Origin of the sequence: Brevibacillus sp. BD137 (assembly GCF_041644655.1) — a bacterium.
Lineage (GTDB): Bacteria > Bacillota > Bacilli > Brevibacillales > Brevibacillaceae > Brevibacillus > Brevibacillus brevis_D.
Window position 1 is genome coordinate 288,357 of the sequence record NZ_JAOTNO010000002.1, and the last position, 57,671, is coordinate 346,027.

Consider the following 57,671-nt stretch of genomic DNA (forward strand, 5'->3'; position numbering starts at 1 on the left):
TGGTGCTGATGCCACCTGATCTGCCTTCCCTGGAAGAGCTGGGACAAGCCATTCAGACTCATAAGGTTACGACGCTTTGGCTGACGGCGGGATTGTTCACACTGATGGTGGATCATCACAAAGAGTACCTGACGGGAGTTCGCCAACTGCTCGTGGGTGGAGATGTCGTCTCGGTTCCTCACGTAAGAAAAGCGTTGGAACTCGAAGGACTCACGATTATCAACGGGTACGGTCCAACGGAGAACACGACATTCACTTGCTGCTATCCAGTCACAGAGTTACCAGAGACGATCAGTTCATTCCCGATTGGCCGTCCGATCAAAAATACGACTGTGTACGTACTGGACAGCAACATGCAGCCCGTCCCGATTGGTGTAACAGGTGAGCTGTATATCGGCGGAGATGGTCTGGCTACTGGATATTTGAATCGTCCTGATTTAACGGAAGAACGCTTTGTACCCAACCCGTTCTCAACCGATGCGCAAGCACGACTCTATCGGACGGGTGACCTGGTTCGTTACCTGCCAGATGGCCTTATCGAATTCATCGGCCGAATCGACAATCAGGTAAAAGTCCGTGGATTCCGCATCGAGCTGAGTGAGGTAGAGTCTGTTTTAGCCAAACACCCTGCTCTTGCCGCATCCGTCGTCATTGTCCGCGAAGATGAACCGGGTAAGAAACAGCTCGTCGCTTATGCGGTCAAGCAAGCTGAGCAAGAGGTTGACACAGCCGAACTGCGCCAACATTTCAAAGCACATGTTCCGGATTATATGGTGCCATCTGCTTTCGTCATGCTGGATGAATTGCCACTTACGCCAAATGGGAAAGTAGACAGAAAAGCACTTCCAGTTCCTGTCTATGATCGCAGCCACGATGTTGATTCGTTTACAGAGGCTACCAACCTCATTGAACAAAAACTGGTGGAAATATGGTGCGGCGTTCTGCGAATGGATCGCATCGGCATTCAAGATAACTTTTTTGAGCTTGGGGGCGACTCGATCCTCAGTATTCAAATCGTCGCACGTGCAAACAAAGCTGGCATTCATCTGACTCCGAAGAATCTTTTTGACCATCAAACGATTGCAGAGTTGGCAAAGGTTGCAGGCCAAAGCACGAAAGTGGATGCAGAGCAGGGCATGGTAACAGGTGAAGCTCCACTATTGCCGATCCAAAAATGGTTCTTCGAGCAAGAGCAACCAACACCACATCACTGGAACCAATCGATGCTCTTGCAAGTGAACGAACAATTGGACGAAGAGCATCTGGAGCAAGCCATTACCCACCTGCTCGCTCACCACGACGCACTCCGCCTGCGTTATACCTACACAGATGGACAGTGGAGGCAGACGCACGCAGAAGTCGAATCGGAAGTTTTGCTCGTGGTGGAGGATCTTAGCATGGTCTCGCCAGCTCAGCACATGAGAAGAATCGCAAAACTTTCACACCAAGCACAAGCGAGCCTTGATTTAGAAAACGGACCGCTCATGAAGATCGTGTACTTCGATCTCGGTTATGATCGGCCAGGCCGTTTGCTGATTGTCATCCACCATTTGGCGGTAGACGGGGTATCGTGGCGAGTTCTGATCGAAGACTTGCAAACCGCATACAGACAGGCTGCGGAGGGAACAGAGATTCACTTGCCCGCAAAAACAACCTCCTACAAAGCATGGGCAGAAAAAATGATTGAGTACGCATCTTCTGAACGTATTGTCGCTGAAAAGGAGTACTGGGTAGCTGCAGCAGACGAGATGATGTCAACTACAACGCCAATCCATGACAATGAGTCGAACACAGAAGGGAACTGCCGGACGATAACGATTGCAATGGAGGAGGAAGAGACAGAAACCCTGCTACAAAAAGTACCGTCCCGTTACCGTGCGCAAATCAATGATGTTCTATTGACCGCGTTAGCATTGGCACACGCCAAATGGACGGGAGAACAAGCCCTACTAGTCAACCTAGAAGGTCACGGTCGTGAAGAATTGTTCTCGGAGGTCGATCTCTCCCGAACGGTCGGCTGGTTTACGTCCATGTATCCACTTTTGATTCGATTGGATCAGAACATGTCTCAGGAAGATGCGCTGGTAAGAGTCAAAGAGAAGCTTCAACAAATTCCGAACAAAGGCCTTGGATACGGCATCCTGCGCTATCTGACGAAAGATAATAAGGTGTCCGAAAAGCTAGCGGCTATTCCGCACCCACCGATTAGCTTCAACTATCTGGGACAATTCAATCAGGCGGGAGAAGGAAATTCCCTGTTTGGATTTGCGGAAGGAGAAAGAGGCTCCAACATCAGTCCGGACAACAGAAGGGCTCATCTGGTTGATGTGGTAGGGGCAGTCACAGGAGGCAAGCTGAACCTAAGCTTCCTCTACAGCGAGTCATTGCATAGCGAAGCGAGTATCGAGACTTTCGCTCGTCATTTCACGGAAATCCTGCGTTCACTGATACAAGCGGAGAAACAAAGCTATAGAGCCGAAGACTTCGAGGATGCAGACTTGAGTCAGATGGCGTTAAACAAGGTACTCTCCAAGCTGAAGAAAAGAAAGGGGAATTAATCCAATGGGGGATTTTACTGATCTATACACCTTATCCCCGCTGCAAGAAGGGATGTTGTTCCATTCGCTGTACTCTGAGGGTTCAGCCTATATGGTACAGAACATTGCCATTCTTACAGGCGAGCTTGATATCGTCAACTTTGAAAAAGCCTGGAACAAAGTGGTTCAAAGACATTCCATTTTGCGTACTGGATTCCTTTGGGAGGAAGTAGAGAAGCCACTTCAGGTGGTCTTCGAAAGTGTTCCTTTTTCCATACACCAGGAAGACTGGTCACATCGCACTGATGAAGAGCAAAAAACCATGCTGACATCGTTTTTGCAAACAGAAAAAGAGGCGGGCTTCGACTTGAGCGAAGCCCCCCTCATGCGAGTGACGGTCATCAAAAAGGCCAAAGATGTGCACCAGTTCATCTGGACCTTTCATCATTTGCTCTTGGATGGATGGAGCAGCCCCATTCTTTTTCAGGAAGTCCTCGATTTCTATGAGGCGTACTGCCAAGGCAAGGACTTGAGACTTCCACAGCCAAAGCCATTCAAAGATTATATCTCTTGGCTTCGCCGTCAGGACAACGAGGAGTCTGAAAAATTCTGGCGCGAGTTCCTAGCGTCCGTCGAGAGTCCCACACCTCTTCCCTTTGAATCTTATCCCTTCGGAGGTTCAGAAGAGGAAAAAGGAATTCATGAATCGACTCGAACCTTGACTGATGAAGTCTCAAAAGCTCTCTTAAAATTAGCTCGAACGTATAAGGTAACGATCAACACCATCGTGCAGGGAGCGTGGGCCATTCTCCTTAGCCGTTTGAGCGGGGAAGAAAGCGTGGTATACGGCGTAACCGGTTCCGGGCGCCCAAGCGACCTGCCAGGTGTAGAACAGATGGTTGGAATGTTTATCAACACGTTGCCGATGAAAACGAAAGTCGAGCCTGAGCAAACGTTGGATCAGTGGTTCAAAGCGTTACAGGATCAGCAATCAAAAGTCCGACAATATGAATACTCACCATTGGTGGATATCCAAGGCTGGACGGATGTACCGCGTGGATTACCACTGTTTGAAAGTATTTTCGTTTTTGAGAACTACCCGTTGGGAGAAGGGGAAGAGAAGGAATTCGGTTTTTCCATCTCCAATGTACAGCACTTTCAAGAGGTGGATAACCCGCTCACGATTGTCGGGGTTCCGGGCGAGCAGTTTAGCATCAAAATGATATACAGGACTGACCGCTTTGAGCAGGCGGCAATCGAACGGACACTTGACCAAATGGCATCCATTTTAATGACCATCGTCGAGAATCCGAAACAACGCCTGTCCTCTATCTCTTTTCTCAGTCAAGAAGAAAGACAACATCTACTAGTCGGGCTAAACGATACGACCAGCGATTACCCTCGGGAAAAAACCGTTCCCCAACTGTTTGCCGAAACAGCGGCCCAATACCCAGATCGTATTGCCGTCGTTGCGGGAGAAGAGCAGTTGACCTACGGCGAGCTGGAGGTAAAAGCCAATCAGCTCGCCCACTACTTGCAAAAGCAAGGAGTAGAAACAGGTACTTTCGTCGGGCTTTGCGTAGAGCGTTCGTCAGATATGCTCGTGGGTATGCTCGGGATTCTCAAAGCAGGTGGAGCGTATGTGCCACTTGACCCTGCGTATCCAGAAGAACGTTTGGCTTTCATGCTGGCAGATGCCCAGATTTCCGTTCTATTGACTCAGGAGCATTTGGCTGACAAGTGGCAAGGACAAGAGCTTACCATTCTCAACCTCGACCATGCTGGGGAGAAATGGGCGGAAGAAAGCACACTTGCTCCCCAAGTAGATATGACAGCCGACAGCCTCGCCTACGTCATTTACACCTCGGGTTCGACAGGTACACCAAAAGGAGTGCTAGTCGTTCATCGCGGGATTGTTCGCCTGATCAAAAACACGAACTACGTGACCATTACGGAAGAGGACGTGTTCCTACAAGCCTCTACCGTATCGTTTGATGCTGCTACCTTTGAAATTTGGGGGGCGTTATTAAACGGAGCGAAGCTGGTGTTGATGCCGCCACATCAGCCTTCACTCGATGAACTGGGAGAGACGATTCTGAATCACAAGGTGACGACACTTTGGCTGACGGCTGGCCTGTTCACTGTCATGGTTGATCACAAGGTGGAGTACTTGCGTGGCGTGCGCCAGCTACTTGTTGGTGGGGATGTTGTCTCCGCATCCCATGTACGCAAGGTACTTTCACTGGGCGGTATCACGGTGATAAACGGCTATGGTCCGACGGAAAACACGACGTTTACTTGCTGCAATCCCGTCACGGAGCTTGCAGAAGGCGTCAACTCCTTCCCGATCGGCCGACCGATCAGCAATACCACGGTGTACGTATTGGACAAACATCAACAACCTGTCCCTCTGGGTGCAGCCGGTGAATTATATATAGGCGGAGATGGTCTCGCTCTTGGCTATTTGAACAATCCGGAGCTAACCGCAGAGCGTTTTGTGGAGAATCCGTTTGATCCACAAGGAAGTTCTCGCCTGTACCGTACTGGTGACTTGGTTCGTTATCTACCTGATGGCACGATTGCGTTTATCGGTCGTATCGACAACCAAGTAAAAATCCGTGGCTTCCGCATCGAATTAGGTGAGGTGGAAGCAGCACTCAGCTTGCATCCGTCTGTGAACGAAGTTGTGGTCATGGTCCGTGAGATGAAGCCGGGCGAGAAGCATATAACGGCGTATTTTACCGTTTCAGGAGATAACACGCTCGAAACTTCTGATTTACGTGCATGGACTAAAACGAAGTTGCCAGAATTCATGAGGCCATCATTTTATATTTTCTTGGATGCGATGCCTTTGACGGCAAATGGTAAAATCGACCGCAAACAATTACCGGAACCGGAATGGACAAATCCTGCTTCCGACAAAGGCTACATGGAGCCGCGCAATCAGGTAGAAGAGCTGATTGCCAACATTTGGTCGCAGGTGCTCGGAGTCGAAAAAGTAGGGATTCACGATAACTTTTTCGAGCTGGGTGGACATTCACTTTTGGCGACACGAGTCATTTCACGCCTGAGAGAGGCGTTTGGAATAGAGCAAACGGTACGCTCCATTTTTGAACATCCAACCATTGCAGCATGGAGTGAACAAGGAGCAGCACTTCATTTGGGAGAGAAAGAAGCGATTGGTGGATCGATTCAGCCTGTTTCAAGACAGAGCATTCTGCCGTTGTCTTTTGCCCAACAGCGATTGTGGTTCTTTGATCAATTCATGCCAGATAGTCCGATGTACAACATCCCATCTGCCCTTCGTTTGCAAGGCGAACTCGACGTAGTGGCATGGGAGAAGAGTTTACAGGCGATCATTTTGCGTCACGAAAGCTTGCGTACCACGTTCCACGAAATAGACGGACAATCCATACAAGTGATTCATCCGCAGATCGACTGGAAAATGGACATTCTGGACTTACGCGACCTACCAGATGAAAAGAAAGAACAAAAGATAGAGCAGTTGGCCCAAGCAGAAGCGGCCCGAGCATTTAACCTCGGACAAGGACCGCTGATACGTGCGACGATGATCCAAGCAGATGATCACGCATATGTCTTCTTGATCAACATGCACCATATCATTTCTGATGGTTGGTCGATGGGCATCTTCTATCGCGAATTGCTTGCCAATTATGAAGCCTTCCGTAAACAAGAAACACTAGAGCTAGCAGAGCTGCCGATTCAATATGCGGATTTTGCCTCATGGCAGCGTGAATGGCTGGAAGGCGAACGCTTAGAGCAGCAGGTTACTTATTGGAAAGAAAAACTAAGTGGAGCAGAACCGCTTCTAGCACTGCCGACTGACCGTTCGCGCCCTGCTGTGCAATCCTATAAAGGAGCCATTTACACCAAGACCTTTTCTGCGGACTTGCTTGCCAAATTGAAAGTACTTAGCCAGGAGTCCAATTCTACCTTGTTTATGACGTTGCTGGCTGCCTTCCAAACCCTTCTATACCGCTATAGTGGTCAAGAAGACATTGTGGTGGGAAGTCCGGTAGCAGGACGCAATCGGCAAGAAACCGAGAATTTGATTGGCTTCTTCGTCAACACGTTGGCACTCCGAACCACCGTAACAGGAGAAGTAACCTTTACGGAATTACTGGCACGCGTTCGCGAAACAGCGTTAGAGGCCTATGCACATCAAGATTTACCTTTTGAAAAATTAGTCGATGAGTTACAGCTAGAGCGTAGCCTCAGCTATTCACAGTTGTTCCAGGTCATGTTTGTCCTGCAAAACTTCCCGCTGGAGGATGCAGTAACGTCCGGCATTCAGCTCACACCATTGGATTCTGAGCGACATTTGACGACCTCCAAGTTTGACCTCACATTGACGATGCGAGAGCAGGCAGACGGACTCGTGGCTTCCTTTGAGTACAGCACCGATTTGTTCGACAGATTGACAATCGAGCGAATGACTGGCCATTTGCAAAATCTGCTTGAGGCAATCATCTCTCAACCAGAGGAGTCGATTGAAAAACTTGATCTTCTAAGTGAGAGCGAACGAAATAAACAGGTGGTAGAGCTTAACAACACCGCGAGCGACTACCCTCGGGAAAAAACCGTTCCACAATTGTTTGCCGAAACAGCGGCCCAATACCCAGATCGTATCGCTGTTGTTGCGGGAGAAGAGCAGTTGACCTACGCCGAGCTAGAGGAAAAAGCCAATCAGCTTGCCCACTACTTGCAAAAGCAAGGAGTAGAAACAGGTACTTTTGTCGGGCTTTGCGTAGAGCGCTCGTTAGATATGCTCGTGGGTATGCTCGGGATTCTCAAAGCAGGTGGAGCGTATGTGCCACTCGATCCTGCGTATCCAGAAGAACGTTTGGCTTTCATGCTGGCAGATGCCCAGATATCCATTTTATTGACACAGGAGCATTTGGCTGACAAGTGGCAGGGTCAAGAGCTTACCATTCTCAATCTCGACCATGCTGCGGAACAATGGGCGGAGGAAAGCACGCTTGCTCCCCAAGTAGATATGACAGCCGACAGCCTCGCTTACGTCATTTACACATCGGGTTCGACAGGTACACCAAAAGGAGTGCTAGTCGTTCATCGCGGGATTGTTCGCCTGATCAAAAACACGAACTACGTGACCATTACGGAAGAGGACGTGTTCCTGCAAGCCTCTACCGTATCGTTTGATGCTGCTACCTTTGAAATTTGGGGAGCATTGTTAAACGGAGCGAAGCTGGTGTTGATGCCGCCACATCAGCCTTCACTCGATGAACTGGGAGAGACGATTCAGAATCACAAGGTGACGACACTTTGGCTGACGGCTGGTCTGTTCACGGTCATGGTTGACCACAAGGTGGAGTACTTGAATGGCGTGCGCCAACTACTTGTTGGTGGGGATGTTGTCTCTGCATCCCATGTACGGAAGGTACTTTCACTTGGCGGGATCACGGTGATTAACGGCTATGGCCCGACGGAAAACACGACATTTACTTGCTGCAATCCCGTCACGGAGCTTCCAGAAGGCGTCAACTCCTTCCCGATCGGCCGACCGATCAGCAATACCACAGTGTACGTATTGGACAAACATCAACAGCCTGTCCCTCTGGGTGCAGCAGGAGAATTATATATAGGCGGAGATGGTCTCGCTCTAGGCTATTTGAACAATCCGGAGTTAACCGCAGAGCGTTTTGTGGAGAATCCTTTTGATCCACTAGGAGGTTCACGCCTGTACCGTACTGGTGACTTGGTTCGTTATCTACCTGATGGCACGATTGAGTTTATCGGACGTATCGACAACCAAGTAAAAATCCGCGGCTTCCGCATTGAGCTAGGCGAAATCGAGACCGTATTGCAGAGCCACCCGGCTGTAAAAGAGTCCGTACTCATGGTGAGAGAGGAAACTCCTGGGGACAAGCGCTTAGCTGCCTACCTCGTTTTTGCAGAAGAAAAAGAGGTTACTCACATCGAGATGCGATCTTATCTCAAGGATAGGTTGCCTGAGTACATGATCCCATCCGCGTTTGTGAATATGGACAACTTCCCGCTAACACCAAACGGTAAAGTGGATCGCCGGGCACTCCCGATCCCTGACTATTCCCGAAATGAGGCGGATAGCGGTTATGTAGCACCTGCAACGGATCTGGAAGTGAAATTGGCGGAAATCTGGAAAAGTGTGCTGGGTGTTGCGAACATCGGCATCTACGACAATTTTTTCGAATTGGGTGGCGACTCCATTCTCAGTATCCAGATCGTTGCGAGAGCCAATCATTCCGGAATTCGCTTCACACCTAAGCAACTTTTTGAGAATCAAACTATTGCAGAATTGCTACGTGTTGTTACTGATTTTAGCCAAGAAACGGATACAACATGGAAAAATGAACAGGGTACTGTTACTGGAAATGTACCGCTCACTCCCATCCAAAATTGGTTCTTTGACTCCAATCAACCGTCGCTGCATCACTGGAATCAGTCGGTACTTCTGACTGTTCAGCAACCAGTAGACCTTGTTGTCCTGGAGCAAACAATTGAGAGCCTGCTGGCCCATCATGATGCATTGCGTATGCGCTTTTCACACCATGACGGCATGTGGACACAAATGATGGAAGGTCTAGAAGCGAATGTTCCATTCCGTAGCGTGGATCTTTCACATCTCCCTAAACAGGAACAGGGGTCTAGGCTGGAGGAAATTTCACAAGAAGTACAAGCGAGCCTAAATATCACGGAAGGTCCCATCGTACAGGCTGTGTACTTCAACATGGGCGAAGAGCAAGCTGGCCGACTGTTACTCGTCATTCACCATTTAGTTGTTGACGGTGTATCGTGGCGAATTTTGCTGGAGGATTTGCAACATACCTATGATCAAATAGCGAGTGGTCATGACGTACAAATGCCAGCAAAGACAACTTCGTTCAAAATGTGGGCTGAGCAATTAGTCGCGTATGCCAATTCAGAAGTCATCCAGCAAGAAAACGAGTACTGGCTCAAACAAGATCAAGAGGCGAGTCCGATCCCGATTGATCACCTTTATGAACCGAGTCAGAACACGGAAGCGACAACCAAACAAGTAACGTTCTCTTTAGATGCAGGAGAAACCCGTGCCCTGTTGCAGGAGACACTTTTTCCTTACCGCTTGAAAATAAACGATGTCTTACTCGCTGCCTTAACAAAAGCAATGCACCGCTGGACAGGGAAACAGACGTTATCTTTCCATCTCGAGGGGCATGGACGCGAAGATATTTTGGAAGGAGCAGATTTATCCCGCACCGTTGGCTGGTTTACGAGTATGTATCCTGTACATCTTACACTTGACCAGACAAAAACGTGGAGTGAACTGCTGAAAGCCGTCAAAGAACAGCTTCGAGTCATTCCGCAAAATGGAGTTGGCTATGGTATCCTGCACTACTTACGTCAGGATGACGAACGGAAAGAGCAGTTGAGGTCTCGAATGAAGCCAGAGATCAGCTTCAACTACCTCGGCCAGTTTGATCAAGTCGTTTCGTCAAATGCTAAATTTGGCATGGCTGCTGAATCGAGAGGCTCGAATCTTGCACCTGATTCCATTCGCGGGCATTTAATCGATGTAAACAGCGTCATTTCCGGAGAACAACTGCATGTCACTTGGTTTTACAACGAAAACATTCACGAGAAAACTACGGTGGAAGCAGTTGCTCGTGATTATATGGACGCCTTACGTGAGATTATGGCACATTGCCGCTCTGAAGAAGCTGGGGGCTATACTCCTTCTGATTTCCCGTTATCTCGTTTGGATCAGCGTACAATCGACACGTATGTGGGTAAAGATCGTTCCATCGAGAACATCTATCCACTGACGCCGTTGCAGGAAGGCATGCTTTTCCATTCCCTGTACGAGCAAGAGGGCGGAGACTATGTGGTTCAGTTCTCCATGACGATTCATCATTTGCACGTCGATGCACTCCAGCAAGCATGGCAAAAAGTCATCGATCGTCATTCCATTCTGCGTACCTCCTTTATCTGGGATGGGGTAGTCAATCCGCATCAAATTGTTCGCAAGCACGTACGGGTGACAGTTGATGAAAGAGATCTGCGACATTTATCGACGGATAAACAGAAAGCTGCGCTAGACGCATTTTTGGAAGAGGATCGCAAGCGGAACTTCTCCACTACAGAACCACCTCTCATGCGTTTGAATTTGTTTAGGATTAGCAACGAAGCGTATCGCTTTATCTGGAGCTTCCACCACGTATTACTGGACGGCTGGAGCTTGCCGCTCGTCTTAAAAGACTGGTTTGCCGCTTATCTAGCGCTGGCAGATGGAAAAGACATTCAGCTTGGGGCTGTACAGCCATTTTCCCAGTATGTTGCGTGGATTCAGCGCCAAGACCTGCAAGTTGCGGAACATTTCTGGCGCAACCATTTGAAGGGGATATACGGGCCGACACAAATCAATCTCGGACAAGCTCACCAATCCATGGGAGAACCAAAAACCTACGACGAGCGCTTTATCCGATTCTCAGCCGAGTTTACCGAACAGCTGCAAACCTTTGCCCGCCAGCATCAGGTAACGCTGAATACCTTTATACAAAGTGCGTGGGGCATGATCCTTGGAGCTTACAGTGGGGAAGCAGATGTCGTATTCGGGGCAACTGGTTCAGGACGTCCAGCCGATTTGCCTGGCGTAGAAAATATGGTGGGTCTGTTCATTAATACGCTCCCGGTTCGAATCACAATCGATCCAAGCAAAACCGTTCGGGTATGGCTGCGCGAATTGCAGGAAATGCAATTGGAGATTCGCCAATATGAGTACACGCCGCTGGTTGACATCCAGAGCTGGAGCGAATTCGAGCGCAACACCTCTCTGTTCGAAAGTATTTTTATCTTTGAGAACTACCCGATCGACGAGTCTGTGAAAGAAGCGGACAGCAGTATTCAAATTTCTGATGTAGACTCTGCGGAGCAAACAAACTATCCACTTACCGTAGTATGTGGGCCTGGCAAAGAATTTGTCCTCAAAATCGTTTTTGATCAAAACCGATTCGATCATGTACGGATCGAGCGAGTGCTAGAGCAAATGACTCTTCTGCTCCAATCGATGATAGCAAATCCTGATCAACCTCTTGCTAATGTGCGCATGATCAGCGAAAGCGAGCAAGAGCAGGTTTTGGTCGAGTGGAACGATACGAAGGTCGATTATCCAACCGGGCTTTGCATTCATCAAGCATTTGAACAACAGGTACAAAAGACGCCAGATGCGATCGGACTCATGTACAAAGAGATGGAAATGACGTATGCCGAGCTGAATCAGCGAGCGAACCAATTGGCGCATCATCTCCTTGCCCAAGGCGTGAAACCAGATACACTCGTCGGGATTTGCATCGAGCGCTCTCCTGAGATGATCGTCGGGATTCTCGGTGTGATGAAAGCAGGTGCCGCCTATGTTCCAATTGATCCGGCACATCCGCTAGAGCGTATTGCCTACATGATCGAGGATTCGCAGGCTAACATCGTGTTGACCCAGCAATCTCTGGCAAACCAATTGCTTACAACGAAGGCTCAGGTAATTTGCCTGGATAGTAATGCGCTAGAGAATGAACCTGTTCATGATGTGATGTGCGGGGTTACCGAACAAAATCTTGCCTATGTTATTTACACATCTGGTTCCACTGGGTTGCCCAAAGGCGTGATGGTCGAACACCATAGTGCGATGAATATGGCTCATTACCTCATCGAGTTGTTCCAAGTCCAGCCGTCTAGCCGCGTCTTGCAGTTATGTTCGTTCAGCTTCGACGTATCTGTCGCTGAGATCGTCATGGCTTTGATTTCAGGTGCGACCCTAGTCATTGAGGATCGGGAAATGCTCATGCCAGGTCCTGAACTCATCACGGTTTTGCAAGAAAAACAAATCACGACTGTGATGACAGTGCCCGCTGTACTTGCGGCATTACCAGACGCCGACCTACCTGATCTGAAGACACTCGTGATCGGTGGCGAAGCACCAAGCTATGAGCTCATCACTCGCTATGCAAATCATCGTCAATTTTTCAATTGCTACGGTCCGACAGAGGCAACCGTTTGCACCACGCTGATGCTTATGGATACGAATCTGGCAAACACACCAATTGGCCGTCCTATCGCCAACGCGACCATCTACGTATTAGATGCCAATCTGAAGCCTGTCCCTATTGGCGTACCAGGTGAGCTGTACATTGGTGGAAAAGGCTTGGCACGCGGTTATTGGAATCGTCCAGAGCTTACAGCGGAACGCTTTGTCACTCATTCGTTTGGAGCGGAAGGCGAACGTCTTTATCGTACAGGCGATCAGGTGCGCTATCTGCAAGACGGTAACCTTGAATTCCTCGGTCGTATCGATAATCAGGTGAAAATTCGCGGCTTCCGCATTGAATTAGGTGAAATCGAGAACGCATTGCGAAAGCACGATGCGATTCGGGAAGCTGTCATTACCGTACGAGACAATCGTTTGGCCGCTTATCTGATTGCAATGGGTGAAGAGAAGCCAGCTACAGAGGAGATCGCTCTCTATCTGAAAGAAACATTGCCAGATTACATGATTCCAGCAGGCATGGTCTGGATGGAGGCGATTCCGCTTACGGTCAACGGAAAGGTAGACCACCGGGCACTGCCCACACCGGATTGGGGACTTTTGACCACACAACAGGAGTATGTCGCACCTCGCACACCAACAGAAGAAATAGTGGCGAACATTTGGACACAGGTGCTTTCTGTTGAGCAAGTCGGAATTCACGACGATTTCTTTGCACGAGGGGGACATTCCCTCTTAGCTACCCAAGCGATTTCCCGTATGCGTCAAGCTTTTGGCGTAAACATGCCGCTTCGTACGCTGTTTGATTATCCGACAACGGCAGCGATTAGCGAAAAAATAACGGCATTGTTACAAGGGGAAGCCGGTCTCACTGACATCCCGCTCCTGCCCGTGCCGCGTGAGGAACACTTGCCGCTCTCGTTTGCACAACAACGTTTGTGGTTCTTGGACAAGCTGTTGCCAGACAGTTCCGTCTACAACATCCCAACTGCTGTTCGACTGATGGGTGAGCTGGACGTCGAGGCGTGGGAACGCAGTCTGAAGCAGATCATCCAACGTCATGAGAGCTTGCGTACAACTTTCTCCGATAGCAATGGGGAAGCCGTTCAAGTCATTCACCCGCAGATTGAGTGGAACATGGAACAAATCGACTTACGGGACTGGAACGAAGAGGAGCGAGAAGCCGAAGTATTGCGTCTCGCCATAGAAGATGCTGAACATTCGTTTCATCTGAATCATGGGCCGTTATTGCGAGCAAAACTGATTTGCATGGATGAACAAGCGTATGTATTTTTGCTCAATTTACACCACATTATTGCGGATGGCTGGTCCATGAGTGTATTCATGGGTGAGTTAGTCTCCATCTATGAAGCGTTAACTGCTGGAGAAACCCCACAGCTTGCCGAAATGCCGCTGCAATATGCAGACTATGCCACATGGCAACGCAATTGGTTGCAAGGTGAAGTATTGGAGCAACAATTGGCGTACTGGAAAAAACAATTAGGCGATGCAGAACCCCTTCTGAGATTGCCGACAGATCGTCCACGCCCTGCCGTTCAGAGCCATAAAGGGGCGATGCATACGATAAGGCTCCCGGAAAAACTGCTTGCCGATCTAAAAGCGCTTAGTCGTGAAGAGGGATCAACCTTATTCATGACCTTGCTAGCTGCCTTTCAGACCCTGCTCTATCGCTACAGTGGTCAAAAAGACATCCTCGTCGGAAGTCCGGTCGCAGGACGAAATAGACAGGAACTGGAATCACTTATTGGTTTCTTCATTAACACCTTGGTAATGCGTACAGACATGTCTGGGGAACCAACCTTCCGAGACTTGCTAGCAAAAGTACGAGAGACTGCACTGGAGGCTTATGCGCATCAAGACCTGCCATTTGAAAAACTGGTAGATGAGCTGGAGCTGGAACGAAGTCTAAGCTACTCACCGTTGTTCCAAGTGATGTTTGTCCTGCAAAACATCCCGATGGAAGTACAAGAATTGTCCCAGATTCGCATCGAGCCTTTCCACAGAGGTCAGGAGGGCGTAAGCGCCAAGTTTGACATCACCTTGACCACCGTAGAGGCACCAGATGGACTAATCGCAACATTCGAGTACAATACCGATCTTTTTGATCCAGCAACAATCGAGCGCATGGGGAACCATTTCGCGAGATTGCTAGAGGCGATTTTGGCAAATCCGATGCAACCAGTCACAGCCATCCCTCTCCTGAGCGATAGGGAAAGGGAGCAGCTTCTCCACCAATGGAATGATACAAATGTACCTTTTGAACGTGAAACATGCGTGCATGAAATTGTTGCACGAATTGCACAAGAGTTACCAAATCAATTAGCCGTTGTTTCCGAAGAAGGGCAGATCACCTATGCAGAACTGGATGCCAAAGCGAATCAGGTAGCGAACTACCTGCAAAAACAGGGAGTATCCTCCGAAACACTTGTCGGTATCTGCGTAGAACGTTCCATCGATATGCTCATCGGCCAACTGGGAATCCTCAAAGCTGGCGGTGCTTATGTCCCAATGGACACAGCGTATCCACAAGAGCGTCTTGCTTTCATGATGAAAGATGCCAATATGCCAGTTGTAATAACTCAAGAACGACTGTTAGGGCGATTGCCAGAAGGAACAGCATCATTCATCTGCTTGGATCGTGATTGGCCTATCATTTCGGAAGAGAGCAGCGAGGAACCGATCGTGGCAATGACAACAGAGAATCTGGCGTATGTCATCTATACGTCTGGCTCTACTGGAACGCCAAAAGGGGTAGAGATCGAACATGCCGCCTTGTTAAATCTGATTTGCTGGCACCAGCGGTCGTACAGCGTAGATTCAAATGATCGAGCTTCACAAATCGCAGGGACAGCCTTTGATGCATCTGTTTGGGAAATATGGCCATACCTGACAAAGGGAGCAACACTTTATCTCCCATCAGAAGATATTCGTCTGGTGCCAGAGGAACTAAGAGATTGGCTTGTTGCATCGGGTATTACGATTAGCTTTTTGCCAACGCCTTTGGCGGAAAGGCTGCTTACCTTGGAATGGCCTATCGACACGAAGCTGCGGTATATGCTCACAGGGGGCGACAAGCTACACGATTACCCACCAGCAACGATGCCTTTTACTCTTGTAAACCAATACGGTCCAACCGAAAACGCGGTTGTTGCCACAGCAGGCGCCGTTCCACCAGAAGCTGCTCATGTTTTCGCACCATCAATCGGACGTCCAATAGACAATGTGCAGGTATACGTCCTGGATGAAAAGCGAAATCCTGTGCCGATTGGTGTACCTGGAGAGCTCTATATCGCGGGAGACAGCTTGGCACGGGGCTATCTGAAGCGCCCTGATCTAACCAAAGAGCGGTTCGTAGCCAATCCATACTCACAAAAACCGGGAGCACGCATGTACCGAACAGGAGACCTGGTTCGTTACCTGCCAGATGGAAGCATAGATTTCATTGGTCGCGCAGACGATCAGGTGAGCATTCGAGGATTCCGGGTCGAACTGGGTGAAATTGAAACCGCTCTGTACACACATCCGGCGGTAAAAGAAACCATCGTCCTCGTACGTGAGGATATTCCGGGCGTAAAACGACTCGCTGCCTACGTCGTACTCAGAGAGAGACAAGAGATTCAAGCAAGTGAATTCCGTAGCTATCTAAAGGAAAAGCTTCCTGAGTACATGGTACCAGCTGCATTTGTCGTCATGGATAACCTGCCGCTGACGCCAAACGGTAAGGTAGACCGACAGGCATTGCCTGTACCTGATTTCTTACACAATGATACAGAAGGCAGTTTTGCTGCTCCGACAACTGCTATTGAGGCTACGCTTGCAGATATATGGAAAAAAGTCCTAAGCATTGACAATGTTGGTATCTATGACAACTTTTTCGAGCTTGGTGGAGACTCCATTTTGAGTATCCAAATTGTTTCTCGAGCCAATCAGGCTGGAATTCGTTTGACACCGAAACAGCTCTTGAGAAATCAAACCATCGCGGAACTGGCAAGTGTCGTGACAACGACTGACGGCATACAAACAGGAAAAGTCCAAGCAGAACAAGGAATCTTGACGGGAGAGGTACCGCTCACGCCAATTCAATCGTGGTTCTTCACGACTGAACAGCCGTCGATCCATCATTGGAACCAATCCCTGCTTTTGACGGTGCAACAACCCGTTGACCCGACCGTTCTAGAGCGTGTCATCGAGAGCCTGCTCACGCATCATGACGCATTACGTATGCGTTATACCCATACGGAGCAAGGCTGGACCCAACATATGGAGGGACTTCCTGAGACCATTCCATTCCATAGCGTGGACCTGTCCGCTGTTCTAGAAGAAGAACAGGCCAATCGTCTGGAGCAAATCGCAAACGAGGTGCAATCAAGTTTACATGTAAGTGAGGGACCCGTTTTCCAAGCCGTATACTTCCATCTTGGAGCGGACCTACCTGGCCGTCTGCTGATTGTTGCCCACCATCTGGTGATTGACGGTGTGTCCTGGCGCATTTTGCTAGAGGATCTGCAAGCTGCTTACGAGCAACTGGTAAACAATGAGCCGGTACAATTCCCAGCGAAAACGACTTCATTCAAGTCGTGGGCAGAGCAATTGCAATCCTATGCGAATTCCGAAGTGATCGAGCCGGAAAAAGCTTTCTGGCTGGGCCAAAGTGATGAAGTGAGTCCACTTCCCATTGACCGTGCTTTCGAGTCAAGCCAAAACACAGATGCAACCTCCAAGCAAGTCAGTTTTGCGCTTACTATTGAAGAAACTCGAGCGTTGTTGCAGGATACGCTTTCGCCTTACCGTCTACAAATCAATGATGTATTGCTTACCGCTTTAACCAAAGCAATGAATCGTTGGACAGGTGAAAAGAGGGTAGCCGTTCATCTGGAAGGGCACGGACGCGAGGAAATTATCGAAGGAGCAGACTTATCCCGTACCGTCGGCTGGTTTACGAGTATGTACCCGGTACAGCTTTCAATTGATCCGTCGAAGCCGTGGGGTGACGCTTTGAAAGCGGTCAAGGAACAGCTTCGTCGCATTCCAACAAAAGGTGTCGGCTACGGCATCCTTCAATACCTCAGTCAGGATGAGGAGTTGAAAAAACGTCTAAGTGAAAAGCCGAAGCCAGAAATCAGCTTCAACTACCTTGGACAGTTTGATCAGATGGTTCAAGCCGAATCGAGATTTGGCATGGCGCAAGAATCAAGAGGCTCCAATCTGGGGAAAGAGTCAATACGCCAGCACCTGATTGATGTAAACAGTGTCATAACCGGGGAACAACTCCATGTTACGTGGATCTATAGCGAAAACATTCACGAGGAAAGCACGATTCAAGAGCTTGCTTGCAACTATCTGGAAGCTTTGCGCGAAATCATTGCACACTGCCAGTCTGAAGAAGCAGGCGGCTATACGCCATCTGACTTCCCACTTGCGCGAATGGATCAACGGGCTATCGACAAGCATCTGGGACAGGATCGCCTGATCGAAAACGTCTATCCACTCAGTCCATTGCAAGGTGGCATGCTGTTCCACTCCCTGTACGAGCAGGAGGGGGGAGACTATATTGTTCACTTCGCCATGACGATGGAGGGCTTGCACGTCGAAGCGTTTGAACAGGCGTGGCAAAAAGTAGTGGATCGCCATCCAATTCTACGTACCTACTTTGTTTGGGAAGGTTTAGAGGCTCATCAAATTGTACGCAAACAAGTAAAAGCAGCTGTAGAAAAAGTCGATCTTCGTCATTTGACAACGGAGCAGCAAAAAACGGAACTGGCTAACTATCTAGAAGCTGACCGTAGACGAAATTTCGAGATTGCGTCACCACCACTCATGCGTTGGACGCTGTTCCACTTGCGTGAGGGAATCTATCGCTTCACCTGGAGCTTCCATCACGTACTGCTTGATGGCTGGAGCGTCCCGATTGTACTAAAAGACTGGTTTAGTGCTTATTCGTCCATAGCAGAAGGCAAAGAGGTTTCGTACAGCTTCGTCCAGCCATTCTCTGCGTACATTGATTGGGTACAGCGCCAAGACTTGCGTACTGCCGAACATTTTTGGCGCGAACAGCTTAAAGGATTCCATGAGTCGACACCATTAGCGATGAGTAACCACTCAGGCGGCAGGGATCATATGCCGAAAGTGTACGAAGAGAAAGAAATTCGCTTATCGGCAGAGATGACTTCACGTTTGCAAGCCTTTGTCCGTACACATCAGTTGACCTTAAATACGCTTGTCCAAGGAGCATGGGCTCTCATCCTGAGCCGATACAGCGCAACGGATGATGTCGTCTTCGGTGCAACCGTTTCCGGTCGTCCAGCTGATCTGCCTACGGTAGAGGGCATGGTAGGTCTCTTCATCAACACCCTGCCGATTCGGGTTTGGATCGATGCGAACAAATCGGTGCGGGAATGGCTACGTGAGATTCAAGAACATCAAGTGGAGCTTCGCCAGTTTGAGTACACGCCATTGGTTGACATCCAAGGCTGGAGTGAAATGGCGCGTAATACTGCCCTGTTCGAGAGCATCTTCATTTTCGAGAACTACCCGATTGGTGAATCGGTAAAAGCTGAACAGAATCAGCTGCAATTATCTGACGTGGAGACGATGGAACAAACGAATTATCCAATCACCGTCGTCTGCGGTCCGGGTAAAGAGTTCATCCTCAAGATCAAATACGACCAGAGCCGATTCGCATCTGAAAATATTGAGCGTGTTCTGCACCAGATGTCTTACTTGCTCGAATCCATGATGGCAAAACCTGAACAGTGCCTCGCAGAGGTGTCGATGATTAGTGAAAGCGAGCTCCAGCAGGTAGTAGTCGAATGGAATGACACGCGCGTGGATTATCCGGCGCAGCTTTGCATCCATCAGGCATTTGAGAGACAAGTAGAAAAGACACCTGATGCGATTGCACTCGTCTACAAGAAGATGGAGCTGACTTATGCTGAGCTGAACAACCGTGCAAACCAGTTGGCACACAGGCTGATTGCATCGGGTGCACAACCGGATAAGCTAGTTGGTATTTGCGTCGAACGTTCTTTCGAGATGATCATCGCATTCCTCGGCGTAATGAAAGCTGGTGCTGCTTATGTACCTATTGATCCGGCGCATCCGCAAGATCGCATTGCCTACATGATCGAAGATTCGCAAGCGAACATTTTGTTGACGCAAGAATCGCTGAAAGACATGCTACCAGTTCCTTCTAAACAGGTCATTTGCCTCGATAGCAATGAACTGGCTGATGAGCCTACCACAAACGTGGTTAGCAGCGTCAATGAGCATCATCTCGCTTACGTCATCTATACGTCTGGATCAACCGGATTGCCGAAAGGGGTAATGGTCGAGCACCATTCCGTTATCAATTTGACCCATGCCCTGATTCATTCGTTCCAAATCGAACCGACGAGCCGGGTTTTGCAATTCACATCCTTTAGCTTTGATGTTTCAGTCTCCGAGATCGCTATGACCCTGCTGGCTGGTGCCACACTCGTCATGGAGGATCGTGAATTACTTTTACCTGGTCCGGAATTGATCCAAGTCCTACAGGAACAGCGCATCACGACCGTGACAATGGCTTCCTCTGTCGTATCGGCCTTGCCACAAGCGGATTTGCCAGACCTGAAGACGCTGATTGTCGGTGGAGAAGCGTTAAGTCGTGAGCTTGTTGCCCGTCATGCCACGGAACGCCAGTTCTTTAACTGCTACGGACCAACGGAAACAACCGTCACTGCTACTCTCACACGTTGTGAGAATAACGGACAAAATCCAACAATCGGCCGACCTATCGCCAATGTGGAAGTGTATGTACTGGATGCATATCTGCAACCTGTGGCAATAGGTGTACCAGGAGAGCTATACATCGGCGGAAAAGGAATAGCCAGAGGGTACTGGAATCGTCCTGAGCTTACGGAAGAACGCTTTATCCATCATCCGTTTGGCAAGGAAGGGGAACGCCTCTACCGGACTGGCGACCTGGTTCGCTATACGGAAGACGGGCAGCTCGAATTCCTCGGACGAATTGACGATCAAGTCAAAATTCGCGGTTATCGAATCGAGCTTGGCGAAATCGAGAATAGACTCAGACAGCATCCAGCCGTTCAGAATGTCGTCGTTATTGCGCGTGAGGATCGAGAAGGAGACAAGCGTTTGGCGGCTTACCTCGTTGCAGCAAACGAACAACAACCGGGTGATGCTGAGCTTATCCACTACCTGAAAGAGACCCTACCCGAATACATGGTTCCTTCAGGTTACGTATGGATGGCAGAGATTCCACTCACGGTCAACGGGAAAGTAAATCGCCGCGCTCTTCCAGTACCGGATTGGGGACAAGGGGAGACAGAGAAGGAATATGTGGCACCACGTACACCAACCGAGGAAATCGTTGCCCATATTTGGTCGCAGGTTCTTTCCGTTGAGGGAATAGGAATCCACGATGACTTCTTTCAACTGGGTGGACATTCGCTCTTGGCTACCCAAACCGTTTCCCGCTTAAAAGAAGCATTTGGTGTGGAAGTACCGCTCCGTGCCTTGTTCGAAAACCCTAGCGTGGCACAAATGAGCGAAAAGTTAACAGGTCTACTGGAAGCCAAATCGAATGTTGCCAGCATTCCACTCGCACCCGTTTCTCGCGACCAGCATCTACCGCTCTCCTTTGCACAGCAACGCTTGTGGTTCTTGGATCGCTTAATGCCAGACAGCGCCTTGTACAACATCCCGTCTGCCATGCGGATGCAAGGACACCTCAACATTCATGCATGGGAACGCAGTCTGCAGATGATTATCGAGCGACACGAGAGCTTGCGAACAACCTTCACTGACATCAACGGGGAAGCGATACAAGTCATTCATCCAGAAATCGCGTGGAGCATGGGCAAGATTGATTTGCGTGAGCTACCAGAAGAAGAGCGTGACACCCAGGTACATCGCCTGGAGAGAGAAGAGGCAGCCAAGCCATTTGACCTACGTACAGGACCGTTACTGCGGGCCACGATCATCCAGATTGGCGAAGAGAATTTTGTCTTCCTGCTAAATATGCACCATATAGTATCTGACGGCTGGTCGATGAACATTTTCATACGAGAGCTGGTTACGATCTATGAAGCGCTTTGCAAGGAAGAGACGCCACAACTCACGGACATGCCACTACAGTATGCAGACTTTGCAGCTTGGCAGCGTGAATGGTTACAAGGTGAGGCGTTGGAGCAACAACTCGCATACTGGAAAGCAAAACTGAGTGGTAGTGAGCCGCTATTGGCCCTACCGACAGACCGTCCGCGTCCACCGGTTCAGACCTATAATGGAGCCTTACACACGACGAGCTTCCCAACGGAGCTTGTGGAAAAATTACACGCACTCAGCAGACAAGAGGGCGCCACGCTCTTTATGACCTTGCTCGCTGCTTTCCAAATCCTGCTTCATCGTTACAGCGGTCAAGACGACATTATCGTCGGTAGTCCGGTTGCTGGACGCAATAGACAAGAAACGGAGTCATTAATTGGCTTCTTCATCAACACGTTGGCGATGAGAACCGATATGTCTGGCGCTCCAACCTTCCGTGAACTACTTGCAAGAGTGCGCGAGTCTGCACTGGAAGCCTATACCCATCAAGACCTGCCCTTTGAAAAGTTAATAGATGAGCTGGAGTTGGAACGTAGCCTAAGCTATTCGCCACTCTACCAAGTCATGTTCGCTCTGCAAAACTTCAACATGCAGACGCATGAACTGGAGGGCATTCAGATTGCACCGTTTGAAAGCCAAAACCAACAAGTGATGTCTAAATACGACATCAGCTTGACTATGGCAGAAACGCCAAACGGCATGATCGCTACGTTTGATTACAATACAGATTTGTTCGACCAAACAACGATGGAGCGAATGGTGAATCATTTCCATCATGTACTAGAGGGAATCGTCGCCCAACCTGATCGATCGATCATGGCGCTACCATTGCTGCGTCCGGATGAACGTGAACAGCTGATACTTGGGTGGAACAACACAGCTGCAACTTACACGTATGAAAAGACAGTACATGAGCTAGTCGCCGAAATGACAAGGAAAATGCCGAATCAGCTGGCAGTCGTTTCCAAGGAAGGCTCGCTCACCTACGCAGAGCTGGATTCGAAAGCGAATCAACTGGCGAACTACTTACAACAACAGGGGATTACGTCAGAGACTCTCGTTGGTATTTGTGTCGAACGTTCCGTCGAGATGCTGATCGGCCAATTAGGGATTCTCAAAGCAGGCGGTGCGTTTGTTCCGATGGATCCATCTTATCCAAAGGAACGCCTTGCCTTCATGATGGATGACACGAACATGCCGATCGTCTTGACCCAAGAACGCTTGCTGGAAGCATTGCCAACAGGTGATGCAACGTTTATTTGTCTCGATATCGATTGGGATTTGATTGCCAGTGAGAGCATGGAATCACCCGAAATCACGACGACAACGAACAATCTCGCTTATGTCATTTACACCTCTGGTTCTACCGGAACACCAAAAGGAGTGGAAATCGAGCAACGCGCTCTATTGAATCTCATCAATTGGCACCAGAACGCTTACAACGTCACGCCAGAAGATAGAGCATCACAAATCGCCGGAACTGCATTCGATGCCGCTGTCTGGGAAATCTGGCCTTATCTGACGGCAGGAGCCACACTGTATCTGCCACAGGAAGAGATTCGTCTGGTACCGGAAAAACTGCGTGATTGGCTCGTCGACTCAAGAATCACAATCAGCTTCCTGCCAACGCCATTAGCAGAGAGCTTGCTATCGATTGAATGGCCGTCCGATGCAGATTTGCGCTACATGCTAACAGGTGGTGACAAACTGCATCACTATCCATCGGCACAACTGCCATTTACATTGGTCAATCAGTATGGGCCAACGGAAAATGCCGTTGTAGCTACAGCCGGCATCGTTCCTGTACAAGCTGGTCAGATCGCAGCCCCAACAATCGGACGCCCAATCGACAATGTGCAAGTATACGTTCTTGATGCAAAGCTGCAACCTGTGCCGATCGGTGTTGCAGGCGAACTGTACATTGCAGGGAACAGCTTAGCTCGCGGGTATCTAAAACGTCCTGATCTGACCCAAGAACGCTTTGTCGAAAATCCGTTCGCGCACATTCGAGGGGCAAAAATGTACCGCACAGGAGATCTTGTCCGGTACCTGCCGGACGGCAACATCGAGTTTATCGGTCGTGCCGACGATCAGGTGAGTATCCGTGGGTTCCGTGTCGAGTTGGGCGAGATTGAAACCGCCCTGTACACGCACCCTTCTGTCAAAGAAACGATCGTCCTTGCCCGTGAAGACATGCCAGGTGTGAAACGACTGGCCGCGTATGTCGTGCTAGAAGAAGGGGTAGAGGACCAAGCGGGCAACTACGACAGCTACCTGAAAGAAATATTGCCGGAGTACATGGTGCCGTCCGCATTCGTAATCATGGATGCTCTGCCACTCACTCCAAATGGCAAAGTAGACCGTCGTGCATTACCTATACCGGAGTACAGAGTGAGTAATGGAGAATTCGTTGCTCCGGAGACGTTTGTTGAGCGAGTATTGGCAGAAATATGGAAAAAGGTTCTGGGAGTAGAGCAAGTCGGAATTCACGATAACTTCTTCGAACTCGGTGGTGATTCGATTCTGAGCATTCAGATCGTGGCGCGCGCAGCCCAATCTGGAATTCGCTTGTCACCGAAGCTTTTGTTCGAAAATCAGTCGATTGCCGAGTTGACACAAGCGCTCGGGGAGTCGGTTAACATTTTCGCCGAACAAGGCATTGTCACTGGGGAAGTGCCACTCCTGCCGATTCAACGCTGGTTCTTCGAGCAAAAATTGGCAGACCGCAACCACTGGAACCAATCTGTCCTTTTAACTGTCAAACCGATCGATCCAGAAATTTTGAGACAAGCTTTCTATCACTTGCTCGGACATCATGATGCCCTCCGCCTCCGTTTCTACCATCAGGATGGAAAATGGAAGCAAATCAACGAGGAATGGACAGATATCATTCCATTTACCGTAGAGGAATTGGGCCATTTGCCGTATGAAGAGCAAGTCAAGCGAATCGGGGAAATCTCTGAGGAAGCTCAGGCAAGCCTGCATCTCTCGGAAGGTCCGTTGCTCCGTGCCGTCTACTTCGATTTGGGCAGTGAACAGGAAGGCCGCTTGCTTATCGTCATTCACCACTTGGCAGTCGATGGTGTGTCTTGGCGCATCATCACGGAGGACTTGAATAAGGCCAGCACTCAACTGCTACAAGGCAAACAGGTGCAACTACCGCCAAAAACCAGCTCCTACAAGTATTGGGCTGAAAAATTGACGGAGTACGCACAATCAGACAGCCTGCGAGAGGAAGCCGATTATTGGTTAAGTAGCCTCGATACAGAAGTAAACACTCTGCCAAAAGATTATGAGAACGGAAAGAACCGAGAGCTTACTGCCAAGATGGTTTCTGTTGCCCTTACGCAGGAAGAAACCAAAGTGCTCTTACAGGAATTGCCTTCGATCTACCAAACGCAGATCAATGACGTCTTGCTCACTGCATTGGCAGAAGCGATCTTCGTTTGGACCGGAAATCAAACCTCCCTCGTCCATTTGGAAGGGCACGGACGTGAAGAGCTTTTCGATGATGTCGATCTTTCCCGTACCTTGGGGTGGTTCACGAGCATGTATACCATCCTCTTGGATACAAGGGAAACTACCTCGCTCAAAGAAGCGCTACAAACGACCAAAGAACAGCTGCGTAGCATTCCGAACAAGGGGATCGGCTATGGCGTTCTCCGTTACCTGAATGAGGAAATGACGGAAACGTTCAAGTCTTTGCCAAAAGCGGAGATTAGCTTCAACTATCTCGGTCAGCTTGATCAGTCAGTTGATGACACAGAATCCCTGTTTGGCTTTGCAAATGAAGCAAGAGGCGACAACTTCAATCGCAACTCAGAACGCCAGCACCTACTGGATTTCGGTAGCTCTGTGGTTGGGGGACAATTGATTGTAACGATCGCCTTCAGTGAAGAGATTTATCGCAAAGAAACTGTCAAAGATTTAGCGGAATACTATGTAAATGCGCTACGACAATTGATCGAGCTAGGTCAGACGGAAACGACCGCAACATCAACAACAAGTGATCTGTCCGAATTCGGTTGGGATGATGAAGAGATTGCCGACCTACTTGATCTCATCCAAGACAAGTAATGAATCAAAACTGCATAGGGGCGTCAACCACGGCGCCTCTATGGCAAATTTTTTATGGGAGTGGGCAGGAGAAGATGAATAACATTGAAACGTATTATCCCGTTACTCCTTTGCAGCAAGGTCTCATTTTCCACAGCTTGTTGGAGCCAGAGTCCGGAGCCTATATCGTACAGATGGGCTTGAAGCTGCAAGGTCCCTTGAACATTCCGTTATTCGAACAGGCATGGCAATGCCTCGTGGACAGACACGCTATTTTTCGCACCAGGTTTATTGGCGGTAAAGTAAAAGAATACGTCCAGGTTGTCTTAAAAGAGCTGAAGGTTTCCCTGGTGGAACATGACATTATTCATCTTTCCTCCTCCGAACAAGAATCGTTTCTTCATACCTTTACCAAAGATGATCGCAAACGTGGTTTCAATATCGAAGAAGCGCCGTTGATGAGATTAAATCTATTCCATTTAAGTAGGAATACCTTTCATTTTTCGTGGACATTGCACCACGTGCTGATAGACGGATGGAGTATGCCGCTAGTCTTCGGGGAAGTGTTTGCGGCGTATAACATGCTATGCAAAGGGCAGCCTGTGCAGCTTCCTCCGGTTAAATCTTACCGTGACTACATCGTCTGGCTGAAAAAGCAGGACTTGAAGCAAGCGGAGGCGTTTTGGCGCACGTATCTACAAGGCTTTACGGAAACTACACCACTTTCATTCGGTCGAGCGTATAAAAATCCGTACCTTGATCAGAAAAATTATCGGGAGCTAGATCTGACTGTTTCCGAGGAAATCTCCAAATCATTACAGACATTGGCTCGTCAACATCGCCTGACGGTCAACACGATTGTGCAAGGCGCATGGGCACTCCTGTTGAATCGCTACAGTGGGCAGGACGACATTATTTTCGGTGCCACTGTATCCGGACGTCCTGCCGATTTGCCCGGGGTCGAGACGATGATTGGTCTGTTTATTAATACACTCCCTGTCCGCGTGCAGGTAAAAGCGGAGGAGAGCGTAATCAATTGGCTCAAATCGCTGCAACAACAGCAAGCTGACTTCCGCCAGTACGAATATACCCCACTCGTGGAAATCCAAGGCTGGAGCGACTTGCCGCGTGGACAATCTCTGTTTGAGAGCATTCTCGTCTTTGAAAACACTCCTGTCGGTAATGCTAGCGGCGGCGGTGGAGAGAGTGAGCTTTCGATCGTGGATGTACATTCCGAGGAGCAAACCAATTATCCATTTACCTTGGTTGCGGCGTCAGGCAAAACCATCGACATCAAAGTCAAATTTGATGAAAGTCAGTTTGAGCAATCGTCAATTGAGCGAGTTCTGGATCAGCTTCATTCACTTCTGATCTCTATCGCCAAAAACGCCAAGCAACGGATTGCTGACCTTTCGATGATCAGCGAAAACGAACGTGAACAGGTTCTTGTTCAGTGGAACCAGACGGCGGAGGAATATCCGAGCGGACTGTGCGTCCATCAGGCGTTTGAACAACAAGTGGAGAAATCACCAGATGCGATTGCCGTTACCTATAAAAATGTAGACCTCACCTACAAGGAACTAAATGAGCGAGCAAACCAGCTGGCCCATCAGCTCGTGAGTAAAGGGGTAAAACCGGATACACTCGTCGGCATATGCGTGCATCGTTCCCCTGAGATGATCATCGGTATACTCGGCGTCTTAAAAGCGGGAGCTGCCTACGTACCGATTGACCCGGCTTACCCGCAAGAACGCATCGCCTATATGATCGAGGATTCGCAAACAAATGTGCTGCTGACCCAGCAGTCTCTCATGGACATCTTGCCAGCGACACAGGCGACTGTCATTTGTATAGACAGCAATCCTTTAACAAATGAACCTATCGCCAACGTTGCTTGCAAGGTCACAGAACATAATCTTGCCTACGTCATCTATACGTCAGGTTCAACAGGACAGCCAAAAGGGGTAATGGTAGAGCACCACAGTGTGATAAACATGGCTCACGCCTTGATCCATTCATTTGAAATTCAGCCAACGAGTCGTGTGCTGCAATTTACCTCGTTTAGCTTCGACGTATCGGTGTCCGAGATTGTGATGGCCTTACTCGCTGGTGCGACGCTAGTTATCGAAGATCGAGAGTCTCTTTTACCAGGCCCTGAACTGATCCAAGTATTGCAAGAACATCGCATTACCACCGTATCCATGGTTTCCTCGGTACTGGCAGCACTGCCTGAAGCTGACCTGCCTGATCTACGAACCTTGATTGTAGGCGGAGAAGCTCCGAGCCGTGAACTCGTGGCACGCTATGCAGCGAATCGCCAGTTCTTCAACTGCTACGGTCCAACGGAAGCAACCGTCTGCTCCACAATGATGCGCTGCCAGACTGGAATGAGCAATCCGCCTATCGGTCGGCCCATTGCCAACGCGACGATGTACGTTTTGGATGCAAATAGACAGCCCGTGCCTATCGGCGTACCAGGTGAACTGTATATTGGAGGAAAAGGCTTGGCTCGCGGCTACTGGAATCGTCCAGAACAGACAGAGGAGCGTTTTATCACTCATCCGTTCGGAAAAGAAGGGGAACTACTCTATCGGACGGGCGACCTGGTTCGCTATCTGGAAGACGGCAACCTCGAATTCCTTGGACGTATGGATGATCAAGTCAAAATTCGCGGTTTCCGCATTGAATTGGGTGAAATCGAAAATTCGCTCAGACAGCATCCTGCCGTCCATGAAGCTGTGGTCATCGTCCGTGAAGAAAAAGCGGGAGGCAAACGCTTGGCCGCTTATCTGGTAGCAACGGGCGACATGCCAACTGCGGAGGAACTCGTTCTTTTCCTGAAAGAATCCTTGCCTGAATACATGATACCAGCAGGCTTTGTATGGCTAGAGACGATTCCGCTCACGGTTAATGGAAAAGTAGACCGAAGAGCACTACCAGCACCAGATTGGGGACAACTTTCCACGCAGCGTAATTACGTTGCCCCCCGTACTCCTACAGAAGAGTTGGTAGCCAACATCTGGTCGCAGGTTCTCTCGGTAGAGCGAATCGGCAGCTACGACGATTTCTTTGAGCTTGGAGGCCATTCTCTTTTAGCAACGCAAACCATCTCCCGCTTAAAAGAAGCGTTCAGCGTAGATTTACCGCTCCGTGCTTTATTTGAATATTCGACAGTCAACCGACTCAGCGAATTGATTGTATCCATGAACGAGGACAAATCTGGACTCGCAAGCATTCCGCTTGTACCCGTTTCACGTGATCAACATTTGCCGCTTTCGTTTGCACAGCAGCGCTTATGGTTCTTTGACCGCTTGATGCCAAACAGTTCGCTCTATAACATCCCAACTGCCGTTCGCTTGCATGGAGAGCTAAACATAGAAGCGCTCGAGCAAAGTTTTCAGATGATTATCTTCCGTCACGAGAGCTTGCGTACAACGTTCTCCGACATCAACGGGGAAGCCGTTGCGGTGATTCATCCAGAGATGGATTGGAAACTGAGCAGAATGGATATACGAGAGCTGCCAGATGATAGACGAGACGAAGAAGGACAACGCTTGACCAAAGAAGACGCGAACAAGCCGTTTGACCTCGTCACAGGCCCGCTCATGCGTGCGACGATTATTCAAACAGGAGAGCAGGATTTCATCTTCCTGCTAAACGTACACCATATCATCGCCGATGGTTGGTCAGCGGGTGTTTTACTGAGCGAATTATTTACCTGCTATCAGGCATTTAGCAAATCAGAAGTTCCGCAACTTACCGACCTGCCTATACAATATGCAGATTATGCGGCATGGCAGCGTGAATGGCTTACAGGAGATGTATTGGAAAAGCAACTGTCCTACTGGCGTGCAAAGCTGGGTGGAGCAGAACCGCTTCTCGCCTTGCCAACAGATCGTCCCCGTCCTGCTGTTCAGTCCTATGAAGGAAGCAGTATCACACTGATGTATGACAAAGAATTGATGACGAATCTGCTTTCTTTGAGCAAACGCGAAGGTACGACGTTGTTTATGACGTTGCTCGCCGCTTTCCAAGTATTTTTGTATCGATATACAGGACAGGACGATATCCTCGTCGGTACTCCTGTAGCAGGACGCAGTCACCAGGAGACAGAAGGGTTAATTGGATTTTTCATCAACACATTGGCGATGCGAACAGATTTGTCAGGAGACCCTAGCTTCAGAGAGGTACTTAGCCGTGTGCGGGAAACAGCCCTGGGAGCCTATTCCCATCAAGATCTACCCTTTGAAAAGCTCGTAGACGAGCTGCAATTAGAGCGCAGTCTCAGTTACTCACCATTGTTCCAAGTGATGTTTGTTCTGCAAAATATTCCGGTTCAGGTAGAAGCACTTGACGGAATTCGCATTTTGCCACCAAAAGGGGAGCAACAGGTAGAGACAACCAAGTTTGATCTCACCTTGACGATGGCAGAGACGACAGAGGGTTTGTCCGCAACATTCGAGTACAACACCGCTCTCTTTAATCAGCACACAGTAGAACGAATGATCGAACATTTTACCCAGCTGCTCAAAGCCGTTGCCGCCAACGCGAATCAAGCGATCACCACTCTACAGTTGATGGGAGAAACGGAGCAGCAGCAGGTCGTAACGGAATGGAACAACACTGTAATTGCTTACTCCAAGGATCGTTGCGTACATGAACTGGTGGAACAGATCGCTCATGAAATGCCCAACCAACCGGCTGTTCTCACACACGACCAATCCATTACCTATGCGGAATTGAATGCCAAAGCGAATCAACTGGCACATTTTCTGCAAAAACAGGGAATCGGTCAGGAAAATTTGGTAGGGATCTGCGTTGAGCGTTCTATCGAGATGCTGATTGGTCAACTGGCTATCATGAAAGCTGGTGGTGCCTACGTACCAATGGACCCAGCGTATCCCAAGGATCGTCTCGCCTTCATGGTTCAGGATGCAGGTATGTCGATTGTACTTACCCAAGCCAGACTGGCAGAAAAGCTCCCAGCGGGTACGAGTCAATTGATTTGCCTGGACGCAGACTGGGAGTCGATCGCCGAAGAAAGTACGACGACTCCAATAAACTTGACTACGACGAACCAGCTTGCTTACGTCATCTATACATCTGGTTCGACGGGTACGCCAAAAGGGGTTGAGATTGAGCACGCCGCGCTTCTCAATTTAATTTCTTGGCATCAACGTGTATATCATGTCACTTCGGCAGATCGAGCCTCGCAGATCTCTGGTACGGCATTTGACGCATCTGTATGGGAAATTTGGCCTTATTTAACAAAAGGAGCCACACTTTATTTGCCAGAAGAGGATATCCGCCTCATACCAGAAAAACTACGTGATTGGCTCATCCATTCTGAGATCACCATCAGCTTTTTGCCGACGCCTTTAACAGAGAGCTTGCTGGCTCTGAATTGGCCAAGCCGTACCAAGCTTCGTTACATGCTGACTGGAGGAGACAAGCTCCATCACTATCCAAGTGCGAATCTGCCGTTTACCCTGGTGAACCAATACGGTCCAACCGAAAACGCAGTCGTTGCAACAGCAGGTATCGTTCCAATAGGGGCAGGACAAAGCTTTGCACCATCCATCGGTCGTCCGATTGACAACGTGCAGGTCTATATTCTCGATGTGCGTATGCAGCCTGTACCCGTAGGAGTCACTGGTGAGCTATACATTGGTGGGAGTTCCTTGGCGCGCGGCTACCTGAACCGTCCCGAACTGACACAAGAACGCTTTGTCACTCATCCTTTTAGTGAGATAGAAGGGGCACGACTCTACCGTACAGGGGATTTGGTGCGCTACCTAGAGGACAGCAACATTGAGTTCATTGGTCGTGCAGATGAGCAGACAAGTATTCGCGGATTCCGCGTCGAGCTAGGCGAAGTAGAAACGGCCATTCTCGCTCACCCTGCGGTAAAAGAAGCAGTGGTCACTGTCTGCACGGATCATCAAGGAACGAAGCGTCTTGCCTCCTACCTGGTTTTGGAAGAGGGCACGGAGATTGCCACAAGCGACATCCGCAAAGCGTTAAAGGAAGTACTGCCTGATTACATGATTCCAGCGTTTTTCATCCCGTTAGCATATCTGCCGCTCACACCAAACGGAAAGGTAGATCGTAAAAATTTGCCTGCACCTGATTTCAATCGTCCCGAGTTGGAAGGAAAGTTTGTCTCACCAACTACGGAGAAGGAGCAACACCTTGCCGCGATATGGAAAGAAGTTCTCGGTATTGACCAAATTGGCATACACGATAATTTCTTCGAGCTTGGCGGTGATTCGATTCTCAGTATCCAGATTGTGTCACGTGCCAATCAATCAGGTTTAAGGCTCACTCCGAAGCAATTATTCGAGTACCAAACCATCGCTGAATTAGCAGAGGTCGTAGAGGAAAAAGAAGCGATCCTTGCTGAACAAGGTCCGATTATCGGCGAATTGCCGCTCTTGCCGATTCAGAAGTGGTTCTTCCAGCTTCCGTTGAAGAACAGACATCACTGGAATCAATCCGTGCTGCTCTCCATTCAGGCAGGCATTGATCAGGGGGCACTGAAACAGGCGGTAGGACACTTACTCGATCAACACGATGCTTTACGCATGCGCTATACACAGACAGAGCTCGGCTGGAAGCAAGAGATGGATGCGCCATGTGATACGATTCCATTCCGGATCGAAAATCTGTCCCACCTTACACCTGATGAGCAATTCAAGGCCATCGAAAAGATTGCAGATGAGACGCAGGCAAGTCTGAATTTGTTTGAAGGGCATGTGGTTCAGTCCGTTTATTTCGATTTGGGTCAAGACCAACCAAATCGTCTGTTGATCGTCGCCCATCACTTAGTCATCGACGGAGTATCGTGGCGCATCATTCTTGAGGACTTGCAAAGCGCCTATCAACAAATTGCCGCAGGGCAAGAGGTGAAACTACCAGCGAAAACGACATCCTACAAAGAATGGGCGGAAGAACTGGAGCGCTACGCGAATTCAGATGCTTTGGAAAACGAAAAAAGATACTGGATGACCAAATCCTCTGTCGATTCAGCACAACTACCTGTGGACGTGACAGAGGCTGGTGAAAATACAGAAGCAACGACAAAGTCCGTCAGCGCTACATTGACCAACGAAGAAACCAAAGCACTACTGCAAAACGTCCCGCAGGCATACCGCACCCAGATCAATGACGTCCTGCTAACCGCTTTGGCGAAGTCACTTACTCGATGGACGGGTAATCGATCTGTCTTCGTCAACGTAGAAGGGCATGGCCGTGAAGAATTGTCAGAGAGAATCGATCTGTCCCGTACCATCGGCTGGTTCACCAGCATGTATCCGGTGCATCTTCAATGGGACGAAACGTTCTCTGTCGGAAAAGCACTTTTGACGACCAAAGAAGAACTGCGTGCGATTCCAAACAAAGGGCTTGGTTATGGCGTTCTTCGTTACCTTCATGCGGATCAGAATACTGTCGATGAATTATCCCGCATCCAATCACAAGTGCTGTTCAACTACATGGGCAAAATCGATCAGATTGTCGATGGCGATTCCTTATTTGGCGGGGCACCTGAGTCCAGCGGTTCCAACCTGAGCCAAAACGCTGGGCGACACCACCTGATCGACGTAAATGCTGTCGTTGCAGGGGAACAACTACATGTGACTTGGAGATACAGTGAGAACATTCATCTAGACAGCACGATTACAGCAGTCGCGAAGGACTTCATGGATGCGCTTCGTGAGATTATTACCCATTGTACGACAGAGGAAGCTGGCGGTTACTCCCCATCCGATTTTCCTCTGGCTGAATTGGATCAGAAGAGCATCGACAAACATATCGGTTCAGACCGACATATCGAGGATATCTATACACTTTCTCCGCTCCAACAGGGGATGCTGTTCCACTCCCTGTATGCAAGCGACAGCGGGGATTACGTCGTCCAATTTGCGATTGATTTCAAAAACCTGAATGTTCCGGTGTTCGAGCAGGCATGGCAAAAAGTGATGGACCGCCATTCCATTCTAAGAACTCACTTCGTCTGGGAAGGGTTGAATCAAGCACACCAAATTGTCCGCAAAGAGGTTAAGGTATCTCTTCGTCAGGAAGATTGGCGCCATCTGCATTCGGATGTACAGGATGAGATGTTTACCGCTTTTCTGGAGGAAGACCGTAGAAGAAGCTTCGATATTACACATGTACCTCTGTCACGATGGGTTGTCTTCCGAACAGGAGAAGAAAGGTATCGATTCGTTTGGAGCTTCCATCACGTTCTCCTTGATGGCTGGAGTGTTCCTTTGGTACTGAATGAATTGTTTGCCTATTATGCCGCGATCAGCGAAGGCCAAGAAGTTAAGCTTGGACATCCTCAACCGTTTTCCCAGTACATTGCTTGGTTGAAACGTCAGGATATGCAGGAAGCCAAGCGATTCTGGGTAGACCAATTGAAAGGCTTCCACGAGCCAACCAGCTTGGGAATGAGTAAAGCAGTAGTCACCGCGGGGCCGAAGCAATACGAAGAGAAGAGCGTCCTCCTGTCAGAAGAGACAAGCGAGCACTTGCAAAAATTCGTACGCGAGCACCAGTTAACACTCAATACCGTGGTACAAGCGGCGTGGGGCTGGATTTTGGGAAGCTACAGCGGGGAAGAGGAAGTCATTTTTGGTGCGACAGGTTCAGGTCGCCCGGCAGACCTCTCCCATGTTGAGACGATTGTAGGCTCCTTCATCAATACCTTACCTGTCCGGATATCCTTGCAACCGAACGCGACCGTGCTAGAGTGGCTGAGAGACTTGCAGATTAGACAGTTAGAGATACGCCAATATGAATACACTCCGCTGTTCGACATCCAAGGATGGAGCGAACTGCCGCGTGGATCTGCGCTGTTTGAATCGATACTCGTATTCGAGAACTATCCGGCTGTACAAGCAACAGGGCAAGAAACAGAAGAGTCCGGTTCAGCTTCGCCAAGTGTTTCTTTGGAAATACACGACGTAGCCGCAGTCGAACAAACGAATTATCCACTTACCTTGGTCGCAGCACCAGGCAAGCAAGTGGCCATCAAGCTCAAGTATGAACAAAACCGTTTTGATGACACGATGATCGACCGGGTCTTGAACCAAATCACCCAGCTCATGGTCACGATGAGCCAGTCTCCAGAGATGCATCTGGGTGACGTGACATTGATAGACGATATCGAGCGCGAGCAGGTACTCATCGATTGGAATCGGACGGAGAAGGAGTATCCACGCGAACTTTGCATTCATCAGGCATTTGAACAACAAGTCGCGAAAACTCCTGAAAATGTGGCCCTTGAGTATAAACAACAAGCCATGACTTATGCGGAGCTAAACCAAAGAGCCAACCAGTTGGCGCATCTGCTTCTCGCACAAGGCGTGCAGCCTGATACGACGGTTGCGATCTGCGTGGAGCGCTCCATGGAAATGATCATTGGCATTCTTGGTGTGTTAAAAGCGGGTGCCGCCTATGTACCCGTTGATCCAGCTCATCCCGAAGAAAGAATGGCCTTCATGCTGGAAGATTCACAAGCAGCTGTCGTGCTGACACAAGCGAGACTTGCCGAGCCATTCACAAAAACGAACGCGAAAGTGATCTGCTTGGATAAAGAAGAACTGTTCTACGAGCAGATGTCCGTAGAAAACGCACAAAGCCATGTCGTAGCAACCAATCTCGCTTATGTTATCTACACATCCGGTACCACCGGGTTGCCAAAAGGGGTAGCTGTTGAGCATCGCAGTGTGATGAATATGGTGCAGGCTTACATGAATTACTTTGAAATAAACGAGTCCAGTCGTGTCCTGCAATTTACGTCATTTGGTTTCGACGTTTCCATTTCCGAGATTTTACAGGCCCTGCTCTCTGGGGGAACGTTAGTCATCGAAGATCGTGAGTCGCTAGTACCAGGCCCAGACCTCGTTCGCACCCTTCGTGAACGTCGCATCACCAAGGTATCAATGGCATCTTCGGTACTCGCGTCACTACCTGTTGAAGAGTACCCGGATCTGGTCTGCCTTGAGGTCGGTGGAGACGCATGCAGCCGTGAACTGGTTACCCACTATGCAAAAGGACGGAAATTTTATAACTGCTACGGACCGACTGAAGCAACAGTTGGTACGGTCATTGCTCGATTAACGGATGCTGACCATGCCCCAACGATTGGTCGTCCATTCCCGAACACCAAGCTGTACGTGTTAGATCGAAATCTACAGCCAGTCCCTATCGGTGTTCCGGGAGAGCTGTACATTGGGGGCGAGAGTCTTTCGCGTGGATATTGGAATCGCCCAGAGCTTACAGCAGAGCGTTTTATTCCGAATCCATTCGGTCAACCGGGAGAACGCCTCTATCGAACAGGCGACCTTGTTCGTTACCTGCCAGATGGCAACGTGGACTACATCGGTCGTGTCGATGATCAGGTGAAAATCCGTGGGTTCCGTATCGAGTTAGGCGAAATTGCAGAGGCATTGAGACAACATGCAGGTATCAAAGAAGCAGTCGTTGTTGCGCGAGAAGCTCGACCTGGTGACAAACGATTGGTAGCCTATCTGACCAATGCTTTGGAGCAGGAGACGTCCATAGACGAAATCAAGCTATGGCTCAAAGAGAAGCTTCCCGAGTACATGATCCCGTCGCATTTCATGTGGCTTCCGGAAATTCGCCTTACGGTCAACGGAAAAATTGACCGCAAAGCATTACTTACGCCAGACTGGGGCCAGCTAACAGCCGTATATGTCGCGCCACGTACCCCAGTAGAAGAAATGGTCGCTAACGTCTTTGCTGAAATCCTTTCCATAGAGAAAGTGGGCGTACACGACAACTTTTTCGAGTTAGGCGGACACTCCCTGCTGGCAACGCAGACCGTTTCTCGCCTGCGGGAAATCTTTGGGGTAGAGCTGCAAATCCGTACGTTGTTTGAATACCCAACCGTCGAAGGGCTTAGTGAACAGCTGGTTATGCTCACCAAGCAAACATCCATCAAGATGGCTCCACCAATTGTGAAAGTTTCTCGCAAAGAACCGCTCCCATTGTCATTTACCCAGCAGCGTTTGTGGTTCCTGGAGCAGTTCACCCAAGGAAGCTCAGTCAACAATATTCCATCCTTCCTACGGATTCAGGGAGACCTCAGCATAATCGCTTGGGAAGAAAGCTTGAAAGCCCTCATACAGCGTCACGAGAGCTTGCGTACTCGCTTTGAGGTTCGTGATGGACGTCCTATTCAAGTGATTCACCCCGAGGACGATTGGGTCATGAACCAAACCGATCTGCGTGCTTTGGATCCAGCGAAACGAGAAGCAGAAGTCAAACGCCTTGCTGAAGAGGTCACACTCGAGCCATTTGACCTAACCAAAGGTCCGTTGCTCCGTGCCAATCTGGTTCAGCTCGACGAAAAAGACTTTGTGTTCCTGTTCGTGATGCACCACATTGCAGCAGACGGTTGGTCGATGGGAATCTTGCTGAGCGAATTAATGACCAATTACAAAGCATTTAGTCAAGGAGAGGCATCACCATTTACGGAATTGCCGATCCAATATGCAGATTTTGCCGTCTGGCAGCGTGAATGGCTAAGTGGAGAGGTGCTTGATGGACAGCTCGAGTATTGGAGAGAAAAACTCAAGGGCAGCGAGCCATTACTGCAACTGCCAACAGATCGACCGCGTCCACCTGTACAGACATACGAAGGAGAAAAGCTCTCCGTTCAGTTTGGAGCCGACCTCTTGGAAGAATTGCGTAATCTGAGTGGAAAAGAAACGACGACACTCTTCATGACATTGGTTGCAGCCTTCCAAACGCTGTTGTACCGCTATACAAATCAAGAAGATATTCTCGTCGGCACACCGATTGCGGGACGTAACAAACAGGAAACGGAGCAATTGATTGGTTATTTCATCAATACGCTTGTTTTACGCACGGATATGTCGGGTCAACCAAGCTTCCGCGAATTGCTTGCACGCGTTCGTGAAACAGCTCTAGGGGCATATGCAAACCAAGACGTACCGTTTGAAAAATTGTTAGATGAGCTGCAGCTGGAGCGTAGCATGAGCTACTCGCCACTCTTCCAGGTGATGTTTATTCTGCAAAACATCCCGATGCAGGTAGATCCTGTTGATGATATTCAGATAAGCAGCTTTGATGTGGGTGCGGAGGCCGTCACCTCGAAGTTCGATTTGACGGTGACCATGGTGGAGACATCAGCCGGTCTCATCGCTACCTTGGAGTACAACAAGGCGTTGTTTGATCACAGTACGGTCGTTCGAATGGTTGATCATTTCCACAAGCTACTGGAAGAAATCACTGCCAACCCGGATCAATCAATCACCTTGCTACCGCTCATGCGTGAGGAAGAGGAACAGCGACTCATTACCGAATGGAATCGTACGGAAGCGCCATACCCGAAAGAAAAATGCGTTTATGAAATGATTGAGGACATGGTGGCGAAAGCCCCGGACAACATCGCTCTCATCGTAGGAGATCAAACGACTACCTACGGAGAATTGAACAGACAAGCGAACAAGCTGGCTCATTATTTACGCAAGCAAGGAGTAGGACCGGAAGTACTCGTTGGTGTCTGCGCACAGCGGACAACCGAGATGATGATTGGACTCTTGGCCATTATGAAAGCTGGCGGGGCCTATGTGCCTATCGACCCAAGCTACCCGGCGGATCGCATTGCCTACATCATCGAACACTCACAAGTTCCGGTCTTATTAACACAAGAAAAACTGTTGCCAACTCTGCCTGAGCACAACGCCAAAGTAATCTGCCTGGACAATGATTGGGAAGCAGTTGCCGACGAAAGCGAGGAGAACCCGACCAAGCTTGGGAATTCCGACAATTTGATCTATGTCATCTACACGTCCGGTTCTACAGGCAATCCAAAAGGAGTAGCGCTCGAGCATCGCAGTGTCAGCTACTTCCTATCGTGGGCACACGACACGTTCACACCAGAGGAGATGAGTGGTGTACTGTTCTCCACATCAATCTGCTTCGACTTGTCTGTCTACGAAATGTTCGCAACACTGACCATGGGTGGCAAAGTTATCATGGCGGAAAATGCATTACAATTGCCATCCTTGCCAGCAGCCGACCAGGTAACACTGATCAATACCGTACCATCAGCAGCGATGGAACTGGTGCGTATGAATGGGATTCCAGCGTCGGTGCGCGTCATGAACCTATGCGGTGAGCCACTTTCTAACAAGCTGGCACAGGAATTGTATGCCTTTGAAAACGTAGAAAAAGTCTTTAACCTCTACGGACCAACAGAGGATACCGTTTACTCGACACACTCCATCGTGAAAAAAGGAGCCGTCAGCGAACCACTGATCGGCCGACCGCAGTTCAATACGCAAGTTTTCGTATTAGATAGTCATCGCAAACCAGTTCCGGTAGGGGTGCCGGGAGAATTGTACCTCAGTGGATCGGGCTTAGCACGTGGCTATCTCCACCGCCCCGATCTGACCATGGAGCGCTTTGTGCAGAATCCATTCCGTGGGCCAGGGGAGAGAATGTACCGGACGGGAGATCTCGTACGCTACTTGCCAGATGGAAATCTTCAGTTTATGGGACGTGTTGATTACCAGGTCAAAATCCGCGGCTATCGTATCGAGTTGGGCGAAATCGAATCTGTTCTGAGACACCACCCTGAAGTCAAGGAAGTCGTGCTAGTCGCTCGTGAAGACAGAGAAGGGGACAAACGTCTAGTAGCGTACATCGTGTTCGAAGAGAATCACACAAGTACGTCTCATGACCTGAACCACTTCCTGACTGACAAGCTTCCAGCTTATATGATCCCGCAACACTTTATGATCATGGAGAGCTTACCGAAGACGCCAAACGGTAAACTGGATCGCAAAGCGCTACCGAAGCCGGAATACGACCGCTCGGAATCAGGTGTTGAATACCAAGCGCCGCAAACGCCAGTCGAGATTATGTTGCATACGCACTGGGCTTCCGTACTCGAAATGGATAAAATCGGAGTATACGACAACTTCTTCGAGATTGGCGGTCACTCATTACTCGCTACCCAGCTTATCTTCAAGGTTCGCGAAGAGCTACAGCTTGAGGTACCGCTGCGAATCCTGTTCGAGACCCCGACCATTGCGGGTATGGCCAAGACCATCGAGGAAATTCTCAAACACGGTCTTTCTGCTGTTTCCCATGACATCGACGCAAAGGATCTCAAGGATGAAGTCGTACTCGATCCTGCGATTCAGGCTGAACATCCGTTCGTGGGTGATCCAAGTCAGTTCCAAGCGGCATTATTGACAGGAGCCACTGGTTTCCTTGGTGCTTTCTTGTTGCGTGACCTGCTACAGATGACAGACGCTGACATTTACTGCCTCGTTCGAGCTTCTGACGAAGAGGAAGGAATGACACGACTACGCCAAACATTAGAGCTATACGAGTTATGGAATGAGGAGCAGGCGCATCGGATCATCCCTGTCATCGGTGATTTGGCAAAGCCACGACTGAATCTGTCCGAAGATCAGTTCTCCGAGCTGGCTGAAAAAGTGGATGTGCTCTATCACAATGGTGCTCTTGTTAACTTTGTCTATCCGTACGCAGCCTTAAAGAAAGCAAACGTACTTGGGACGGAGGAAATCCTTCGCCTCGCTGTAGCCAAAAAGACCAAGCCTGTGCATTTCGTCTCAACAATTTTCACGTTTGCATCCGAAGAAACAGAAGAATCCATGGCCTTCCGCGAAGAGGACATGCCAGAGAACAGTCGCGTCCTCACTTCCGGTTATACACAGAGCAAGTGGGTAGCCGAGCATCTCGTCAATCTCGCTCGCGAACGCGGCATTCCAGCGGCGATATACCGTTGCGGACGGATGACTGGGGACAGCGAAACAGGAGCATGCCAGAAGGACGATCTGATGTGGAGAATTGCAGCCGGGATAATAGATTTGGGCAAAGCTCCTGACATGAGCGGCGATCTGGACATGATGCCAGTTGATTTTGCAAGTAAGGGAATCGTTCATCTCTCCATGACTGAGCAGAGCTTGAGCGAAAACTTCCACTTGCTCAACCCGAACTCAACCGATTACGAAGACCTGATTTCAGCGATTGAAGACAGAGGATTTGTATTGGAACGAGTCACCATGGATGAGTGGATTGAGGCGGTGCAAGAGGATACGAAAGAAAAAGGCAATGAGGCCAACTCAGCCGCTCCGCTCGGCAATCTGTTCACAGACGGCCACACAAGCAGAGGAAGTGTAGTCTATATCGGCAATAAAACGACACGTTTACTGCGTCAAAACGACATTGATTGCCCGGAAATTGACGAGGAAGTTTTCGGTAAAGTTCTTGATTACTTTATCAGAAGCGGCCAACTAAAATTACCGGAGCAAGCCCTGCAATAAAAAAATAATGCCCATCCGTCACCTCATTATCATGGTGGCGGGTGGGAAAATAAGCAAAATAGTGATAAACTTTAAAATAACTACAAAAATTGGAGGTTTTATCCATGCCATTTGACATTCAGCTACTTGCACCTATCATTGCTATTCAATTGATCCTAGCAGTTATTGCATTAATCGACTTGGCTCGACGTGAAGCATACCGCGTTGCAGGTGGAAAAAAATGGCCATGGGCTCTCGGCATTATCTTTATAAACACCTTGGGTCCGATCGTGTATTTCTTTGTAGGCAGAAAAGACTAGCTCAAGAGAACCGAGGAAAGGGTTGACATTCTTTGCGAGTTATCGAATGTGAAGGCCTCACAAAGGAATATAAAGAGCATAAAGCGTTAAAGAACGTAACCTTTTCCGTCGATGGCATCGGTTGTGTCGGTTTTCTTGGGGGGAATGGTGCCGGGAAAACGACAACCATTCGCATCCTAACCGGATTGGCTGCACCGACCGGAGGAAAAGTGAAAGTGGTAGGCTACGACGTAGTAACTGACCGCAATAAAGTCACAAGTGAAGTAGGGTATTGCCCACAAATCCCAGCCTTTTACAACTACATGACAGCGACAGAGTGGATGCATTGGGTGGGCAAACTTTATGGATTGGACAAGCGCACAATTGCGCAGCGGACGGATGAACTCTTGGAATTATGCGGAATCAATGAGGCGAGGAACCGCCCAATAAGCGGTTACAGCGGAGGGATGAAGCAGCGTCTGGGTATTGCCCAGGCGCTCATCCACAACCCCAAGCTACTCGTTTTGGACGAGCCTGTTTCGGCGCTCGACCCCATGGGCAGATATGACGTCTTATTGTTAATAGAAAAGTTGAAACAACATATGACTGTCTTCATGTCGACTCACATTTTGGATGACATCGAAAGAATCGCCGACCAAATCGTGATCATCAAGGACGGTACGGTGGTGCTGTCATCCAGTTTGGATCAGCTGCGAGCAAACCATGTGGAGCCACTGATTGAATTCAAGCTTGATCAACAAGACATAGATTTAACCGATGTATTGAACGGGCTAACCTGGATCAGGGAATGGAACCTAGACGGCGGTATTTACAAAGTTCTCATCAATGACATGGAAAAAGCCAAGGCACTCCTGCCGCACATTCTTTTGGAAACTGGCGGGACACTGGCGTATTATCGCTTGTCCGCATCGACCCTCGAAGATATTTTCCTAAAGGTTGTGAATAACTGATGACTTCCCACCCAATGATCAGAAAAGAATTTAATGAATTGGTCAAAACCTACAAGATTCTCATCATTCCGATTGTGTTTATTGCCTTAATGATTACACAACCGATTACGATGAAAATGCTCCCTGATATTTTGGCCAATTCCACTGGACTGCCAGAAGGGGCCGTCATCAAAATTCCAACCCCGTCTGCGCCGGAAGTACTCTCGACGGCGATTAGCAAATTCAGCTCACTCGGCACGTTTGTGTTAATCCTTATCGTCATGGGGTCCATTGCCGGAGAGAAAGCCTCTGGGGTAGCATCCATGGTATTCGTCAAGCCCATCAGTCGAGCTAAATACTATCTCGCAAAAGCCATTACCTACTATACGTTAACAATGGCAAGCATGCTAATCGGGATGGGGATAACTGCCTACTATACGGAGATCCTTTTCGGAAAACTAGATTGGACCCATGTATGGATCGGTACGTTGATGTACATACCGAATCTATTCCTTGTCGTCACAACAACGTTGTGCGCCTCCAGCTTTTTTAGCAATGCTGTTGGTGCCGGTGGAGCCTCGCTGGTATTCAATATCCTGATCTTCACTGTTCCACAATTTCTGGGTAAATTTTTGGATATGGTGTCACCAGGTGGATTGTCAAATGCGGCGATGATGGTGATTCAAGAAAACTCAACGCTGGCCCAAGCTTTCATCACAGGGTTACCGGGCCTCGCAGGTGTCTTTACACTCAACATCGTGTTTTTCTTTATGGGCTGGTACTTTTTAGAGCGATCAGAAATCTAAAGAGGAGGCGTAGAAATGGAACATTTTTGGCTGATCTGGTTGGTTAGTGTACTGTGCGCTCTATGCACGATACCTATTCAATCCAACGTGATTCGCCAACAAGTACAGCTACAAGCCGCCATCTATTCTACTAACAAAGTCCCACCTGTTTCTGTCATGGTTGCGATTATGATCATTCAGAGTTGTGTATTTTTGGCTCTGGCGACTGCGATAGGTCTATGGCTCATGCCTTCCACTGGTCTTCGACTCTGGATTCTCGATCACTGGGTGTCCAGAGCGGAGCTGCCTTTTTCCATCTGGTCGTTTTGGACTGTATCAATTGGTTCAGGTATCGCGATAGGCCTCTTGGTAAAATGGTTGGACCGTTCTTTCTTTCAACAACACATGACCACAATAATGGGTAAAGAACCGATTTCATCAAGATTCTTCGGCTTTCTCTCGTCTTTTTACGGAGGGGTTTGCGAAGAAGTGCTCATGCGTCTAGGGGTTATGACTGTTGTCGTCTTTTTGGCACAGAAGATGGGATGGCTGGGAAGTTCCTATTGGCTGGGCATCTGTGTGGCCGCTATTGTTTTCGCGGTATCCCATCTTCCAACCAATTACATGACGTACGGAAAAGGTAACGTGGTCACTGTATGGACGTTGTTGCTAAACGGTATCTTGGGCATCTTGTTTGGCTTCCTATATTGGCAATACGGTTTAGAAGCTGCGATCATCAGTCATTTTAGCGCTGACATCGTACTACATGTGATCTTGAAAAATAAAACGATAGAAAGTAGGAGAAGCAAATGATCGTTGTAACAACAGAAAACATTCCAGGATATCGTGTTGTTGAAGTGAAAGGAACAACATTCGGCTTAATCGTTCGAGCACGCGGAATTGGGGGAGACATCATGGCAGGTCTTCGTTCAGTCGTTGGCGGAGAAATCAAGGAGTACACGGTGCTCCTGGAGGACGCACGCAAGCAGGCCCTTGACCGCATGATAAAAAACGCAACTGCCATGGGAGCTAACGCTGTGGTCATGTGTCGTTACGACTCTGGAAATATGGGAAATATGGGGGAAGTTGTCGCATACGGTACAGCAGTTGTCATTGAAAAGGTGTAATGAATGATTTATATCATTTCCTACATCGTTTTTCAGGTCTTGCTTCTCATCATTTTGTTAATCATCTCGAAAATCAAGGACAAGCGACTGCACCAAGACCATGGCGAAGTTGTCCCGCCTGGATTTGAGCCGACGAATGAAGTGACGATCGATCCGGTAACGCAGGAAAAACGTCGTGTATACTTCAATCCGAAGACCGGGGATCGCTATTACAAAATTGAAAAATAAGCGATGAGATGAACTGTCCAGCTCATGGGGCAGAAAAGAATGTTGTTAGCAGAATAATAGTAGAAACGAGCCAAATCTTGTTAGACGACAAGATTTGGCTTTTGTTGTGCGAGTCTTCCTTTGCGCTAATTGTTCTATATCTGGTCATTGCCTTTTTCATTTTGTTATCATTATAAGCAGAACATTGCAAAAAGGAGAGTCTCTCTGAATGGCAAGAACACTAAATGATAGTTTAATAGAGGCAGACATCGATTCGTTGCAGTTGGCGATGGAATCAGGCGAGTTATCGTCAGCAGCTTGCGTTAGCTGGTATTTGGAACGAATCGAACGGCTCAACCCGAAGCTGAAAGCGGTGCTGGAAGTCAACCCAGACGCGATAACGGTCGCGGAGAGACTTGACTCGGAGCGACGAGAACACGGGGCGCGTGGACCGCTTCACGGCATCCCGATCTTGCTCAAAGACAATATTGATACAGGTGACCGCATGCATACTAGTGCCGGTTCAGTCGCTCTTACTGAACATTTCGCTCCAAAGGATTCGGCCGTGGCCGCGCAATTAAGGGCTGCGGGATGTGTATTCCTCGGTAAGGCAAACATGACGGAATGGGCTAACTTCATGTCGGGCACGATGTGGGCGGGGTATAGCTCCAGGGGCGGCCTGACGCTTAATCCTTATGGGCCCGGCGAGTTGTTCGTAGGTGGTTCGAGTTCGGGATCAGGCGCGGCGGTAGCCGCGAATCTGTGTGCCGCTGCCATTGGCACAGAAACTTCGGGTTCGATCATCAGTCCGTCCTCGCAAAACGGCATCGTCGGTATAAAACCGACTATCGGGCTCGTCAGTCGTACAGGAATCATCCCGATTACACATAGCCAAGATTCGGCCGGTCCGATGACGCGTACGGTCAGGGACGCCGCGATCTTACTCGGGGCCATGACGGCGGTAGATCTGGAAGATGCGGCTATGCTAGAGAATAGGCGAATCGCGTATACGGATTATACGCCTTTCTTGGACGCGAATGGTTTGCAAGGCGCGAGAATTGGCGTTCCACGATATTATTATCAAGGATTGGACAAAGCCAGGGTGGAGATTATTGAGCGGGCGATCACCTTGTGCAAGGAACGCGGGGCGATCGTCGTAGACCCGGTATCGTTGCCATGCGAGAGAGCGAAGTGGGACTGGGACGTGATGCGGTTTGAATTCAAAAAAGGACTGAACGACTATCTCGCTAAAGCTGGCCCCGGCGCATTCGTTCGGTCGTTAGATGAACTCATAGCCTATAACGAAGAGAATCGCGACGTCGCGCTTAAATATGGGCAAGACACGCTGATCTGGTCGAATGGAACAAGTGGCACATTGTCTGAACAGGTGTACACCGAGAGTCTGCGCCTTAACCATGAGTTATCCCGTGACCAAGGCATCGACCACGTGATACGCGAACATCGGCTGGACGCGCTGCTGTTCCTAGGCAACGAGGAAGGGATTGATTTGTCAGCGCGTGCGGGGTATCCTGCCATTACTGTGCCCGGCGGATACGCAGAGACAGGCATCATCGCCGAAGGCGGCTATACGACCAAAGGGCCGCAGGGAATCACTTTCGTCGGAACCGCCTACAGCGAGCCCTTGCTTTTCCGTCTCGCTTACGCCTACGAACAAGCAAGCCAATACCGTTTTGCGCCGACAGATCCAGTTTAGTTTCCAATTCCGTCCGTTGAGGACCCGTATGCTTACTTCACAATTCCCTTTTTTAACCTAACGGGTATCGATAGTGCAATAAACAGTCTGCAGAGCGTCCTCAACGACCTTGGCAGTACCGCCATATTGTGACGACCGCGAAGTCATGATAACATTCTAAAAAATATCTTTTGGAGAGATAGAGGGCGAGAGGTCATTAGCATGGCGAAAACGATACTGATTGTGGAAGACCAGCAGGTATTGCGAGAGATTATGAAGGAATACTTGATGGACGAGGGATACGAAGTACTGGAAGCGGAGAACGGGAGTCAGGCTCTGACGTTATTTCAAGAGCATGAAGTGCATTTGATCATTCTGGACGTTATGCTGCCAGAATTGGACGGGTGGTCGGTATGCAGGCGCATTCGCAAAGTTTCCAACGTCCCCATTCTGATGCTAACAGCTCGTTCGGATGAGGATGACACATTGCTTGGGTTCGAGCTCGGGGCGGACGATTATGTGGTGAAACCGTGCAGTCCTCCCATCCTGTTGGCACGCTCCAAACGGTTGCTGGAAAACCGACAAATGCACCATCCGGCGGATATGTTGTCGGGCGGCGGGATTACGATCCAGTTGCCATCCCGAACCGTTTCGATTGAGGGGAAGAACTATAGCCTTACGCACACAGAATACGAAATTTTGGCCTACTTGATGAAAAACAAAGGCATCATCCTCACCAGAGAACAGCTCATTACAAAAATCTGGGGTTACGACTTTGTCGGCGAGGATCGTACGCTCAGCAGCCATGTTCGGAATTTGCGTTCCAAGCTGGGAAAGCATGCGAAGCATATCGTCACAGTTGTTCGTTCCGGTTATAAATTCGAGGACCGGCCATGAGAACAAGCATTGTACGCAAGCTGTTTCTGCTCACGACGGGATTATGCCTGTCTGTGATCGCGAGCATTTTTATCGGACAAACCGTTTTTTTTGAGCAGTATTATGTGCATCAAAAGGTAGAAAAGGTGAAGGAAGCCCTTCAATCCTATCGGCAAAACGAGTTGACTCATGACGGGGCTTCCCAGGATGAAGTCGGGAAGGAACAGGAGTTTTATCAAAAGACGAATGCCTGGTTCGCTCGATTGGATGATAGAGGCCAGTTGAAATACACGGACGATTTCCAGATGGAGGTCCGTCTGGAGGACTCAGACATCATCCCTGCTCTTTCTGGCAAGTCGCTTGTCGTTCCGTTATACACGGTCATGGATGTGGAGGATATAAGCACGGATACCCCCTTCATCGATCCTTATGTGAAAGCGGGTCAACAGATTGCCATGGAAGGGATCATAGTCGATAATCAATGGTTTGCGCAACGGATCGGGAGGAGTGTCTCCAATCTCAGAGAGGAAGATCAACTGGAGAATCAGAAACTCGTCAAAAAAGAGTATGAGGTCGTCCCGAGATTCAAGAGTCCCACCGAATACCATGAGCGGTATCCCAGCGTTTTGTTTCGCGGAACCATCACACAGGTCCGAATACCGCAAGGCGCAGATGTATCCCACTATATGAACCGCTTATTTCTTGAACGGGTGAAAGCTTTTCAAGCGGATCTTCTATACGGAGATGTTGTGGAGCAAACAAGCACCATAACAGACTACCAAGAGAACAATATCGATTACAAAATATTCGTTGAGCGTGTGACCGATCAAACAGGGAAACCCGCCTATCTATTTGCCATGACATCGCTGCAGCCCGTAAACGAAGCGGCGGAGATCATGCGAAGTTATTACGGCTACATCATTGCAGGTACCTTGCTGCTCGTTCTGCTCGCCTCCTTCTATTACTCCCGCAGAATAGCAGCTCCTTTGCTACGCATGGACGACATGACGCAAAAAATGGCTAAGCTGGACTTCTCTGAAAAAATTCCGATCAAGACAGAGGATGAGATCGGTAGCCTATCACGGAATATTAATCGGCTTTCAGATATGCTGCATGCCCACATTGTCCGGCTGGAGCAGGATATTGAGAAAGAAAAGCAGCTGGAGCAAACGCGTAAAGAATTTATAGCGGGCGTGTCGCATGAGCTGAAAACTCCGCTCAGCATCATGGAAAGCTGCCTGTACATTTTGAAGGATAAGGCGGACAGCCCGAAGCGAGACTACTATTTTGCTGCGATGGAAGATGAAGTGCAGAAGATGAACCTGCTGGTTGCGGATATGCTAGAATTGGCAAAATATGAATCCGGTACGTATAGAATGCAGATGGATTCGTTCCGAATTGATGTGCTACTGGAGAAAATCTGCGTAAAGTTGGCACCAGATATAGCCTGCAAGCAGTTACAATTGCACCACCGCTTAGCCCCAGTTGAAGTCATCGCCAATCAGCATCGAATCGAGCAGGTGATCGTGAATTTCCTGACAAACGCTATACGCTACACGCCGGAACAAGAGGAAATTGTTATGGGTCTTAACGGGACTGTGGCATGGGGCGAGCTGGAACTTTATCGTATGGGGCTTGTATTTCGGCTGTTTCGTTGTGTTTGAGAAGCTGTTTTTGCTGAAATGGCTGAAGCATTGGCCCAACTGGGCAGGACATCTTTACACGCTGCTGATTGTCGTCGTCGGGTGGGTCTTTTTTGAATTCGAACATTTACCTTCCGCGTGGATGTTCATCCGTGCAATGTTTGGTTTCGGAGCTCACGAATGGGTGGATGGCCAGGCGCTCTACGACCTGACGACGTATGGGGGATTGCTCGTTCTGTTGGCCTTGTGCGCGACACCGCTGCCTCGGAAAGGATTGGAGCAGATGAAGGCGCGATGGAATTCGGTTGGCATGATTGCAGCACTAGCATTTTCTATCATTAGCTTGGTTTTGTCGTCCGCTTATTTGGTCTTTGAGGATTACAATCCATTCTTATATTTTCGGTTTTGAGAGGAGGGAGCGGACTTGACCATCTATGACAAACGGACACGTGCCGTGACGGGCTTGTTGTTCTTGCTGTTTATCCTCGTGGTGGCTGTTTTGAACATACTGACTCCTGATCAGGCGTTCTCGGAGTCGGAAAACAGGGTGCTAGAAAAGAAGCCGCCATTTTCACTGCGATCACTGCTGGCGGGGAAGTTCACTTCTGATTACGAGGCTTATATTACCGATCAATTTGCTTTCCGGGACGTTTGGATCGGGTTAAAAACGGATGTGGATCGGGTTATGGGCAAAAAGGACAGCAACGGCGTTTATCTGGGCAGGGATGGGTACCTGATTCAACATTTCTCATCGCCGCTGGATGCCGAGGTGAAAGACAGAGTTCAGGCCATTCGGTCGATTCACCAGACAACGCCTGACCTTCGCAAGTACATCATGCTGGTACCAACCGCCGCGTTGCTTCAGGATAAACTGCCCGACTACGCACCAATGGGCGACGAGCATGCTGCGGTCAATCGAGTTCGGCAATCGCTTCCATCTGATATTCGCTTCGTTGATGTCTATCCCGCACTGTATGCAGGACGCGAAGATGCCATTTTTTATAAAACAGATCATCATTGGTCAAGCAAGGGCGCTTTTTATGCATATCGGGTGTTGTTCAAGCAGATGGGGATTGTTCCAAAAGAAGAAGCTGCGTTCAACATTCGGGAGGTGACCGATGCATTCTACGGATCACTCTATTCGAAAAGCGGCTTTCGTCATCTACAGCCCGATCGTATCGATCTCTATCTGCCAATTGAGGAACGCAAAAAGAAGGTGGACTACGTGGACGAAGGACGTACTGCTGATTCCTTGTACCAGATGGATAATCTGTCCAAAAAGGATAAGTATGCAGTATTCCTGAACGGCAACCATGCCCTGGTCCGAATCACTACGGACCATCCGGACGGGAAGAAGCTGCTAGTAGTGAAAGATTCGTACGCCAATAGCCTGATTCCCTTTTTGGTCGAACACTTCGCGGAGATTGATGTCGTAGACCTTCGATATTATGAGGAATCCGTAGCAAAGTTCATCCAAGATCGGCAGTTTCACGACATGCTATTCCTTTACAATGTCAAAACGTTTTTTGAAGACACCTCTATTCTAAACATCATGGAGTGAATGGAATGAAGCGATTTTTGTTTGTACTACTTATGTTTGCAATCGGAATGGGAATGTTGACAGGATGCTCCAGTGATGGCGAGACTTCCGAAGAACTTTCGGCCGCCGAAGTGGGAGAAAGAATTCAACAAACGGTAAGCTTACAGAATATGAAGCAAGGGGATCTGACAAAACTGCAAAAGTTGTATCAGATCGAGGCAGACAAGGTGGAGGATTTCATTCTGTACACGGCTTCATCCAATGTAAAAGCGGATGAACTGGCTGTTGTCAAAGTCAAAGATGCGAGCGATACCGAACATGTAATAGAGAAAATACAACAACGGATCGAGGCCCAAACAATCAAATTGAAAGACTATCGCCCAGAGGAGTATTTTCTCATCGAAAAACATGTTTTGAAGACGAGTGGGCCGTTTATTTTATTCGCGGTGTCGAAAGACGTGGATCAAATAGAATCTGTGTTTGACGAAGTGATAAAGTAAATGTCTGGTGAAAATAGTGTTTTAGACTCGAGTTGTTGATCTAACGCGGTAGTTTAAGACCTTGGAAATAAAGTCTTAGACTACCGCTGGTGTTTTGCTTGTTATTCAAATTAACGTTGTCGAAATCGTCTCGCATCCGTTGAATAATGCAAAATTTCGAAAACAATTGTTCAAAGCTGTTCGCAGTTGCTTTGTTGGCTTTATGTTGTTCTCGTACCAGATGTTTTTAACAACGAGCGTCCCGGCTTTTCGTTCCACGATTACCTCGGCTCGTCCGATGAAGCTCTCTCCATACAATAGAGGCAGCACATAATAGCCGAATTTCCGTTTGATTGCAGGCGTGTAAATTTCCCAAGTATAATCGAAGCCAAACAATTTGTTGATCAGCTTTCTGTCCCATATCAAATTGTCCAGCGGAGCAATCAGCTCGCAGCGTAATTTCGGCGCTGGATTTTGCAGGACGGCTTCAATAAGCGGCAAATCCTCCGTGCGACAGTATAGCGTATCCTTCATTTGTTCTACGGTAACAGCAACAATGCGATCTTCGTGTAACAGTTGGCGGAAAACCTCGTTGCGCTGCTCTGATTTCAATCCCCATATATTTAGCCAGGCATCGGATGCGCGATTCCATAAAAGGCCAACAGCACCGATTCGACGCAGTACCCGCCACTTGTGATGCTCAAGCTCGTCCTCCAGCGGCTCCGGCGCATTTAGCAGGTTTGGCTGTATGTACTTCTCGGCGATATCGTAATATTTACGCGTTCCTTTTTTATGATGGATAATCAACTCGCCTGTCGAGTACATCTGCTCTAGCACCGATCGCGATATATTGTTTCCGCCGCTCCAGTGGATGGCCGATTGCCAAGTGAAATCTCCATCCAATTTCAGTTCATCCGAACTTAGCGTACCGTGATTTTGGATATGAGTCCGTACTTGCGCTGTCAAAACCTCCATTTCGGGATAGCGCTTGGCATGTTGTCGGGCGGCTTGCCTGTATCGCTCAAAATACGGCCAGTCCTCGATAGGGATAATAGCCAAATTCTTGTCGGGATAATCGATCAGGAATCTATCTTGATACAGCAACTCGTCGAGCATATTCTTGGTAAATCCTTTAATTCGCGACTGCAGAACCAGTTCGGCGTTTTTTCCGCAAACATCGATGGGATCAAATTGAATACAGCCGACCTGCCGCACAAAATCCATTACGCCCTGCTTTCCGGTAAATTGATATTCGCCCAACAGCCCGTGTTTCATTAACAGAAATTGCCGTGCTTGGCGGTTCGTCAATTGGATCATGTACGCGTCGACTCCTTAACGAAACAAACGGGAGAAGCTTGCACATGCTGATGGATGGCGAAGTTGCTTATCACAATAAAGTTACGATTTGCTTCTTGCCATAATGGCGGTATTTCAACCACGCCTATTCCCCCTATCTGTAGGAATATACACAAAATACGAACTAATGTTCCTGTTATATTTTACCATTGTCTGAAGCATAAAAACAAGAGCTATTGAAAAATAACTGCCCGTTAGTTAAATAACTTGCCGCGAGTACCCTTAACTATAAAAGGACTCATCCTGATTTTGACAGGGTGGGTCCTTCTCTGACTTATCATCGTTATATTCGAATCGAACTGTAAGCATTTGGAATTTCAAACGAATAACGTAAATGAAATCATTTCCAGGGGGGAAGAAGGTGAGAATGATGAATCGAGCTATCCTGTCATTAATCGCTGCGTCTGTAGTAGCGACAACACCAGCGTGGATGGCTGAACCGGGTTTCGCGGAAGGAAAAACAAAAGCTGTTGATCCAACAAAATAGACAATATTAACAAGACCATAGATAAATTATCCAAGGCACTTCCCTATATGAAAGAATTGCCCAATCAAACGATGGCTATCAATGAAAAAAGCGGTGTGGTCGTAGTCACACGAACAAATAAAGCTGACAGATCCGCGCCGCAGTTGACCATCTATTTGGATAGGAGAAGCGGATGAGGTGGTATTTAGAAGAGTGATTAATAGCGTCCTTATCTAAACCAGAATGTATTTGTTGATGTGAACGCACAGGGGCAAATTGTCAGCTTAAACAAAGACGAAAATAGCTCCTACCTTGTCGACGTCTCTAAGTTCCCCGAACCAACGAAGGCTATTTCGTTAGAACAAGCGGAAAAAGCCTTGACTAGCATGATGAAGCTCGTATATCGTCTGGGGCCAGCAGGTAACGATCCCGTTTTAACCTATCAAGCCATGTGGTCCGGTTATATGGATGCCCAGACGGGTACTTCGCTGGAAACGAGGAGTGCACAATTTCAACCTTTATCAGGTCAGTTGTCCCCCGCCATCCCGCTAACCCCTGGCAATCAAAAATTAATGGCTAAAAACAAAGACGAGGCTGTTGCTCTTTTGAAGAGCATCGGCGGTTTCGATCCTGCCGGAGCAGCTTTTTCGGAACAGAGCTTCTCTGACCGCATGCGTGAAGGCATGAAGGAATTTAGATGGCAAAAAGCTGAACTTCCCGTCCTTGCCTACATAGCAGAGCGAAATGAACAAGCAGGAAGACAGCATCGATGCTCTTACAGGTCAAATCATCCAGCATAAAGAATGAGTAATCAAGTGCTTGCTTCTTAAGAAAACGAGAAGCAAGCACTTGTTTTTAGAAGGGGAGGAGTCGGATGCATCGAAAACGGTAACCGATTCGCTACCGTTTTCATACGGACCCACTTATCTTACACGGATAAACACCAATACATTATCTCTTGATAACACACGTTGGAACCCGTTATTCAAAAGACAACGTGCAGCTGGACCCACACGTCTACCAATCATTAAAAATCGGTTGCATGGTGCGGCACTTCCAATGATGCTAACGTCGCGAATAATTCGCCTCCGTACGCCATGCACTACGGTACGTCTGAAAAGGATCACTACTACGTCAGTCATATTTATCACCTCGCTTCTCTCTGCATGGTATAAAGGATGCAAATGGGGGAAGCTTGGCAACTGATACGAGCCTGCAGGAAATGAAAATGTGAGAAACTATTCTTCTGCTCCATTCTTATGTTTTAATGAGAAAAGAAAAATGCAGTCGAGTAGCTATGGAAGAGGGATAACATGAAGCGTCTAACGATCGGCTTGTTTGCCCATGTGGATGCGGGCAAGACTACTTTCGCCGAACAGTTGCTATACCATACGAACAGCATCCGGACGCGGGGCCGGGTGGATCATCAAGATGCCTTTTTGGACAGCCACGATATCGAGAGAAGAAGAGGCATTACCGTGTTCGCCGATCAGGCGGTTATGCACCATCAGGGTGACGTTTATTATTTAATCGACACACCAGGACACGTCGATTTTTCTTCTGAGATGGAGCGGGCGATCGGGGTAATGGATTACGCTATCGTGATTGTCAGTGCGGTAGAAGGTGTTCAGGGTCATACCGAGACAGTTTGGCAGTTGTTGCGCAAACATCGGATACCGACATTTTTCTTTATCAATAAAACAGATCGAATCGGCGCGGATGCCAGCAGGACGGAAGAGGAAATACGCAGTCAGTTGACAGGGGATGTCTGTTCCATCAAGAACAGCTTCGCCAACGGTATCGTCGCTGAGGGGCTGCGAGAGATGATGACGGAGCGGAACGACTCATTGCTGGAAGCGTTCATAGAGGAAAGAGAGGATCAAGCTTTTTGGCTGGGGGCCTTGCAGGAAATGATACGGGAAGGACGTCTTTTTCCCTGCGCTTACGGCTCGGCACTACAAGATGATGGCGTTTTAGAATTCCTGAATCAACTGTCCTTGTTGACGACCGCGTCCTACGACGAGACAGCTCCATTCGGGGGGCGCATTTATAAAATTCGACACGCAACAAACGGATTGAGACTAACGTTCGTCAAAGCGCTGAGTGGCAACCTGAAGGTACGGGAGCTGCTCAGCTATGAGAGCGGTGGACTTCGATACGAAGAGAAGATTACACAAATCTTATTGTTTACGGGTAGGAAATCGCACTCGCTTGAACAAGTAACTGCTGGCGATTTGTTCGCGGTCGTCGGCTTGTCCGAGGCCAAAGCTGGTCAAGGGGTGGGGCTCTACTCAGACAATTTTGCTTATGAGACCGAGCCGACGCTACAGTCGAAAGTACAGTTTGACGGTTTGCTTCACGTGCAGCAAGTGCTAGGTGCGTTTCGCATTCTAAATGCGGAGGACCCGTCTTTGAATGTGGTTTGGGAAGAGAGTTTGCAAGAGATTCACATTCGCGTCATGGGTCTGATCCAATTAGAAGTGCTGGAGCAGGTTGTAAAAGAGCGCTTCGGTTTCGATGTCTCTTTCGGTCAACCGGAAATCTTGTATAAAGAAACGATACAGTCTGCTGTGACAGGATATGGACATTTCGAGCCACTCAGGCATTACGCGGAAGTGCACCTCCTGCTTGAACCAGGAGAGCGAGGCAGCGGGCTCCACTTCACTAGTATATGTCATCCTGATGAACTGAGTTTTAACTATCAGAATCTGGTTCAGTCTCATCTCTACGAACGGGAGCATCATGGGCTATTGACAGGCATGCCGGTCACCGACATGAAAATTACGCTCCTAAGGGGTCGTGCGCATAACGAACATACGCATGGGGGTGACTTTCGTGAGGCCACCTTCCGCGCGCTGCGTCAGGGGCTGGAGAAAGCGGAGAATATGCTGTTAGAACCTTATTATGACTTCAAAATAAAGGTGGGAATGAACGAGATGGGGAGGGTACTTTCGGATGTTCAGCGCGCCTCCGGTTCGTTCGAACCACCGCAGATGTCGGACACGCATGCGGTCATTACAGGAAGGGTACCCGTAGCAACCTTCATGAATTACAGCACCGAATTCGCTTCTTTTACGCATGGACGCGGTAGCATCCGCTGTGTATTTGGCGGATACGATCGCTGCCATAACGCGGAGGAAGTGATTGAAAGGAAAAGCTATGAAAAGGACGCAGATCCTGTTTATACATCCTCTTCGATCTTTTGCGCCAAGGGGGCAGGCTACTCAGTACCGTGGGACGAGGCAGAAGCAAAGATGCATCTGCTCTAAGCGGAACCGAGTAGGGCTGTACCAAAAGTTTCAAAGGTTATATGGAATGCAGATGGGGCGAGCCTGAGGAGGCTTCGCCCTATTTACATTGGTTGCGAGAATAAACCCGACGCAATCCCTCCATATTCACAACTCGGATGACACTACGTCCAGAAAGCTCAATCAAGCCTTGCTGACGCCATTTCTGCAAAGTCTTGTTCACTGTCATGCGAGACGTATCAATATAGCGTGCAAAAGACATCTGATCAATAGGGATATGATTACTTCCGTGCACAGCTACCAGCTTGAGCAGATAATTCGCCATCGCAAGCTCAATTGGACTGTCAGTGAACGCGATGATTTCAGCCAGGAGACGGAGCTTATCGATTTGTGAATGGGTGAAGATCACTGCCGACTGTGGGTGGTCTTGACATATGCGCGATAAGTCGTCGTCAGAGAAAAAGTGAATGACGGAAGGAGAGGTCGTTATGGCTGATGTCAGGTATGAGCCGTTGTAAGCGCCGTGCTCCCCAAACAACCCACCTGTGGGAATGTAATCGATAGACCGCTCATGCCCGTTCTCAGATAAAAGAGTGATCTTTACGCTCCCTTTGTCTAGATAATAAAATCCAGTCCCCACATCGCCTTGATGGTAGATCGTTGTGTGTTTTCCCATTTCGATCTTCTTGCCATACATAAGGTACGGGGTCCACTGATAGCGAAGACAGGCCATTGTGACCACCTTTCACATTGATTTGCTTTTGCTTACACTGTGCGAGCGGTGTGTGTCGTGAATTGTGGAGGCTTTAGCATATCTGGGCGTTTAACGACAAAGGATCGGTTTTTGATTTCAATGATGCCCTGTTCCTTCCATGCCTTCAGGATTTTGTAGACGGTAATACGGGTGAGGCCAGCACATTCAGCCAACTCTTGTTGAGTGAGGGGAACCTCGTGGTTTTTAAAGTCTTCGCAAATGTTGAGGAGGAGACGAGCGATTTGCTCTTCTGAATTCAGCGCCTTCATGTTAATGGAGGTTAGAAGAATCCGCATTTTTTGATTGATTGTTTGGGTGAAAAGAGACAAGAGTTCGGGGCGTGCCTTCAGCATTTCGAGGAATTGCAAACAGGAGAAATGGTAGACGACTGCATTCTTGACAGCGATAGCCGTGGTGAAATGAGGTTGTTGATCCAGCGTTTGGAGTCCCATGATTTGACCAGGGACAACGATGTTCACCAGACGATCTTTCCCCTTGAAGGTAGAGGTCACAATCTTCACTAGTCCCTTATGAAGATAATAAAAGCCTTCTCCGATCGTCTCCTGCTTATAGATAGCTGTTTTTCCTTTCACAAATTGGCGGGTGCCGTATTCTAAAAGGGTTTCCCATTTCAAATCCGTCTCAAAAGAGGATACCATCATCACCGCTCCTTTCCTCATCAATGATCAGGCTCTTCCCATCAACTAATATTAAGTCTCAATTTTCTGAACTTACCCCTCTTGATTATATGAAAATAAAAAGCTCCTTACCAATATTTCAACGTGAAAATGACGTGCATTCGAAAGAAAAACAGAAATGATGTTAATTCGTTTACACATCCTCAGTTACCCATGAATCAGGTGAGCAGTGTTTTACATTTTTCTGTCGTGATGTTAAGTGGGTTACATTTTTCAGAAGAGACAGACATTATAATGCGGTTTAAGAACAAAAACGGCTCTACCAACAAAAATCTACAAGGAGGAATTTGGGTGGGAATCCGTACAGGTGACCAATACATCCGGGGCTTGGGATCACGGCAACCGGAGATTTGGCTACAAGGCAGATTGGTAACAAACGTATGTGAGGAAGCTGTTTTTCGACAGCCGATTCAGGAAATAGCCAAATTGTATGACATACAGCATGACGAGAAGTACCAGGACA

General features: G+C 48.7%; 21 protein-coding genes and 1 pseudogene (2 of these 22 cut by a window edge). 19 read left to right on the forward strand and 3 right to left on the reverse strand.

Annotated elements, in window-relative coordinates; genetic code table 11:
• The 15 genes and pseudogenes from lgrB to ODZ53_RS04890 form a co-directional block, all read left to right on the forward strand.
• Positions 1-2,558: the 3' portion of a linear gramicidin non-ribosomal peptide synthetase LgrB gene (gene lgrB, locus ODZ53_RS04820; protein WP_372676144.1), read on the forward strand. 20,677 nt of this gene lie to the left of the window's left edge; only the last 2,558 of its 23,235 coding nucleotides appear in the window; its start codon lies off the left edge, out of view; it ends in the stop codon at positions 2,556-2,558.
• A gap of 4 nt (positions 2,559-2,562) precedes the next feature.
• Positions 2,563-25,776, forward strand: coding sequence for a linear gramicidin non-ribosomal peptide synthetase LgrC (lgrC, locus tag ODZ53_RS04825; RefSeq protein WP_372676145.1), 23,214 nt, complete (start codon positions 2,563-2,565; stop codon positions 25,774-25,776).
• A 74-nt stretch (positions 25,777-25,850) separates the two neighbouring features.
• Positions 25,851-41,108: a linear gramicidin non-ribosomal peptide synthetase LgrD gene (lgrD, locus tag ODZ53_RS04830; RefSeq protein WP_372676146.1), complete on the forward strand. Its 15,258-nt coding sequence runs from the start codon at positions 25,851-25,853 to the stop codon at positions 41,106-41,108.
• Positions 41,109-41,212: 104 nt separating this feature from the next.
• Positions 41,213-41,407, forward strand: a complete 195-nt coding sequence (locus ODZ53_RS04835) for a PLD nuclease N-terminal domain-containing protein (RefSeq protein WP_007729128.1) — start codon at positions 41,213-41,215, stop codon at positions 41,405-41,407.
• Positions 41,408-41,439: 32 nt separating this feature from the next.
• Positions 41,440-42,357: an ABC transporter ATP-binding protein gene (locus tag ODZ53_RS04840; protein WP_173605961.1), complete on the forward strand. Its 918-nt coding sequence runs from the start codon at positions 41,440-41,442 to the stop codon at positions 42,355-42,357.
• Complete coding sequence (locus ODZ53_RS04845; protein ID WP_015891248.1) at positions 42,357-43,142, forward strand: ABC transporter permease; 786 nt, start codon at positions 42,357-42,359, stop codon at positions 43,140-43,142. The genes ODZ53_RS04840 and ODZ53_RS04845 overlap by 1 nt, the downstream gene beginning before the upstream one ends.
• 15 nt (positions 43,143-43,157) lie before the next feature.
• Positions 43,158-43,934 (forward strand): CPBP family glutamic-type intramembrane protease, encoded by a 777-nt coding sequence (locus ODZ53_RS04850; protein WP_372676147.1) that lies wholly within the window; start codon positions 43,158-43,160, stop codon positions 43,932-43,934.
• Positions 43,931-44,248: a heavy metal-binding domain-containing protein gene (locus tag ODZ53_RS04855; RefSeq protein ID WP_015891250.1), complete on the forward strand. Its 318-nt coding sequence runs from the start codon at positions 43,931-43,933 to the stop codon at positions 44,246-44,248. Before ODZ53_RS04850 ends, ODZ53_RS04855 begins: the two co-directional genes overlap by 4 nt.
• A 3-nt stretch (positions 44,249-44,251) precedes the next feature.
• Positions 44,252-44,476 (forward strand): hypothetical protein, encoded by a 225-nt coding sequence (locus ODZ53_RS04860; RefSeq protein ID WP_015891251.1) that lies wholly within the window; start codon positions 44,252-44,254, stop codon positions 44,474-44,476.
• A 208-nt stretch (positions 44,477-44,684) separates the two neighbouring features.
• A complete protein-coding gene (locus tag ODZ53_RS04865; RefSeq protein ID WP_372676148.1) occupies positions 44,685-46,169 on the forward strand; it encodes an amidase family protein in 1,485 nt (494 codons plus the stop codon).
• A 201-nt stretch (positions 46,170-46,370) separates the two neighbouring features.
• A complete protein-coding gene (locus tag ODZ53_RS04870) occupies positions 46,371-47,045 on the forward strand; it encodes a response regulator transcription factor (RefSeq protein ID WP_372676149.1) in 675 nt (224 codons plus the stop codon).
• The gene (locus tag ODZ53_RS04875) at positions 47,042-48,688 is read left to right on the forward strand and encodes a sensor histidine kinase (RefSeq protein WP_372676150.1); all 1,647 of its coding nucleotides are present in this window, start codon (positions 47,042-47,044) and stop codon (positions 48,686-48,688) included. Before ODZ53_RS04870 ends, ODZ53_RS04875 begins: the two co-directional genes overlap by 4 nt.
• Positions 48,600-49,076, forward strand: a pseudogene (locus ODZ53_RS04880) (MBOAT family O-acyltransferase); the annotation flags it as partial. The gene ODZ53_RS04875 and the pseudogene ODZ53_RS04880, both read left to right, overlap by 89 nt.
• A 15-nt stretch (positions 49,077-49,091) precedes the next feature.
• Complete coding sequence (locus tag ODZ53_RS04885) at positions 49,092-50,228, forward strand: DHHW family protein (RefSeq protein WP_372676151.1); 1,137 nt, start codon at positions 49,092-49,094, stop codon at positions 50,226-50,228.
• A 5-nt stretch (positions 50,229-50,233) separates the two neighbouring features.
• A complete protein-coding gene (locus tag ODZ53_RS04890) occupies positions 50,234-50,707 on the forward strand; it encodes a DUF4358 domain-containing protein (RefSeq protein WP_372676152.1) in 474 nt (157 codons plus the stop codon).
• A gap of 105 nt (positions 50,708-50,812) precedes the next feature.
• Here the strand turns inward: ODZ53_RS04890 and ODZ53_RS04895 are convergent, their stop codons facing one another.
• Positions 50,813-52,003, reverse strand: a complete 1,191-nt coding sequence (locus ODZ53_RS04895; RefSeq protein WP_372676153.1) for a winged helix-turn-helix domain-containing protein — start codon at positions 52,001-52,003, stop codon at positions 50,813-50,815.
• Between the two features lie 400 nt (positions 52,004-52,403).
• Here ODZ53_RS04895 and ODZ53_RS04900 point away from each other — a divergent pair, with 400 nt between their 5' ends.
• The 3 genes from ODZ53_RS04900 to ODZ53_RS04910 all read left to right on the forward strand — a co-directional run bounded on the left by ODZ53_RS04900 (position 52,404) and on the right by ODZ53_RS04910 (position 55,777).
• Complete coding sequence (locus ODZ53_RS04900; protein ID WP_372676154.1) at positions 52,404-52,529, forward strand: hypothetical protein; 126 nt, start codon at positions 52,404-52,406, stop codon at positions 52,527-52,529.
• A gap of 236 nt (positions 52,530-52,765) precedes the next feature.
• A complete protein-coding gene (locus ODZ53_RS04905) occupies positions 52,766-53,308 on the forward strand; it encodes a hypothetical protein (protein WP_372676155.1) in 543 nt (180 codons plus the stop codon).
• Between the two features lie 513 nt (positions 53,309-53,821).
• Positions 53,822-55,777, forward strand: coding sequence for a GTP-binding protein (locus ODZ53_RS04910; protein WP_372676156.1), 1,956 nt, complete (start codon positions 53,822-53,824; stop codon positions 55,775-55,777).
• A gap of 79 nt (positions 55,778-55,856) precedes the next feature.
• Here ODZ53_RS04910 and ODZ53_RS04915 read toward each other — a convergent pair whose 3' ends face one another.
• Both ODZ53_RS04915 and ODZ53_RS04920 read right to left on the reverse strand, forming a co-directional pair.
• Positions 55,857-56,489 (reverse strand): Crp/Fnr family transcriptional regulator, encoded by a 633-nt coding sequence (locus ODZ53_RS04915; RefSeq protein ID WP_372676157.1) that lies wholly within the window; start codon positions 56,487-56,489, stop codon positions 55,857-55,859.
• Between the two features lie 32 nt (positions 56,490-56,521).
• Positions 56,522-57,169, reverse strand: a complete 648-nt coding sequence (locus ODZ53_RS04920) for a Crp/Fnr family transcriptional regulator (RefSeq protein ID WP_372676402.1) — start codon at positions 57,167-57,169, stop codon at positions 56,522-56,524.
• A gap of 330 nt (positions 57,170-57,499) precedes the next feature.
• Between ODZ53_RS04920 and ODZ53_RS04925 the strand changes: the two genes are divergently transcribed.
• Positions 57,500-57,671 carry the beginning of a 4-hydroxyphenylacetate 3-hydroxylase family protein gene (locus tag ODZ53_RS04925; protein ID WP_372676158.1) on the forward strand. 1,316 nt of this gene lie beyond the right edge of the window, so the window shows 172 of its 1,488 coding nt (coding positions 1-172); its start codon is at positions 57,500-57,502; its stop codon lies off the right edge, out of view.

Bases quoted from the DNA above. Each gene is read 5' to 3' on its own strand.
- lgrC (WP_372676145.1), top strand. From the start codon at position 2,563: ATGGGGGATTTTACTGATCTATACACCTTATCCCCGCTGCAAGAAGGG.
- lgrD (WP_372676146.1), top strand. From the start codon at position 25,851: ATGAATAACATTGAAACGTATTATCCCGTTACTCCTTTGCAGCAAGGT.
- ODZ53_RS04835 (WP_007729128.1), top strand. From the start codon at position 41,213: ATGCCATTTGACATTCAGCTACTTGCACCTATCATTGCTATTCAATTG.
- ODZ53_RS04845 (WP_015891248.1), top strand. From the start codon at position 42,357: ATGACTTCCCACCCAATGATCAGAAAAGAATTTAATGAATTGGTCAAA.
- ODZ53_RS04850 (WP_372676147.1), top strand. From the start codon at position 43,158: ATGGAACATTTTTGGCTGATCTGGTTGGTTAGTGTACTGTGCGCTCTA.
- ODZ53_RS04855 (WP_015891250.1), top strand. From the start codon at position 43,931: ATGATCGTTGTAACAACAGAAAACATTCCAGGATATCGTGTTGTTGAA.
- ODZ53_RS04860 (WP_015891251.1), top strand. From the start codon at position 44,252: ATGATTTATATCATTTCCTACATCGTTTTTCAGGTCTTGCTTCTCATC.
- ODZ53_RS04865 (WP_372676148.1), top strand. From the start codon at position 44,685: ATGGCAAGAACACTAAATGATAGTTTAATAGAGGCAGACATCGATTCG.
- ODZ53_RS04870 (WP_372676149.1), top strand. From the start codon at position 46,371: ATGGCGAAAACGATACTGATTGTGGAAGACCAGCAGGTATTGCGAGAG.
- ODZ53_RS04875 (WP_372676150.1), top strand. From the start codon at position 47,042: ATGAGAACAAGCATTGTACGCAAGCTGTTTCTGCTCACGACGGGATTA.
- ODZ53_RS04890 (WP_372676152.1), top strand. From the start codon at position 50,234: ATGAAGCGATTTTTGTTTGTACTACTTATGTTTGCAATCGGAATGGGA.
- ODZ53_RS04895 (WP_372676153.1), bottom strand. From the start codon at position 52,003: ATGATCCAATTGACGAACCGCCAAGCACGGCAATTTCTGTTAATGAAA.
- ODZ53_RS04910 (WP_372676156.1), top strand. From the start codon at position 53,822: ATGAAGCGTCTAACGATCGGCTTGTTTGCCCATGTGGATGCGGGCAAG.
- ODZ53_RS04915 (WP_372676157.1), bottom strand. From the start codon at position 56,489: ATGGCCTGTCTTCGCTATCAGTGGACCCCGTACCTTATGTATGGCAAG.
- ODZ53_RS04920 (WP_372676402.1), bottom strand. From the start codon at position 57,169: ATGGTATCCTCTTTTGAGACGGATTTGAAATGGGAAACCCTTTTAGAA.